General features: G+C 62.6%; 57 protein-coding genes and 1 pseudogene (1 of these 58 only partly in view). 34 read left to right on the plus strand and 24 right to left on the minus strand.

The window, feature by feature from the left end:
* Positions 1–277: 277 nt before the first annotated feature.
* Positions 278–895, minus strand: coding sequence for a c-type cytochrome (locus ACT5M9_RS10920; protein WP_457982695.1), 618 nt, complete (start codon positions 893–895; stop codon positions 278–280).
* A 142-nt stretch (positions 896–1,037) separates the two neighbouring features.
* Between ACT5M9_RS10920 and yihA the strand changes: the two genes are divergently transcribed.
* Entirely contained in the window at positions 1,038–1,694 is a 657-nt protein-coding gene (gene yihA, locus ACT5M9_RS10925) for a ribosome biogenesis GTP-binding protein YihA/YsxC (RefSeq protein ID WP_457982696.1), read from the plus strand.
* A 497-nt stretch (positions 1,695–2,191) separates the two neighbouring features.
* On the opposite strand, the gene spfP is transcribed toward yihA, so the two are convergent.
* The 9 genes from spfP to ACT5M9_RS10970 form a co-directional block, all read right to left on the minus strand.
* Positions 2,192–2,317 (minus strand): small protein SpfP, encoded by a 126-nt coding sequence (gene spfP, locus ACT5M9_RS10930; protein WP_520395669.1) that lies wholly within the window; start codon positions 2,315–2,317, stop codon positions 2,192–2,194.
* Between the two features lie 165 nt (positions 2,318–2,482).
* Entirely contained in the window at positions 2,483–2,743 is a 261-nt protein-coding gene (locus tag ACT5M9_RS10935) for a DUF1488 family protein (protein WP_457982697.1), read from the minus strand.
* On the minus strand, positions 2,740–3,561 hold the full coding sequence (gene aroE, locus ACT5M9_RS10940) for a shikimate dehydrogenase (protein ID WP_457982699.1): 822 nt from the start codon (positions 3,559–3,561) through the stop codon (positions 2,740–2,742). Before aroE ends, ACT5M9_RS10935 begins: the two co-directional genes overlap by 4 nt.
* Before the next feature lie 99 nt (positions 3,562–3,660).
* On the minus strand, positions 3,661–4,569 hold the full coding sequence (hemF, locus tag ACT5M9_RS10945) for an oxygen-dependent coproporphyrinogen oxidase (RefSeq protein WP_457982700.1): 909 nt from the start codon (positions 4,567–4,569) through the stop codon (positions 3,661–3,663).
* A gap of 79 nt (positions 4,570–4,648) precedes the next feature.
* Positions 4,649–5,209 (minus strand): L-threonylcarbamoyladenylate synthase type 1 TsaC, encoded by a 561-nt coding sequence (gene tsaC, locus ACT5M9_RS10950; protein WP_457982702.1) that lies wholly within the window; start codon positions 5,207–5,209, stop codon positions 4,649–4,651.
* A 156-nt stretch (positions 5,210–5,365) separates the two neighbouring features.
* Positions 5,366–5,923 carry a DNA topoisomerase family protein gene (locus tag ACT5M9_RS10955; protein WP_457982703.1) on the minus strand — a complete coding sequence of 186 codons (558 nt, stop codon included), beginning with the start codon at positions 5,921–5,923 and terminating at the stop codon, positions 5,366–5,368.
* Between the two features lie 55 nt (positions 5,924–5,978).
* Entirely contained in the window at positions 5,979–6,452 is a 474-nt protein-coding gene (locus ACT5M9_RS10960) for a DUF494 family protein (protein WP_457982705.1), read from the minus strand.
* Positions 6,445–7,560: a DNA-processing protein DprA gene (dprA, locus tag ACT5M9_RS10965; RefSeq protein ID WP_457982707.1), complete on the minus strand. Its 1,116-nt coding sequence runs from the start codon at positions 7,558–7,560 to the stop codon at positions 6,445–6,447. The genes ACT5M9_RS10960 and dprA overlap by 8 nt, the downstream gene beginning before the upstream one ends.
* 1 nt (position 7,561) lies before the next feature.
* Entirely contained in the window at positions 7,562–8,650 is a 1,089-nt protein-coding gene (locus ACT5M9_RS10970; protein ID WP_457982709.1) for a LysM peptidoglycan-binding domain-containing protein, read from the minus strand.
* A 108-nt stretch (positions 8,651–8,758) separates the two neighbouring features.
* Between ACT5M9_RS10970 and def the strand changes: the two genes are divergently transcribed.
* From def to ACT5M9_RS10995, 5 genes are all read left to right on the plus strand, one after another.
* Complete coding sequence (gene def, locus ACT5M9_RS10975) at positions 8,759–9,271, plus strand: peptide deformylase (RefSeq protein ID WP_349920608.1); 513 nt, start codon at positions 8,759–8,761, stop codon at positions 9,269–9,271.
* Positions 9,272–9,283: 12 nt separating this feature from the next.
* Positions 9,284–10,228, plus strand: coding sequence for a methionyl-tRNA formyltransferase (gene fmt / locus ACT5M9_RS10980; RefSeq protein ID WP_457982710.1), 945 nt, complete (start codon positions 9,284–9,286; stop codon positions 10,226–10,228).
* A gap of 45 nt (positions 10,229–10,273) precedes the next feature.
* Complete coding sequence (gene rsmB / locus ACT5M9_RS10985; protein ID WP_457982711.1) at positions 10,274–11,566, plus strand: 16S rRNA (cytosine(967)-C(5))-methyltransferase RsmB; 1,293 nt, start codon at positions 10,274–10,276, stop codon at positions 11,564–11,566.
* Between the two features lie 69 nt (positions 11,567–11,635).
* Positions 11,636–13,012 carry a Trk system potassium transporter TrkA gene (gene trkA / locus ACT5M9_RS10990; RefSeq protein WP_438550549.1) on the plus strand — a complete coding sequence of 459 codons (1,377 nt, stop codon included), beginning with the start codon at positions 11,636–11,638 and terminating at the stop codon, positions 13,010–13,012.
* A 92-nt stretch (positions 13,013–13,104) separates the two neighbouring features.
* A complete protein-coding gene (locus ACT5M9_RS10995) occupies positions 13,105–14,547 on the plus strand; it encodes a TrkH family potassium uptake protein (RefSeq protein WP_457982713.1) in 1,443 nt (480 codons plus the stop codon).
* Positions 14,548–14,631: 84 nt separating this feature from the next.
* On the opposite strand, the gene ACT5M9_RS11000 is transcribed toward ACT5M9_RS10995, so the two are convergent.
* A complete protein-coding gene (locus ACT5M9_RS11000; protein WP_457982715.1) occupies positions 14,632–15,963 on the minus strand; it encodes a DNA recombination protein RmuC in 1,332 nt (443 codons plus the stop codon).
* Positions 15,960–16,175 (minus strand): hypothetical protein, encoded by a 216-nt coding sequence (locus tag ACT5M9_RS11005; protein ID WP_167388953.1) that lies wholly within the window; start codon positions 16,173–16,175, stop codon positions 15,960–15,962. Before ACT5M9_RS11005 ends, ACT5M9_RS11000 begins: the two co-directional genes overlap by 4 nt.
* Positions 16,176–16,313: 138 nt before the next feature.
* Here ACT5M9_RS11005 and ACT5M9_RS11010 point away from each other — a divergent pair, with 138 nt between their 5' ends.
* On the plus strand, positions 16,314–16,826 hold the full coding sequence (locus tag ACT5M9_RS11010) for a ferredoxin-type protein NapF (protein WP_438550552.1): 513 nt from the start codon (positions 16,314–16,316) through the stop codon (positions 16,824–16,826).
* Positions 16,827–16,934: 108 nt separating this feature from the next.
* Here the strand turns inward: ACT5M9_RS11010 and ACT5M9_RS11015 are convergent, their stop codons facing one another.
* The 6 genes from ACT5M9_RS11015 to aptA all read right to left on the minus strand — a co-directional run bounded on the left by ACT5M9_RS11015 (position 16,935) and on the right by aptA (position 23,449).
* The gene (locus tag ACT5M9_RS11015) at positions 16,935–17,387 is read right to left on the minus strand and encodes an Rrf2 family transcriptional regulator (RefSeq protein ID WP_438550553.1); all 453 of its coding nucleotides are present in this window, start codon (positions 17,385–17,387) and stop codon (positions 16,935–16,937) included.
* Positions 17,388–17,676: 289 nt separating this feature from the next.
* On the minus strand, positions 17,677–18,516 hold the full coding sequence (locus ACT5M9_RS11020) for a PfkB family carbohydrate kinase (RefSeq protein ID WP_457982717.1): 840 nt from the start codon (positions 18,514–18,516) through the stop codon (positions 17,677–17,679).
* A gap of 74 nt (positions 18,517–18,590) precedes the next feature.
* Positions 18,591–19,562: a LysR substrate-binding domain-containing protein gene (locus ACT5M9_RS11025; RefSeq protein ID WP_438550555.1), complete on the minus strand. Its 972-nt coding sequence runs from the start codon at positions 19,560–19,562 to the stop codon at positions 18,591–18,593.
* A gap of 162 nt (positions 19,563–19,724) precedes the next feature.
* Positions 19,725–20,447: a glutamine amidotransferase-related protein gene (locus ACT5M9_RS11030; protein ID WP_438550556.1), complete on the minus strand. Its 723-nt coding sequence runs from the start codon at positions 20,445–20,447 to the stop codon at positions 19,725–19,727.
* An 83-nt stretch (positions 20,448–20,530) separates the two neighbouring features.
* On the minus strand, positions 20,531–22,027 hold the full coding sequence (locus ACT5M9_RS11035; RefSeq protein WP_457982719.1) for a CoA-acylating methylmalonate-semialdehyde dehydrogenase: 1,497 nt from the start codon (positions 22,025–22,027) through the stop codon (positions 20,531–20,533).
* 93 nt (positions 22,028–22,120) lie between these two features.
* On the minus strand, positions 22,121–23,449 hold the full coding sequence (gene aptA / locus ACT5M9_RS11040) for an omega-aminotransferase AptA (RefSeq protein WP_457982721.1): 1,329 nt from the start codon (positions 23,447–23,449) through the stop codon (positions 22,121–22,123).
* Between the two features lie 172 nt (positions 23,450–23,621).
* On the opposite strand from aptA, the gene relB reads away from it, so the two are divergent.
* The 6 genes from relB to ACT5M9_RS11070 all read left to right on the plus strand — a co-directional run bounded on the left by relB (position 23,622) and on the right by ACT5M9_RS11070 (position 28,847).
* Positions 23,622–24,164 (plus strand): type II toxin-antitoxin system RelB family anti-toxin, encoded by a 543-nt coding sequence (gene relB / locus ACT5M9_RS11045; protein WP_457982723.1) that lies wholly within the window; start codon positions 23,622–23,624, stop codon positions 24,162–24,164.
* Between the two features lie 248 nt (positions 24,165–24,412).
* Positions 24,413–25,909, plus strand: coding sequence for an aldehyde dehydrogenase (locus ACT5M9_RS11050; protein WP_457982724.1), 1,497 nt, complete (start codon positions 24,413–24,415; stop codon positions 25,907–25,909).
* Positions 25,910–26,033: 124 nt separating this feature from the next.
* Positions 26,034–26,207, plus strand: a complete 174-nt coding sequence (locus ACT5M9_RS11055; protein ID WP_349920594.1) for a hypothetical protein — start codon at positions 26,034–26,036, stop codon at positions 26,205–26,207.
* Between the two features lie 123 nt (positions 26,208–26,330).
* The gene (gene rarD, locus ACT5M9_RS11060; protein WP_457982725.1) at positions 26,331–27,227 is read left to right on the plus strand and encodes an EamA family transporter RarD; all 897 of its coding nucleotides are present in this window, start codon (positions 26,331–26,333) and stop codon (positions 27,225–27,227) included.
* Positions 27,228–27,281: 54 nt separating this feature from the next.
* On the plus strand, positions 27,282–28,082 hold the full coding sequence (locus ACT5M9_RS11065; protein WP_457982726.1) for a helix-turn-helix domain-containing protein: 801 nt from the start codon (positions 27,282–27,284) through the stop codon (positions 28,080–28,082).
* A 123-nt stretch (positions 28,083–28,205) separates the two neighbouring features.
* Positions 28,206–28,847 (plus strand): LysE family translocator, encoded by a 642-nt coding sequence (locus ACT5M9_RS11070; RefSeq protein WP_457982727.1) that lies wholly within the window; start codon positions 28,206–28,208, stop codon positions 28,845–28,847.
* 1 nt (position 28,848) lies between these two features.
* Here ACT5M9_RS11070 and ACT5M9_RS11075 read toward each other — a convergent pair whose 3' ends face one another.
* Positions 28,849–30,267 carry an aminotransferase-like domain-containing protein gene (locus ACT5M9_RS11075; protein WP_457982729.1) on the minus strand — a complete coding sequence of 473 codons (1,419 nt, stop codon included), beginning with the start codon at positions 30,265–30,267 and terminating at the stop codon, positions 28,849–28,851.
* A 158-nt stretch (positions 30,268–30,425) separates the two neighbouring features.
* Here ACT5M9_RS11075 and ACT5M9_RS11080 point away from each other — a divergent pair, with 158 nt between their 5' ends.
* The 9 genes from ACT5M9_RS11080 (at position 30,426) to ACT5M9_RS11120 (ending at position 38,451) form a co-directional block, all read left to right on the plus strand.
* Entirely contained in the window at positions 30,426–30,689 is a 264-nt protein-coding gene (locus tag ACT5M9_RS11080) for a 2Fe-2S iron-sulfur cluster-binding protein (RefSeq protein WP_457982730.1), read from the plus strand.
* 20 nt (positions 30,690–30,709) lie between these two features.
* Positions 30,710–31,465 (plus strand): iron-containing redox enzyme family protein, encoded by a 756-nt coding sequence (locus tag ACT5M9_RS11085; protein WP_438550565.1) that lies wholly within the window; start codon positions 30,710–30,712, stop codon positions 31,463–31,465.
* A gap of 45 nt (positions 31,466–31,510) precedes the next feature.
* A complete protein-coding gene (locus tag ACT5M9_RS11090) occupies positions 31,511–32,767 on the plus strand; it encodes an ATP-grasp domain-containing protein (RefSeq protein WP_457982731.1) in 1,257 nt (418 codons plus the stop codon).
* A complete protein-coding gene (locus tag ACT5M9_RS11095; protein WP_457982733.1) occupies positions 32,764–33,954 on the plus strand; it encodes an ATP-grasp domain-containing protein in 1,191 nt (396 codons plus the stop codon). The genes ACT5M9_RS11090 and ACT5M9_RS11095 overlap by 4 nt, the downstream gene beginning before the upstream one ends.
* Positions 33,951–35,204: an ATP-grasp domain-containing protein gene (locus tag ACT5M9_RS11100; protein WP_457982734.1), complete on the plus strand. Its 1,254-nt coding sequence runs from the start codon at positions 33,951–33,953 to the stop codon at positions 35,202–35,204. Before ACT5M9_RS11095 ends, ACT5M9_RS11100 begins: the two co-directional genes overlap by 4 nt.
* A gap of 11 nt (positions 35,205–35,215) precedes the next feature.
* Positions 35,216–36,454, plus strand: coding sequence for an MFS transporter (locus ACT5M9_RS11105; RefSeq protein ID WP_457982736.1), 1,239 nt, complete (start codon positions 35,216–35,218; stop codon positions 36,452–36,454).
* Positions 36,455–36,585: 131 nt separating this feature from the next.
* A complete protein-coding gene (locus ACT5M9_RS11110; protein WP_457982738.1) occupies positions 36,586–37,701 on the plus strand; it encodes a YeeE/YedE family protein in 1,116 nt (371 codons plus the stop codon).
* A 157-nt stretch (positions 37,702–37,858) separates the two neighbouring features.
* Positions 37,859–38,275, plus strand: a complete 417-nt coding sequence (locus ACT5M9_RS11115) for a hypothetical protein (protein ID WP_457982739.1) — start codon at positions 37,859–37,861, stop codon at positions 38,273–38,275.
* 17 nt (positions 38,276–38,292) lie between these two features.
* Positions 38,293–38,451: a hypothetical protein gene (locus ACT5M9_RS11120; protein ID WP_457982740.1), complete on the plus strand. Its 159-nt coding sequence runs from the start codon at positions 38,293–38,295 to the stop codon at positions 38,449–38,451.
* A gap of 59 nt (positions 38,452–38,510) precedes the next feature.
* On the opposite strand, the gene ACT5M9_RS11125 is transcribed toward ACT5M9_RS11120, so the two are convergent.
* Positions 38,511–39,230 carry a chromophore lyase CpcT/CpeT gene (locus ACT5M9_RS11125; RefSeq protein WP_457982742.1) on the minus strand — a complete coding sequence of 240 codons (720 nt, stop codon included), beginning with the start codon at positions 39,228–39,230 and terminating at the stop codon, positions 38,511–38,513.
* Between the two features lie 198 nt (positions 39,231–39,428).
* Between ACT5M9_RS11125 and ACT5M9_RS11130 the strand changes: the two genes are divergently transcribed.
* The gene (locus ACT5M9_RS11130; RefSeq protein WP_457982743.1) at positions 39,429–39,878 is read left to right on the plus strand and encodes an SRPBCC family protein; all 450 of its coding nucleotides are present in this window, start codon (positions 39,429–39,431) and stop codon (positions 39,876–39,878) included.
* A gap of 247 nt (positions 39,879–40,125) precedes the next feature.
* Here the strand turns inward: ACT5M9_RS11130 and ACT5M9_RS11135 are convergent, their stop codons facing one another.
* Positions 40,126–40,626 (minus strand): DUF1993 domain-containing protein, encoded by a 501-nt coding sequence (locus ACT5M9_RS11135; RefSeq protein WP_457982744.1) that lies wholly within the window; start codon positions 40,624–40,626, stop codon positions 40,126–40,128.
* A gap of 272 nt (positions 40,627–40,898) precedes the next feature.
* Here ACT5M9_RS11135 and ydfZ point away from each other — a divergent pair, with 272 nt between their 5' ends.
* A complete protein-coding gene (gene ydfZ / locus ACT5M9_RS11140; protein ID WP_457982745.1) occupies positions 40,899–41,096 on the plus strand; it encodes a putative selenium delivery protein YdfZ in 198 nt (65 codons plus the stop codon).
* Positions 41,097–41,277: 181 nt separating this feature from the next.
* Here the strand turns inward: ydfZ and ACT5M9_RS11145 are convergent, their stop codons facing one another.
* Positions 41,278–41,790, minus strand: a complete 513-nt coding sequence (locus tag ACT5M9_RS11145; RefSeq protein WP_457982746.1) for a hypothetical protein — start codon at positions 41,788–41,790, stop codon at positions 41,278–41,280.
* Between the two features lie 173 nt (positions 41,791–41,963).
* Between ACT5M9_RS11145 and ACT5M9_RS11150 the strand changes: the two are divergent.
* From ACT5M9_RS11150 to ACT5M9_RS11160, 3 genes and pseudogenes are all read left to right on the plus strand, one after another.
* Positions 41,964–42,163 (plus strand): annotated as a pseudogene (locus tag ACT5M9_RS11150) (DUF2846 domain-containing protein); the annotation flags it as partial.
* Between the two features lie 94 nt (positions 42,164–42,257).
* Positions 42,258–43,112: a ParA family protein gene (locus ACT5M9_RS11155; RefSeq protein WP_457982747.1), complete on the plus strand. Its 855-nt coding sequence runs from the start codon at positions 42,258–42,260 to the stop codon at positions 43,110–43,112.
* Positions 43,102–43,596, plus strand: a complete 495-nt coding sequence (locus ACT5M9_RS11160; protein WP_457982749.1) for a hypothetical protein — start codon at positions 43,102–43,104, stop codon at positions 43,594–43,596. The genes ACT5M9_RS11155 and ACT5M9_RS11160 overlap by 11 nt, the downstream gene beginning before the upstream one ends.
* Before the next feature lie 90 nt (positions 43,597–43,686).
* Here the strand turns inward: ACT5M9_RS11160 and uvrD are convergent, their stop codons facing one another.
* The gene (gene uvrD / locus ACT5M9_RS11165; RefSeq protein ID WP_457982750.1) at positions 43,687–45,858 is read right to left on the minus strand and encodes a DNA helicase II; all 2,172 of its coding nucleotides are present in this window, start codon (positions 45,856–45,858) and stop codon (positions 43,687–43,689) included.
* Between the two features lie 421 nt (positions 45,859–46,279).
* On the opposite strand from uvrD, the gene ACT5M9_RS11170 reads away from it, so the two are divergent.
* The 4 genes from ACT5M9_RS11170 to ACT5M9_RS11185 all read left to right on the plus strand — a co-directional run bounded on the left by ACT5M9_RS11170 (position 46,280) and on the right by ACT5M9_RS11185 (position 51,223).
* The gene (locus tag ACT5M9_RS11170) at positions 46,280–47,278 is read left to right on the plus strand and encodes a BMP family lipoprotein (RefSeq protein WP_349920579.1); all 999 of its coding nucleotides are present in this window, start codon (positions 46,280–46,282) and stop codon (positions 47,276–47,278) included.
* 86 nt (positions 47,279–47,364) lie between these two features.
* Positions 47,365–48,945 carry an ABC transporter ATP-binding protein gene (locus tag ACT5M9_RS11175; protein ID WP_457982752.1) on the plus strand — a complete coding sequence of 527 codons (1,581 nt, stop codon included), beginning with the start codon at positions 47,365–47,367 and terminating at the stop codon, positions 48,943–48,945.
* A gap of 79 nt (positions 48,946–49,024) precedes the next feature.
* Positions 49,025–50,143, plus strand: a complete 1,119-nt coding sequence (locus tag ACT5M9_RS11180) for an ABC transporter permease (RefSeq protein WP_438550583.1) — start codon at positions 49,025–49,027, stop codon at positions 50,141–50,143.
* 114 nt (positions 50,144–50,257) lie between these two features.
* Positions 50,258–51,223: an ABC transporter permease gene (locus tag ACT5M9_RS11185; RefSeq protein ID WP_438550584.1), complete on the plus strand. Its 966-nt coding sequence runs from the start codon at positions 50,258–50,260 to the stop codon at positions 51,221–51,223.
* 77 nt (positions 51,224–51,300) lie between these two features.
* On the opposite strand, the gene ACT5M9_RS11190 is transcribed toward ACT5M9_RS11185, so the two are convergent.
* Positions 51,301–52,206: a LysR substrate-binding domain-containing protein gene (locus tag ACT5M9_RS11190; RefSeq protein ID WP_457982753.1), complete on the minus strand. Its 906-nt coding sequence runs from the start codon at positions 52,204–52,206 to the stop codon at positions 51,301–51,303.
* A 117-nt stretch (positions 52,207–52,323) separates the two neighbouring features.
* Here ACT5M9_RS11190 and ACT5M9_RS11195 point away from each other — a divergent pair, with 117 nt between their 5' ends.
* The 3 genes from ACT5M9_RS11195 to ACT5M9_RS11205 form a co-directional block, all read left to right on the plus strand.
* Complete coding sequence (locus tag ACT5M9_RS11195) at positions 52,324–53,451, plus strand: S-(hydroxymethyl)glutathione dehydrogenase/class III alcohol dehydrogenase (RefSeq protein ID WP_457982754.1); 1,128 nt, start codon at positions 52,324–52,326, stop codon at positions 53,449–53,451.
* Positions 53,452–53,493: 42 nt separating this feature from the next.
* The gene (gene fghA / locus ACT5M9_RS11200) at positions 53,494–54,336 is read left to right on the plus strand and encodes an S-formylglutathione hydrolase (protein WP_457982756.1); all 843 of its coding nucleotides are present in this window, start codon (positions 53,494–53,496) and stop codon (positions 54,334–54,336) included.
* 94 nt (positions 54,337–54,430) lie between these two features.
* A protein-coding gene (locus tag ACT5M9_RS11205; RefSeq protein WP_457982757.1) for a DinB family protein crosses the window boundary here: on the plus strand, positions 54,431–54,758 show its 5' portion. Its footprint extends 179 nt past the window's final position; 328 of the gene's 507 nt are visible here — the first part of the coding sequence; the start codon lies at positions 54,431–54,433; its stop codon lies off the right edge, out of view.

Raw genomic sequence — 54,758 nt, forward strand, 5'->3', positions numbered from 1 at the left:
GTCACTCCATGGGCTCACTGTAACAAGTTGGCAGAATGGCTCAATCCACTCAGAATGTTTTCAAACGAAGATAAAACTACCTGCTCATACCTAACATATTGAAAATTATGGTTTCGAGAATGAAGACTGATGTCTGTTTCAGCCCGGGCCGAACCAGAAAATGGGAGATCTCTTACAACAACCCAGGCCATTTATGGCCAATGGGGCTAAAGGTGAAAAAGAAACGGGGAACTATTGAGTTCCCCGTGCTTTTCAACAAGATAGGTTACAGCTGTTATCAGTGCAGACCGGCCACGTATTTGGACAGTGACTCTATGTCTTCATCCGTCAGCTTCCTGGCCACATCCCGCATCATGCCGTTGGGGTCATTTTCCCGGGCAGCACTGCGGAAGGCGATGAGCTGCGCCTTGATATAGGCAGGATGCTGCCCGGACAGGCTGGGATACTTGGCCTGCTCGACACCCGAGCCCCGCGGCCCGTGGCAGGCGGTGCAAGCCGCCAGACCCCGACTCATGTCGCCACCCATGTAGAGCGCCTTGCCGGCGGCCACGACTTCATCTGGCACGGCCAGCGGCGTGACCTTCTGGGTGGAGAAGTAGGCGGCCAGGTCATCCATGTCCTGTTCGGACAGGGGCAAGGCCATGGGTCCCATGATGGGTGCCACCCGGCCAGTTTGGCCTGAAGCGGCAGCCTTCAGTTCAACTAATTGTTTTTTGATATATGATGCGTGCTGACCAGCAATCTTGGGATACATGTCGACTGGGCTGTTGCCGTCCGGTCCATGGCAAGCTGCACAGATGGCCGCCTTGGTTTGTCCCGCAGCAACATCGCCCTTGGCTTGTGCCATCCCAGTTACGCCAACCATCAGAGCAAGAGTAATGACTAGGTTCTTCATGGCGTTCCAACTTTCTCGTTATTAGGCTTCCAGATCCCATGCCGCCGAAGGCATGTTAAAATAAACGCGTATAAGCGACGCTATTTTACACGATTTTACAATAAAGTAACTGATAACCCTCTCTCTCTATAGGGAATTTACGTTGGATACACAAACTCTGAATTTCAATAAGGTGCATTTTGTGACCAGCGCACCCGATATCCGCCACCTGCCGAATGATGGGGGTGTCGAGATTGCGTTTGCCGGTCGCTCCAACGCCGGCAAGTCCTCTGCATTGAATACCCTGACCAAGCACAAGAACCTGGCGCGTACCAGCAAGACCCCTGGCCGTACCCAGCTGATCAACCTGTTCGAGCTGGAACCGGGCAAGCGCCTGGTGGATCTGCCGGGCTATGGTTATGCCCAGGTCCCGCTGGAAATGAAGCTGAAGTGGCAAAAGTCGCTGGCTGAATACCTGCAGCGCCGTGAGTCCTTGAAAGGGCTGGTGATCCTGATGGACATCCGCCACCCGCTCAAGGAGACCGACATGAACATGCTGGAGTGGAGCGCCCACCGCGAGCTGCCGGTCATGCTGCTGCTGACCAAGGCGGACAAGCTGAGCCCGGGCCCCCGCAACAATCAGGTCATCAAGGTGCGTCAGGCCGTGGCGGAACTGGGTCCGCAGATCCAGGTGGAAGCCTTCTCTTCCCTCACCAACATAGGTGTCGAGAAGCTGGCCCAGACCCTGACGGGCTGGTATCTGTCCGGTGCCGACATAGCGCCGGTAGACGGTGACGAAGAAGATCAGGTCGGGGAGTAAACACTCCTCGCCTCCCTGCAATGAGCGGAGTTGGTTCTCCGCTGATTGAAAGACTTTCAGTTTCCCTCTTCTCTTTCCCCCTCCCCCCGAAGCCTCGCGGTTCCCCGTCGCTCAGGAAGTTGATTCCTTAATAATCAATGTGATAAACACTTAGAATGTAGCAATAATTAACTTATTGCCGCATTGACAGCGTTTTCATGATTTTCCGGATATGGGGCTTTATCGGGACAAGATAAACACCAAACTGAAAGTTTATTACGGGATAAAGGCGGTAGGCATGAACAAAGGACAAAAATGAGGCCAGTGCTGCGATCCGCAAGACTGGCCCTAAGCAATCAATTCAAAAAATTGGGAAAAAGCTCATTCTCGAGAACAAAGACGATTGGTTTTCCTCAAGAAAGGCCCCCATTCTAACAAAAAATTGGATGAACTAAAGCATTTACTCTAAATGGATCGCATAAAAAAACGCCCCGACGATGACTCATCGGGGCTGCTATTCAGCCACATTCAATTACGTGAAATAAAAGGTCTGAAAGATAGAACATCTTACCTCTGTACCCTACGCAGAGAACTGTACAGCAAAGCAGCAAAAAGTGAAAGTAATTTATGTAATTTAGTTTCATGAAAAATGAATGACATAAATTTCTTTATTTTTCATGCAGATAAAAAAATCCCCAGTACGAAGACCGGGGAGTTATAAAGGTGACTAGCTAGCACTTCCTCAACTATCTAGTTAGTCAGCAGTTTTTCACTCAAGTTCCGCTGTATCAGAAAAAAACTTGAAGAATCTACAAGTAGATGGCGCCGTCCTCACCAAACGATTGTTCTTCAATGAGTTTTTCTGCCAACTCCTCGATATCAAAGCGCAGGGCTTCGAAGGCCTTGAGGATTTCCTCCTCCCTCGCGAGGCTCAAGCCAGCCAGCTTTTCCAGTCGCCGCCGGCTGATGTAGCAGTCGATCCTAGCTCCCTGCCACTGGGCCGGGAAATGCACTCGCTGCGCCTGTTCTTCCCAGCTCATCAGGTCGGGAAATAGTATGCCTTGGTTCACAGGATCCCCAGATTGCGTTTCAGCTCTCTCAATACCTGTTTAGTACCGGGACGAAGACCGCGCCACACGGTGAAGGCTTCGGCGGCCTGTTCCACCAGCATGCCCAGGCCATCCATGGTCAGCCGAGCCCCGTGGGACTTGGCCCAGGCGATGAAGGGGGTATCTGTGGCGCCGTACATCATGTCGTAGATGGCGATGTCGCCGTGGATCAACGCCGGGGAGAGGGGGGGCAAGTCCCCCTGCAGGCTGGCGGAGGTGGAGTTGATGATGAGATCGAACGACCCCTGCAACGCCTCATACGCCACGGCCTGAATAGCTCCCAGATCCTGGAACTCTTCGGCCAGCCGGGCCGCCTTGATCTGGGTGCGATTGGCGATCACCAGCTCGTGCGGCGACTCGGCCAACAGGGGGGCCAGGCTCCCTCTCGCTGCCCCACCGGCACCGAGCAGCAGGATGCGGCTCCCTGCCAGCACCACCCCATGAGCCTTGAGATCCGCAACAAGGCCAGCGCCATCCGTGTTGTCCCCCAGCAGCACGCCGTCATCGGTCAGCTTGATGGTGTTGACGGCTCCCGCCCGCCTGGCCCGTGGGCTCAGCCTGTCGACCAGGGAGAATGCCTGCTCCTTGAAGGGGACGGTCACGTTGCAGCCCTTGCCCCCCTCGGCGAAGAAGGCGCGCAGGCTTATCTCAAACTCGTCCGGGTTGGGCTCGGCCAGGCCATACTCCAGCGCCTGCTGGGTCTGCCTGGCAAACAGGGTATGAATGAAGGGGGACTTGCTGTGGCGCACCGGGTGGCCAAAAACCAGATAACGATCCATCGGGGAGTTCCATCAGAGGGTCATGTCCCGATTTAACGGGTTTTCCTGTCCGGGAACAAGCCAAAAATCGGCAACAAAAAGGGCCATGGGCCCCTTTTGTCACAACCATTCCCTTGGCGTGAGGTAGTCACGGTAGAGCGCCGCCTCTGGGCTCCCCGGCTCGGGTTGCCAGTCATACTCCCAACGGGCCAACGGGGGCATGGACATCAGGATGGACTCGGTACGGCCGCCGGTCTGCAGGCCGAACAGGGTGCCCCTGTCGTAGACCAGGTTGAACTCCACATAGCGACCGCGGCGATAGAGCTGGAACTCCCGCTCACGCTCGCCGAAGGGCACTGCCTTGCGGCGCTCTATGATGGGCAGATAGGCCGCGAGGTAGCCCTCACCCACGGCCCGCATAAAGGCGAAGCACTCCTCAAACGGCCAGCGGTTCAGATCGTCGAAGAAGAGGCCGCCGACCCCGCGGGTCTCCCCCCTGTGCTTGAGGAAGAAGTAGCGATCGCACCAGCCCTTGAACTCGGGGTAGACGCCTTCGCCGAAGGGCTGGCACAGATCGTGAGAGACCCGATGCCAGTGCCGCACATCCTCGTCGAAGGGATAGAAAGGCGTCAGATCGAAGCCGCCCCCGAACCACCAGATGGGCGCTTCCCCCTCCTTCTCGGCGATGAAGAAGCGGACGTTGGCATGGCTGGTCGGCACATAGGGGTTGTGGGGGTGGATCACCAGGGAGACACCCATGGCCTCGAAGCGACGGCCCGCCAGCTCGGGGCGGTGAGCTGTCGCCGAGGCAGGCATGGCATCCCCATGGACGTGGGAGAAGTTGACCCCCCCCTGCTCGATCACGGCGCCATGGCGCAGCACCCGGGTGCGGCCACCGCCGCCCCCCTCGCGGGTCCAGGCATCCTCCACGAAGCGCCCAGTCCCATCGGCCTGCTCGAGGCCACGACAGATCTGATCCTGCAACTGCAGCAGGAAGGCCTTGATCCCGGCCACGTCCGGTTTGCTCATCTCGTCTCCAGTCAGGCAGGATCTCGTCCCGCCCGTTTTATTATGGGGTCATGCCCGGGCCAACCCGGCGTACTGCCCCTCAGGAGGGGCGGATGACGGCGCCGGTTCTGGCGTCCTTGATCTCGGACGGGTTGGCTTGCCCGCCGACGTTCCCCGGCAATATATAAGCCAGCATGTCCGCCAGCGGAGCGCCGATCTCGGCGGTGCTGCGGGCGGGTTCTTCACCGGTCAGGTTCGCACTGGTGGAGACCAGCGGCTTGCCATAGACGCGGCACAGGGCCTGCACCTGAGGATGGCCACTCACCCGCACCGCCAGGGTATCGAAACGACCGGTCAGCCAGGCCGGGGTGCTGGGGCGGGCCGGCATGATCCAGGTGAAGGGGCCGGGCCAGCTGGCCTCCACTCTCTTAAGCTGCTCGGCACTGAGCTGGCTCAGGTCGATGTAATCCTGCAACTGCGCCAGATCGGCGGCGATCAGGATCAAGCCCTTCTCCACCGGCCGCTGCTTGATGGTCAGCAGGCGCTGTACCGCCAGCTCGGAGTCGGGATCACAACCCAGACCGAACACGGCCTCGGTCGCATAGGCGATCACCCCATCCGCACGAAGGGCGGCGACGGCTTGTTCAAATTCGTTTTGCATAGGAAATGGGCAGGCTGGCTGCCACCTCGTCACTGGTTCGGGTTGAGCTGCATCGGGGAGAGGGGTAAGCGGTCAAAATGGGCTCGGCCCTGCGTGCGCCCGTGCAAGCCGGGATCCGGCTCCCCGAGATGTTTCAATTTGGTTACGGCGGCGGGATTATACCCGCTCGCTCTGATGGCCGCATTTCTTTTGCGGGCAGACCCAGCTCAGCGTTCCTCTCACCTTCTTCTCCACCATGATGCCCCAGCCGCACTGGGGGCAGGACATGGGGATCGGCTTGTCGTTCACCACGTATTTGCAGTGGGGGTAACCGTCGCAGGAGTAGAACTGCTTGCCGTAGCGGGAGGTGCGGCTCACCAGATGACCCTTGCCGCACTCCGGGCAGAGGATCTGGGTGTCGTCGCGTTCCTGCAGGGATTCGATGTGTTGGCAGGCCGGAAACTGGGTACAGCCGACGAAGAGGCCGTAGCGCCCCTTCTTGATGGCCAGCGGCTGGCCGCAATCCGGACAGGCCGACCCTTCCAGCACCTTCTCGATGTCTCGGCCGGAGGGGGTGAGGGAACGAATATGGTCGCAGGCGGGGTAGGCGGAGCAGCCCAGGAAGGGGCCATGCTTGCCCTGGCGGATCACCAGCTCGGCGCCACACTGCGGGCAGGGCTCTCGCTCGAACGCAGGCTCGTGGGCTGAAAACAGGTGGTGATCGATCTTTGACATGGGCCGCGCCTCGGAATCCAGATGGCCTGAATTCTACCAGCGCGGCGCCGGACTGTCAGTGGATGACGCCGTCTGACTCATCAAACACCAGCTCTTCCATCTGCTGGTAGGCGTTTTCACTGCCTGGCACGTTGAAAAGAACCATCATGACGACCCACTTGAGATCATCCAGCTCGATATCCGGTTTATCCAGCTCGAGCAGGCGTTCGATGCAGATCTCGCGGGTCTCGGCGTTCAGCACCTGAGCCTGTTCCAGGAACAGCAGGAAACCACGGCACTCTGTGCTGAAGCGGGCCAGCTCTTGCGGAGCATAGATCCGCATCGAGCCTTGTGCGCTGGCGCTGACATACACCTCCCGCTCGCTGTCGTGCAGATTGGCCAGCCGTTCCAGCCAGTTGAGCGCCTTCTCGATCTCGTCCGGGTTGAAACCGGCCCGGCTCAGTTCGTCGGTGAGTTCATCTTGCTCGACCATCACATCTGCATCGCTGTGGATGTAGGTCTCGAAAAGGTACATCAATACATCAAACATGATTCGCCCTCCTCGTTCTGACGTATCCACCGGCTACCGCCATCACTGCACCGGCCAGCTCCAGCTCTACCAACCTGCCGAGAACCAGCTCGACAGGAAGCCGGGACCGCTCGGCAACGGTATCCACGCTCGTGGCTTCATAATCTACGTTATCCAACAAATCGGCATAAGGCAATTCGCTATTATGCGAAGGCTCAGGGGAATGCCCGGCGGGTCTCATCGTGGCCGCTAGCGTCGGCAACTCCTCCAGGATGTCGGCCACCGTCAGCACCAGCTTGGCCCCCTGCTGGATCAGCCGGTTGCAGCCCGCCGCCTGGGGATTCTGCGGGGCACCGGGCACGGCAAACACCTCCCGCCCCTGCTCCAGAGCGTAGCGGGCCGTGATGAGAGAGCCGCTCTGCTCGGCCGCCTCCACCACCAGGGTGCCAAGCGATAAGCCGCTGATGATGCGATTGCGGCGCGGGAAATGTTCGGCCAGGGGCCCTTGGTCCGGGGCCAGCTCCGAGATGAGCAAGCCCCCCTGTGCCAGGATCTGCTCCGCCAGGTCCTGATGGCGCTTGGGATAGAGGCAATCGAGCCCGGAACCCAGCACAGCCAGGGTCGTCCCCCCTGTCGCCAGCGCCTGCTGATGGCAGACACCGTCGATACCTAGGGCCAGTCCTGAGGTGATGGCAAGCCCGCGTTCGACTAATTCAGCACACAGGCGAGCGGCATTGTCTTTGCCCGCATGAGTGGGGTGACGGGTGCCCACCATGGCCAGTTGCGGCAATGCCAGGGCGGCCGGATCCCCACGGCAATAGAGCAGCAGGGGCGCCGCCGGGATCTCTTGCAACAGGGAGGGATATTGGGGGGAATCCAGACAGATCAGATGATGGTCGGGCTGGCTGGCCCAGCGCAGCCCCTGTTCCACCTCGTGACCCGGCCACCTGAGCTGCCGAAGCTGCTGCTCGTTGAGCCCCATGGCGCGCAGTTGACCGTCATCGCGCTCAAACAGGGCCTCAATGTCGCCCTGGCAGTGACTCAGCAGGCGGGAGGCGGTCACCGGCCCAATGCCGCTCACCGCATTCAGGGTCAACCACAGGGCGAGGCGATCGGGAGGCGGTCGCACGTCAGAAGTTGCTGACCTGATAACCCGAGCTCACCAGCTCCCGGCTCTGCAGGATCAGGCCATAGCTCAGCTTGTCATACACCTTGAACAGCATGACCCTAGCCACGGATTCCGACGGCAGGGAAGACTTGCCGGCAGAGTAAAACGCCTTGTCGTAGACGGAGGCATATTCGCGGTAAGAGACCTTGCCATTCTTGTCCACCATCTCGGCCCCCGGGCGCTGGATATCCAGCACATCGCCGGGGGAGACGCTGTCTCTGAGCCCCTTGTTGATGAGCACCACGTCAAACTTGCCACCTCCCCTGGCCTTGCTCGGCAGCTCGATCACATAGCCGGGGCTGATGACGGGGGCCGCCTTGGGCATGAAGACGGCGGTGAGAGTCTCCTGGGGTGGCAATGGCATCACCTTGTCCCCCTGATAAACTTCCCGCCGACTCTGGGCCAGGGTCACCCTGGCGGTGTTGTTGGGCAACTGTTCCTCGGCCCGCACCACACCGACGAAGACCGCCTCCTGGCCGAGTTGCTCCCCGGTCAGCTTGTCCTTGTAGATGGTCCCGGGATGATAGACACCGTAGTCCTGGCCAGGGATTAGCGTGCCCTGCACGTAGAGGACGTCCCCCTCCAGCATGCCGACATGCTTCTCGTTGTTGCCGAGCACATAGGGCATCTCTTTGGCCTGCTGGCTGTTGGCCAGGATGTGATCCGTCTGCAGGAAGGGACCTATCTCGCTGAGCGGCAGGGTCGGCACCGGGTTCGCCTTGTTCTCGTAGCGATTCTTGGGGGAGAGGTGGATGACCTGCTTGCCCCCCTGGCTGGCCTTGCCGAGGCGAGGCTCCCCATTGACCCAGCTCAGTTGCAGCACATCCCCCGGGTAGATCCAGTGGGGATTGGCAATCTGGGGATTGATGTTCCAGAGACGTGGCCAGAGCCAGGGCTCCGCCAGAAAATGGCCCGAGATGTCCCAGAGGGTGTCGCCCTTTTGCACCACATAGTTGTCGGGATGACCGGCTTTCAAAGCCAGTGGCGCCGCCAGGACGCCGCTCGTCAGGGCCGCCGTCAGGCAGGCGAGGATGGTTTGCTTCAGATACATAACACTCCCTGTTATTTCTGCTCGCAAAGTGTTGCTGTTTTTTGTCGGCGTAAATGACTAGAATTACGTCAATATTGACTGCATTTATACGAAACTAAAGAAAAAACTATGGCCATTCTAGATGTATTGCGTTTCCCCGATGAGCGCCTGCGAACCATCGCAGCCCCTGTCGAGACCATTACACCCGAGTTACAACAGATTGTAGATGATATGTTCGAAACCATGTACGCGGAGGAAGGCATCGGCCTGGCCGCGACTCAGGTGGACATTCATCAGCGCATCATAGTGATCGACGTCTCCGAAGACCGCGAGGATCAGCTGGTGCTGATCAACCCCGAGATCCTGGAACAGTCCGGCAGCACAGGTATCGAAGAGGGTTGCCTCTCCGTTCCCGGCAGTCGCGCCCTGGTGCCGCGGGCCGAATGGGTCAAGGTGCGTGCGCTGGATCGCAACGGCCAGCCGTTCGAGCTGGAAGCGGACGATCTGCTCGCCATCTGCATTCAGCATGAGATGGATCATCTGGTCGGCAAGCTGTTTGTGGATTATCTGTCCCCGCTCAAGCGCCAGCGCATCCGTCAGAAGCTGGAAAAGATGGCCCGTGAAGATCGCAAAGTCCTCTAAGGATCTGCCCCATTGAATAAACTGAAACTGATTTTTGCCGGTACCCCCGACTTCGCCGCCCGTCATCTGGCGGCGTTGTTGTCTTCCGACCACGAGGTCGTCGCCGTCTACACTCAGCCCGACAAGCCCGCCGGCCGCGGCCAGAAGCTCACCGCCAGCCCGGTCAAGGAGCTGGCCCTCGCCCACGATCTGCCGGTCTATCAGCCCGCCTCATTGCGCAATGAAGAGGCCCAGGCCGAGTTGGCAGCCCTGGGTGCCGATCTCATGGTGGTGGTGGCCTATGGCCTGATCCTGCCGAAAGTCGTGCTCGACACCCCGCGCCTCGGCTGCATCAACGTACACGGCTCCCTGCTGCCGCGCTGGCGCGGCGCCGCCCCCATCCAGCGTTCCATCTGGGCTGGCGATGCCGAGACCGGCGTCACCATCATGCAGATGGACGTGGGGCTGGATACCGGCGCCATGATCCGCAAGGTTACTTGCCCCATCGCCGCCGATGAGACCTCCACCAGTCTTTATGACAAGCTGGCCGAGCTGGGTCCCCAGGCGCTGGTCGATACCCTGAACGCCATGGCCGCCGGCGAAGCCCAGGCCGAGCAGCAGGACGACGCCCTGGCCAACTACGCCCAGAAGCTCTCCAAAGAAGAGGCCCGCATCGACTGGTCCATGGAGGCCATCGCCATCGAGCGCTGCATCCGCGCCTTCAACCCCTGGCCCATCAGCTGGTTCGAGGTGGCCGAGCAGACCATCAAGGTGTGGCAGGCCGAGGTTATCGACCAGGATCACGGTCAGGCGGCCGGCACCCTGCTCAAGGCCGACAAGCAGGGGATCGACATCGCCACCGGCAAGGGCGTGCTGCGCCTGCTGGCCCTGCAACCCCCCGGCAAGAAGGCCATGTCGGCCGCGGATCTGCTCAACTCCCGCCGCGACTGGTTTGCCCCCGGCACGCAATTGAATTGAAACAAGCGGGGCCCGGGCCCCGACTTGCGCATTTAAGGTAACGCTATGAAAACACGTGCACAGGCCGCTCTCGTTATTCAACAGGTGCTGGATCAGGGTCAGTCCCTCTCCGCCGTTCTGCCTGCTGCCCAGGAGAAGGTGGCCCCTCGCGATCGCGCCCTCCTGCAAGAACTCTGCTACGGCACCCTGCGCTGGCTGCCCCGCCTCGACGCGGCGGTGGGCGAGATGATGGACAAGCCGCTCAAGAACAAGAGCCGCATCTTCCACTACCTGATCCTGGTGGGCCTCTATCAGCTCATCTATACCCGCATTCCGGCCCACGCCGCGGTGGCAGAGACGGTCAACGCCGTCAAGCTGCTCAAGGGCAGCTCCTTGCGCGGCCTCATCAACGGCGTGTTGCGCAACTTCCAGCGCAGCGCCGAGGTCATTTTGCTGCGCATCGACCGCGTCCCCAGCGTGCGCCTCGGCCACCCGGAATGGCTCACCAAGCGCCTGCGCCAGGCCTATCCCGATGACTGGGAGTTCATCATGGAGGCCAACAACCAGCGCCCTCCCATGTGGATCCGCAACAACGGCCAGCGCCAGAGCCGCGAGCAGATGCTGGCACGCATGGCGGAGGCCGGCATCAACGCGGCGGCCGGTGAAGAGGGCGAGGATTGCATCCTGCTGGAGCGCCCCTGCGACGTGACCAAGCTGCCCGGCTTCGAGCAGGGTGACTGCTCGGTTCAGGATGGCGCCGCCCAGCAGGCCGCCCACCTGCTCGACCCTCAACCGGGCGAGTGGGTGCTGGATGCCTGCGCCGCCCCCGGCGGCAAGACGGCCCACCTGCTGGAGCGCCAGCCCAAACTGGCCGGCGTGGTCGCCGTCGACGCCGACGAGAACCGCCTCAAGCGGGTGCAGGAGAATCTAGATCGCATCGGCCTGAGCGCCCGGGTGATCCACGGTGACGCCAGCACCCCGGATCAGTGGTGGCCGGAGGGCCAGTTCGATCGCATCCTGCTGGACGCCCCCTGTTCCGCCACCGGCGTCATCCGCCGCCACCCGGACATCAAGTGGCTGCGCCGGGATCAGGACATCCGCGAACTCGCCGAGTTGCAGCGCCGAATTCTGGGCGCCCTCTGGGCAAAGCTGAAGAGTGGTGGCACCCTGCTCTACGCCACCTGCTCCGTGCTGCCGGAGGAGAACCGGGATCAGATCCGCGCCTTCCTGGCTGCCACCCCGGATGCCCGCCTAGTGCCCCTGCACGAGCAGGACAACCCAGACCATCCGGGCCGTCAGTTCCTGCCGGGGGAAGCCGAGATGGATGGCTTCTACTACGCCAAGCTGATCAAGCAGTAAGCTGCAGATGAAGGGTTGGGGCGCCTGCGGGCGCCCTCGTTTCGAAGCAACCTTGAGCAAGATTTCTCTATGAAAATCATCATTCTTGGCGCAGGCCAGGTCGGTGGCACCCTGGCGGAGAACCTCGCCGGCGAGAACAACGACATCACCATAGTCGACACCGACAGCGATCGGCTGAGGGAGCTGCAGGACAAGTTCGATCTGCGGGTGGTAAACGGCCACGGCGCCCACCCCAGGGTGCTGCGCGAAGCCGGTGCCCAGGATGCGGACATGCTGGTCGCGGTCACCAACAGCGACGAGACCAACATGGTCGCCTGCCAGGTGGCCTACTCCCTGTTCAACACCCCGAACAAGGTGGCGCGGATCCGCTCCCCGGCCTACCTGGTGGAACGGGATCGCCTGTTCCTGCCGGAATCCGTGCCGGTGGATCACCTGATCGCCCCCGAGCAGCTGGTGACCGACTATGTCCGTCGCCTCATCGAGTATCCTGGGGCTCTGCAGGTGGTGGACTTCGCCGGCGGCAAGGTGGGTCTGGTGGCGGTCAAGGCCTACTACGGCGGCCCCCTGGTGGGCAATGCCCTCTCCACCCTGCGGGATCACATGCCGAACATCGAGACCCGGGTCGCCGCCATCTTCCGCCAGGGGCGCTCCATCCGCCCCCAAGGCACCACCATCATAGAGGCGGATGACGAGGTGTTCTTCGTCGCGGCGGCCGGCCACATCCGCGCCGTGATGTCGGAGCTGCAGCGCCTCGAGAGCCCCTATCGCCGCATCATGATCGTCGGCGGCGGCAACATAGGGGCCGGCCTCGCCCGTCAGCTGGAGAAGCGCTACAGCGTCAAGCTGATCGAGCGCAACCAGAAGCGGGCGGAGCAGCTCTCCGAGGTGCTGGAGAACACCATAGTCTTCTGCGGCGACGCGGCGGATCAGGAGCTGCTGGCGGAGGAACACATCGATCAGATCGACGTCTTCATCGCGGTGACCAACGAAGACGAGGCCAACATCATGTCGGCCCTGCTCGCCAAGAAGATGGGTGCCAAGAAGACGATGGTATTGATCCAGCGCGGCGCCTACGTGGATCTGGTGCAGGGCGGCTCCATCGACATCGCCATCTCGCCCCAGCAGGCTACCATTTCGGCCCTGCTGACCCATGTGCGCCGGGCCGACATCGCCAACGTCTACAGCCTGCGCCGCGGCGCGGCCGAAGCCATCGAAGCCATCGCCCACGGGGACGAGAACACCTCCAAGGTGGTCGGCAAGACGGTGGGCGAGCTCAAGCTGCCGCCGGGCACCACGATCGGCGCCGTAGTCCGGGGGGATGAGGTGCTGATCGCCCACGATCGCACCCAGATCCAGCAGGATGACCACGTGGTCATGTTCCTGGTGGACAAGAAGTACATCCCGGAAGTGGAGCGTCTGTTCCAGCCAAGCCCCTTCTTCCTCTGATCTGCCATGCGACAGGCAACAACAACCAGACCCGGACCTTTCTACAGAGAATCGTCCGGGTCTTTTGTTAATCAACGACCAGGTTATCCTGCATGATCAAGCTGCGTCCCATCGTCTTCACCCTCGGCCTGGTGCTCTCCAAGCTGGCTCTCTTCATGTGGCTACCCACCCTGCTGGCCCTGCTGACCGGCTCTGAGGGTTTCGTCGAGTTCCTGAAATCCGTGCTCATCACCCACGGCGCCGCCCTGCTCTGCCTGCACTACGGCCGCAAGGCGGTGTTCCACCTCGGGGTACGGGAGATGTTCCTGCTCACCACCTCGGTCTGGGTGGTGGCTTGCATCTTCGGCGCCCTGCCCTTCGTCTTCATCACCCACATCAACTTCGCCGACGCCTACTTCGAGACCATGTCCGGGGTCACCACCACGGGCTCCACCGTGCTCTCCGGCCTCGATGGCATGGCCCACAGCATACTGCTGTGGCGCTCCATCCTGCAGTGGCTCGGCGGGGTCGGCTTTATCGTGATGGCGGTGGCCGTGCTGCCCTACCTCAACGTCGGCGGCATGAAGCTGTTCCAGACCGAGAGCTCGGATTGGTCCGACAAGAGCGCGCCCCGCGCCAAGACGGTGGCCAACAACATAGTGCTGGTCTATCTGGTGCTCTCCATGCTCTGCTTCCTCGCCTACTGGGTGAGCGGCATGACGCTGTTCGAGGCGGTCAACCACGCCATGACCACGCTCAGCACGGGGGGCTACTCCACCTCGGATCAATCCATGTCCCACTTCTCCCACGAGGCACACTGGATAGGCACCCTCTTCATGTTCCTCGGCGGCCTGCCCTTCCTGCTCTATGTGCAGGCCCTCGCCCGCCGCGACAACAGCCTGTTCAAGGACGCCCAGGTGCAGGGCTTCTTCTGGCTGGTGGTCTGGGTGACGGTCGTGGTCACCTTCTATCTGTGGGTCAGAGATATTTACGGCTTTATGGATGCCCTGCGCATCAGCAGCTTCAACATCGTCTCCGTGCTCACCACCACGGGCTTCGGCCTCGGGGACTTCGGTGCCTGGGGGCCGCTCACCAGCATCCTCTTCATCATCTTGCTGGCCCTCGGCGCCTGCTCCGGCTCCACCGCAGGCGGCCTCAAGATCTTCCGAGTGCAGGTGGCCTTCGCCCTGTTCAAGAAGCAGATGCGTCAGCTGATGCACCCCTCCGCCGTCTTCCCGCAGAAGTACAACGGCCGGCCCGTCAATGACGCCATCATCCGCTCCCTGATCTCCTTCGTGCTGGCCTACTTCGCCATCATACTGCTGATCGCCGCCCTGCTCGCCGCCATCGGGCTGGATCCCCTGACGTCCATCTCGGGCTCCATCACCGCCGTGGCCAACGTGGGCCCAGGCATGGGCCCCGTCATCGGCCCCAGCACCAACTTCGCCAGCCTGCCGGACTCGGCCAAGTGGATACTGTCGTTCGGCATGCTGCTGGGGCGCCTTGAGATCCTGACGGTGGCCGTGCTCTTCTTCCCCTCCTTCTGGAAGCAATAAGGCGCGGAACCCCTGCGCCGGACAAAAAACGAGAAGGGCAGCCACGGGCTGCCCTTCTTCATGGAGTGAACGGATCACTGGACGCTAGTCGGCTTGGTCTTCCCGCTCCAGCGCCCGGTCGATCAGGGATTCCGGCAGGGGCTTGGTCACCTCTACCCCCAGCTCGCGAAAACGCTCCGCCTGGGCGATCAGGTTGCCGCGACCGTTCACCAGCCGCCCCATGGCCTTGTCGTAGCTCTCTTGCGCCTTGTGCAGGCTGCCCCCCATCTGCTGCATCTCCTCCACGAACAGCCGCAGCTTCTCGTAGAGGCGCCCGGCCCGTTCCGCTATCTGGCGCGAGTTCTGGTTCTGCCGCTCGTAGCGCCACAGGTTCTCTATGGTGCGCAGGGCCACCATCAGGTTGGTGGGGCTCACCAGCAGTATGTTGTGATCCAATCCGTAGCGCACCAGAGAGGGATCCGCCTCCACCGCGGTGAGGAAGGCGGGCTCCACCGCCACGAACATCAGCACGTAGTCCAGAGTACGCACCCCGGGCAACTGCTGGTAATCCTTTCGACCCAGCTCGCGGATGTGGTTGCGCACCGAGGCGACGTGCTCCTTGAGCGCCACCGCCTTCTCCAGCTCGCCATCGCTGTTGTACCAGCGCTCGTAGGCGGTCAGGGACACCTTGGCGTCTATGATGATGTCCTTCTCCTGGGGCAGGTGGACGATCACATCGGGCTGGTAGCGCTTGTTCTTCTCCACCTCGATATTGACCTGGGTGTGGTACTCGTGGCCCTCCCGCAGGCCGCACTCGGAGAGGATCCGGGCCAGCACCACCTCCCCCCAGTTGCCCTGCAGCTTGCTATCCCCCTTGAGGGCGCGGGTCAGGGCCGCGGCTTCTTCGGTCATGCGGGCATTGAGCTCGGCGAGGCGCTCCAGCTCGAACTTGAGGCTGTGGCGCTGGGCCGTCTCCTGGGCGTGGGTCTCCCCCACCTGGCGCCGGAAGCCCTCCAGCTGCTCTTTCAGCGGCGTCAGCAGCAGATCCAGGCTGTTCTGGTTCAGTTCTCGGAAGTTACCGGAGTTTTGCTCGAAGATGCGGTTGGCGAGATTCTCGAACTGCTGGCTGAGGCGAGCCTCCGCCTGCTGCTGCAGTTGCAGCTTCTCGGCGCTGGCGAGGCGTTCGCTGCGCAGGGTCGCCTCGGCATCCTTGAGGCGGGCGGTGAGCTTGAGCAACAGGGTCTGCTGCTGTTCCAGCTTCTGCTGGCCCAGCATCTTCTCGTCCTGCAACTCGTCGAACCTGTCCTGCAACACCTGATAGCGCTCCTCCAGCAGCAGACTCTGCTCGCGGGCGCCGCGACGCCCCACCAGCCAGCCGAGCCCGAGGGCCAGCAGCCCCGCCAGCAGGGCAGGCAACCAGAACGCCGAGGGGATCACCGGCGCCCCCGCTGGCGCAGGAAGAGTTCGAGGTAGCGGTTAAGCAGCAGCCAGAGCAGCACATAGATGAGGTAGGCGGCCAGCACCACCCACTTGTGGCTGTTGACCCCGGTATCGAGCTCGGCGAACTCGATCTCCTTGATGTGGCAATAGGCCCACATCAGCAGCGGGAAGACATAGAGCAGGGAGGCACGCCAGAGAAATAACCACATGTGTATGTTCAACCACGTAAAAAGACTCGCCTAGCTTACACAAGGGCAACCCGGCTTGCGATCCTGGGGCGCGCTATTCTCTGGCTTGTCGGCGGAGAACTGGCTAAAATTAACCCCTATTGGGTAGTTGGGGTAGGCATGACGCATTTTTTCTGTCGCTGGTTGAGGCAAGCACTGGGGGACACAGCCAAACCGGCCGTGGCCTGCCAGGAGGCGCGCCCGCCCTGGGCCATCGAGGAGTCGCAGTTTATCTCCCTCTGCAGCCGCTGCGGCGACTGCTTCGAGGCCTGCCCAAACGCCCTGCTCAAGCCCGCCGATCGCCCGGAGTATGACGGCAGCCCCATCGCCGGCACCCCTGTGCTGGACCTCGCCTGCGGCCAGTGCAGCTACTGCGGCAGCTGTGCCAGGGCCTGCCCCACGGGGGCGCTGGACCTGCGCCTCGGCCGCCAGGTGCAGACCCGGGTGCGGATAGAGGCGAGCTGCCAGGCCCGCCAGGGCTTCTACTGCCTGCTGTGCGAGGATGCCTGCCCCCAGCAGGCGATCAAGGCCAGCAGTGACGGCATCAGCGTCAACATGGCGGCCTGCGACGGCTGCGGCGCCTGCGGCCTCGCTTGCCTGCACGGGGCCATCACCCTGATCCCCCAGCCCTGACGGCGCCGGCTGCGCACCACGAGCCTCTGCATCCCGACGCACTCGGCCCCCGACATAGATCCCAGACAGTAAAAAGGGCCCCGAGGGGCCCTTTCGCCATCATGACCCTCAGGCCATGGTCAGAATATTCTCCTGCTCGATGCCGAGCAGGTGGCACAGACGGGTGGGATCGCGCACCGCATCCGCCAGAGTGTACTCCCCCAGCACCTCCAGGAAGGCATTCATGGCGCGGCGCAAGATGCCCTGGATGCGGCAGCCACCGGAGAGGCGGCAGTTCTCGCGCTTGCAGTCCACCGGGCAGAGCACGTGCTCCATGTCCATCACCACGTCCCGCAGGTTGATGGAGACGGCGGCGCGGCCGAGGCGGATGCCCCCATGCTTGCCACGTACCGTCTCTATGTATCCCTTGATGCCGAGCTGGTGCACTATCTTGACCACGTGGTTGCGGGAGATGGCGAAGGTGTCGGCCACCTCGGTGATGGTCGACAGGCGATCACTCGGCTGGATCGCCAGAAACGTCAGGGTACGCAGGGCGTAGTCGGTAAATCGTGTCAGTTGCATGGTCGCACTTGCCTCTTACTACAAGCCAGAAATCAGGACGACAACCGGGGGCCAAGAGAGGGAGATGACAGGGGCGCCTGCCCGGGGTCCGCGTCGTTGGCCGAGTCGTGGAATGACAAGGTTAAGAGCAGGCCGGACGGGTGTCGACGAAGATGTACATAAATCGACACTTTCTTTGATTGATCGCAAACTTGCAGGCTGAAGCCGGGGTTTCGGCCCTTTCTGGTGGCGAAGTCCCGCCATCCGGCCAGGCTGGGCGCCCTCATGAAAGCGCCTCCCACGCGCCCCGTCAGTGGGGCTGCTTCAACCAGTTTTTCAGGGCCTGGGAGGGAATGGAGCTCTCGGAGGCGACCGCGAAGGCCCCCCAGTCCACCGCGCACTGCAGGGCATCCTTGATAGCCATGCCCCGGGCCAGACCGTGAATGAGGCCGCCAGCGAAGGCATCCCCCGCCCCCGTGGTATCCACCACCGAGACAGGCCGCGCCGCCACCCGGATCTGCTCCTCGCCATGGATCGCCACGGCCCCCGCCTTGCCCTCGGTCAGCACCAGCCATTCGAGCTGATCACCGGCGAGCTGGCGGGCGTGTTGCCAGGGGTCGCTCACCTCGGCGAGATCCGAGCGGGAGGCCACCAGCACGTGACAGGGACGGCGAGCCTGCCCCCCCTTGGGATACTGGGCCACCACGAAGCTCTTGCCGAGCATCTGGCGCATGTAGCCGATGATGGCGGTGCCGGGGTAGTTCACGTAGAGGCAATCCACCCCCTCGCTCGGCAAGTCCCCCGGCAGATCCGGCCGGCGGGGGCGCCTGAGTATGGTGCGCTCGCCGGTGGAGTCCACCAGGATCAGCAGCTCCCCGGTCTCGCCACCGAAACGCTCCACATGGCTGCAATCCAGGCCGTATGAGGTAGCCTGTTCCAGCAGCCAGTCGCCGGTCTCGTCCAGCCCGACCCGGGAGGCGATGCGCACCTCGTGCCCCGCCCACACCAGGCCGATGCCGGTGTTGGCGGCGCCGCCGCCGAGCCTGCGCCCCTGATCCACATACTGCAGCCGTGCCCCCGCCACCAGGGGTTCGACCAGGGAGAGCACGTGATCACAGTTGAGATTGGCGAGCAGCAGGATGCGGGACATGGGAACCTCGAAGGCAGGGCCTGGGGCCCGCGATGGCGGCATCCTCAACCCGGGGTTGAGGATGCGGGACGAAATCAATAGACGGGCAGTTCCACCCCGGCCAGCAGCTCATCGATGCGCGCCTGGGTCGGCTGCTGCATGACGTTCTGGATCACCTCCTTGGTGAGGTGGGGAGAGAAGGAGCTGATGAAGTCGTACATGTAGTTCTGCAGCAAGATGCTCTTGCTGAAGCAGAGCTGGGCCGGACAGGGGGCGAACAGGTGCTCCAGATTGATGGCCACCAGACCCGGGGCATCGTGGTCGTTCGCCACCAGGGAGGCGATGATGCCGATGCCAAAGCCCAGCTCCACATAACGCTTGATGACGCCGGCATCCATCACCGTCATGTAGTAGTTGGGGGTGAGTCCCGCCGCCTGGAATACCGCATCCTGCGCCTGACGCCCGGTGGCGCCACTCTCGTAGCTGAGGATGGGGTACTGGCAGAGCTGCTCCAGGGTCGGCTTCTTCACCTTGGCCAAGGGGTGATCCAGAGGCACCACCAGGGAGAGGGTCCAGAGGTAGGCGGGCAGCGCGATCAGCTCCTTGTCGAAGCCTATCTCGTGGGCCACGATGGAGAAATCCGAGTAACCCTTGCTGATCTGATCCTTGGTGGCCGACATCACGGGGTGCAGGTGGAACGAGATCTTGGGGTACTTCTTGGTGAAATAGGTGACGCTCTTGGGCAGCAGATGCCGCGCTATGGTGTGGGTGGTATGGATGTTGAGGGTCCCCACGGTCGGATCCAGGTACTCCCGGGAGATGGCCTTGATCTTGCTCTCGATGTTGAGCATGGCCTCGGCGCACTTGATGATCTCCTCCCCCACCGGGGTGATGCGGTGCAGGTGCTTGCCGCGGCGCTCGAAGATGCGCACCCCCAGCTCGCTCTCCAGCAGGCCGATCTGCTTGCTCACCCCGGGCTGGCTGGTATAGAGCGCATCGGAAGCGACGGAGACGTTGAGGTTGTGGTCCCGCACCGCGATCAGATACTTCAACTGCTGTAGTTTCAAGGTTGCACCCTCACAGGCTGGCGCGGCTGCCAACATCAGAAAACAAGGCCGCCACAAATGGCGGCCAGTGTATCATCCGAACTTGGCATATCGCCGCTTGATCCTTCATTTTGCTACAAAATCTAGCATCAGCGGGGGGGATATGACAAACCAGCGACGGCGTTAGACAGACTCGACCGGCAAGATGCCGAGAAACTGCAGCAGCCACTGCATCATGGTGGCCGAATCCACCTCCCCCTCCAGGGAGGAGAGGCTGCGCTGGTAATGGGCATCCGGCAGCCTGTCCCGGCGCCGCTCGATCAGCGCCCGGTTGTACTCCACCGAAAACTCGGGGTGGCCCTGAATGGCCACTATGTTGTCCCCCTGCAGGAACATGAAGTTAGGGCAGAAATCGTTGCCCGCCAGCCGGGTCGCCCCGGGCGGCAGCTGCTCCACCTGATCCTGATGGCTGGCGAGGATCCGGATGGTCTCGAGCCCCGGCTGCATCCAGGGTTCCGACTCCAGCATGGGGTGGACGGAGACGCCGAGCCCCCAGCCCTTGGTGGACTTCATCACCTCGCCCCCCAGGGCCTGGGCGATCACCTGATGGCCGAAGCAGACCCCGGCCAGCTTGACGTTGGCGTCGTGGGCCTGGCGGATCCACTCCCGCAGCGCCAGGATCCAGGGCAGATCGCTGTAGGCATCGTGGCGGGATCCCGTGATGAGCCAGGCATCGCACTCGGTCAAGTCTCCGGGCAGTTCGCCGTCGAGGGCCGACCAGACCCTGTACTCTAGCGCCGGGGCCAGCGCCCGGAATCCCTTGATAAACATCTCGGAGTAAACGGGGCCAAAGTCCCCCACCAGATCGGGGTCAAGCCGGTCACAATCGAGAATTCCCAGTCTCATCAGTCACTCCTTCACAGGGATAGCGGGACAAGCCGGCGGATCCCTTCCGCCGGGCCATGCCAGGGCTAGCTGCTGCATGGTTGTCATTTCATGGTCGGCATGGAGAACTCGGCACCGGCGCGCAGGCTCTGGGGCCAGCGGGCGGTCACCGTCTTCATCCGGGTGTAGAAACGCACCCCATCCGGCCCGTGCATGTTGAGCGGCCCGAAGATGGACCGCTTCCAGCCACCGAAGCTGTGAAATGCCATGGGCACGGGGATGGGTACGTTCACCCCTACCATACCGACCTGCACCCGCGTGGTGAAGTCCCTTGCGGTGTCGCCATCGCAGGTAAAGATGGCGGTACCGTTGCCGTACTCGTGCTCATTGATGAGCCGCAGGGCCGTCTCGTAGTCCGGCGCCCGCACGATGACGAGCACGGGGCCGAAGATCTCCTCCCGGTAGATGCGCATCTCGTGGCCCACCCTGTCGAACAGGCTGCCGCCGATAAAGTAGCCCTCCTCGTGGCTCAGGCCGCGGCCATCGACCACCAGCTCGGCGCCCTCGGCCACCCCCTGATCCACGTAACCGCGTACCTTGGCCAGGTGCTCCCGGCTGATGAGGGGCCCCATCTCGTTCTCCGGGCTCTGACCCAGACCCGGGCCGACCCGCAGCGCCGCCACCAGGGGCGAGAGTCTGGCCACTAGGGCATCGGCGGTCTCGTCGCCCACCACCAGGGCCACCGAGATGGCCATGCAGCGCTCGCCGGCGGCGCCATAGGCCGCCCCCATCAGGGCGGCGACCGCCTGATCGAGATCCGCGTCCGGCATCACCAGCATGTGGTTCTTGGCGCCGCCAAGGGCCTGCACCCGCTTGCCGTGGGCCGAGGCGGTGGCATAGATGTACTGGGCGATGGGGGTGGATCCGACGAAGGAGACCGCGGCCACCCGCGGGTCGGTCAGCAGCACGTCCACCACCTCCTTGTCACCGTTGACCACGTTCAGCACCCCGTCCGGCAGGCCCGCCTGCTTGAGCAGCTCGGCCATGCGCAGGGAGAGCGACGGATCCTTCTCGGAGGGCTTGAGGATGAAGCTGTTGCCACAGGCCAGCGCCACCGGGAACATCCAGAGCGGCACCATGGCCGGGAAGTTGAACGGCGTGATGCCGGCGCAGACCCCCACCGGCTGCATCATGGAGTGGCTGTCCACCCCACGGCCCACGTTGAGGGAGTGCTCCCCCTTGAGCAGATGGGGAATGCCGCAGGCGAACTCCACCACTTCCAAGCCACGGGTCAGCTCACCCTGGGCGTCAGAGAACACCTTGCCGTGCTCGCGGCTGATGAGCCGGGCCAGCTCGTCCCTGTGCTGCTCCATCAGCTCCTTGAAGCGAAACATCACCCGGGCCCGTACCAGGGGCGGGGTCTGGGACCAGTCGGCGAAGGCGCGCTCGGCGCTGGCGATGGCCTCCTGGCACTCGGCGGCGGTGCTCAGCACCACCTGGCCCTGCTGCTGGCCGGTGGCCGGGTTGAAGATGGCGCCGAAGCGCTCGCTGCGGCTCTCCGTGGTCTCGCCGCCGATGAAGTTGTTGATCCTGTAGGTCATAAATCCTCCGTGAAATTGGGGTTCCTGCGCGGCCATGAGCGTCAGGCGCAAGGAGGGGGCTCCCAAGCGGGCGCCCCGCAAATGAGGGGGTGATCAGGTCTGGGCTTGCAGGGCGTCCTGCAGCAGGGTGAAGAGATCGTCGATCTCGCTGCGCTCTATGATGAGGGGCGGCGACAGGGCGATGATGTCGCCGGTGACCCGGATCAGGGCCCCCTTCTCGAAGCAGCGCACGAACACCTCGTAGGCACGCTTGCCCGGCGCGTCCGGCATGGATTCCAGCTCTATGCCCGCCACCAGGCCGTAGTTGCGCACGTCTTTGACATGCTTGCAGCCCTTCAACGAATGGGCCGCCTCCTCCCAGTAACCCGCCAGATCGGCGGCGCGGCTCAGTAGATTCTCGTTGCGATATATCTCCAGGGTCGCCAGACCCGCGGCGGCGGCCACCGGATGGCCGGAGTAGGTGTAGCCGTGGAACAACTCGATGGCCCCCTTGCCCGCGGCCATCATGTCGTCATAGATGCCGTCGCTCACCAGCACGGCCCCCATGGGGATGGCACCGTTGGTGAGGCCCTTGGCACAGGTGATCATGTCGGGGATGACGTCGAACTCCTGGGCGGCGAAGGGAGAGCCGAGGCGACCGAAGCCGGTGATCACCTCATCGAAGATGAGCAGGATGCCGTGTTTGGTGCAGATCTCCCTCAGCCGCTTGAGGTAGCCCTGAGGGGGCACTATGACCCCGGTGCTGCCGGCGATGGGTTCGACGATGACGGCGGCGATATTGCTGGCGTCGTGCAGGAAGACGATCTTCTCCAGTTCATCGGCCAGGGTGAGGTCTTCCGCCGGCAGCCCCCTGGTGAACGCATTTTTCCCTATGTTGAGGGTGTGGGGCAGATGATCCACCCCGCCGAGCAGGGAGCCGAACCACTTGCGGTTGCCGGGGATGCCCCCCACCGAGATGCCGCCGAAGCCCACCCCGTGGTAGCCTCGCTCGCGGCCAATCAGCCGGGTGCGGGTACCCTGGCCGCGCGCCCGCTGCCAGGCCAGGGCGATTTTTAGCGCCGTATCGACGGACTCCGAGCCGGAGTTGGTATAGAAGACGTGGCCCAGCCCCTTGGGGGCGATTTCCACCAGCCGGTTCGCCAACTCGAACGGCAGGGGATGGCCCATCTGGAATGTGGGGGCGAAGTCGAGGTGGGAGATCTGCTGGGAGACCGCCTCGGCTATCTCCCGCCGACCATGACCCGCGTTGCAACACCAGAGGCCGGCGGTGCCATCCAGTATCTTGCGGCCATCCTCTGAGTGATAATACATCCCCTGCGCCGACTTCAGGATGCGCGGGGCCGCCTTGAACTGCTGGTTGGCGGTGAAGGGCATCCAGAAGGCGGACATGTCGGGGGTATTGATGTCGCTGACAGGTTTCATGGTCACCTCATCCTTAAGGCGTTTAGTAACGCTTGGCCATTGCCTATTAAATTAAACACCTAAATCCATAAAAAAGGGCTCTGTGTCGCCCTGCTTGGTGTCACCCGCCATGGGTGGTATAAGATATTTAACACAATTTTAATAATAGTAAACAGTCAAGGAGTGTCTATCGATGGATATCGGTCACCGCCTCAAGGCGGTTCGCACCAAGGCGGCTCTCTCCCAGCGCGAGCTGGCCAAGCGCTCCGGTGTGACCAACGGCTTTATCTCCCAGATCGAGAAAAATCAGGTGAGCCCGTCCGTGGCCTCACTGCGCAAGGTGCTGGAGGGCATTCCCATGTCCCTGGCCAGCTTCTTCACCGATGAGACGGAGATGGATTCCGAGGTGATCTTCCGCGCGGACGACATGCCGGATCTCGGCACTCACCCCATCAGCTACAGGTTGGTGGGTCACAGCCGCGCGAACCGCGCCATCGGCATGATGCAGGAGATCCTCCCCCCGGGCGCCGATACCGGCGACGACATGCTGAGCCACGAGGGCGAGGAGTGCGGCATCGTCATCCAGGGTCAGGTGGAGGTCACGGTCGGCGAACAGGTCTATCTGCTGGCGCCGGGGGATGGATACTACTTCGACAGCCGCACCCCCCACCGTTTCCGCAACGTGGATGAGCAGGAGTGCGTGCTGATCTCCGCCAACACCCCGGCCAGCTTCTGACCGCCCGCCACGGCGGTCAGCCCCGCACAAACCGGGCAGATTCCGGCTCATCCCCCATCTGCTCCTGACCGTCGGCAACGGCGGTCAGACCCACGCAGACCGGGCCGATCCGGGCCAGCGCCCTCGTCAGTGCTCCACCGCTGGCGAGGGCGAATGTTTAATAAAATGTTACAGGATGGATTTACAAGCGGCGGCATGTTTAGCATATTGATACGCAGAGACCTTATCTGTCGGTTCAAGGAGTGAACATGAGTGACCTGACCCTGGCCCAGTGGCAACACAAGGCCTCCCACCTGACCCTGCCCTCCCAAGCCTTCATCGACGGCAGCTACCGGGACGCCGTGAACGGCGCCACCTTCGATTGCATCAACCCGGCCAACGGCCAGCTGCTGACCAAGGTCGCGTCCTGCGACGCCGCCGACGCCGAGCTGGCGGTGCAGGCCGCCCGCGCCGCCTTCGACGACAAGCGCTGGAGCGGGCTGGCCCCCAAGCAGCGCAAGCAGATCATGCAGCGCTTCGCCGAGCTGATGCGCCTGAACAAGGTGGAGCTGGCGCTGCTGGAGTCGCTGGACATGGGCAAGCCCATCGGCGACGCCATGGGGTATGATGCCCCCGCCGCCGCCAACTGCATCGCCTGGAACGCCGAGGCCATCGACAAGATCTACGATCAGGTCGCCCCGGTGGAGGAATCCGCCCTGGCGCTGGTGACCCGGGAGGCACTCGGTGTCGTGGCCGCCATCGTCCCCTGGAACTTCCCCCTGGTAATGGCCTGCTGGAAGCTGGGCCCGGCGCTCGCCACCGGCAACTCGGTGATCCTTAAACCCTCCGAGAAATCCCCCCTCACCGCCCTGCGTATCGCGGGTATCGCCAAGGAAGCCGGCATCCCGGACGGCGTGTTCAACGTGCTGCCGGGCTTCGGCCACACGGTCGGCGAGGCGCTGGCCATGCACATGGACGTGGATTGCATCACCTTCACCGGCTCCACCCGCATCGGCAAGCATCTGGTGCAGTGCTCCGGAAAATCCAACCTCAAGCGCGCCTTTATGGAGTGTGGCGGCAAGAGCCCCAACATAGTGCTGGCGGACGCGCCGGATCTCGACGCCGCCGCCAGGAGTGCGGCGGGCGCCATCTTCTACAACCAGGGGGAGGTGTGCACCGCGGCCTCCCGCCTGCTGGTGCAAAACAGCATCAAGCCGCAGTTCATGGAGCGCCTGCTGGCCCACGCCCGCGAGTGGATCTCATCCAACCCGCTGGATCCCGCCACCCGCATCGGTGCCATGGTGGACGGCATCCAGATGGATCAGGTGCTGAACTACATCGAGATCGGCAAGCAGGAGGGGGCCAAGCTGCTGCTCGGCGGCCAGCGTACCCATGCCGAGAGCGGTGGCTACTACATAGAGCCCACCATCTTTGACGAGGTGACACCCCAGATGCGCATCTTCCGGGAGGAGATCTTCGGCCCCGTGCTGGCGGTGACCGGCTTCGACACCCTGGAAGAGGCCATCGCGCTCGGCAACGACACCGACTACGGCCTGGCCGCCGCCATCTGGACCGCGGATCTCAACAAGGCGGTCAAGGGCTCCCGTGCCCTGCGTGCCGGCACCGTCTTCGTCAACAACTGGGACGGCGGCGACATGACGATGCCGTTTGGCGGCTTCAAGCAGTCAGGCAACGGCCGCGACAAGTCGCTGCACGCCCTGGAGAAATACACCGAGCTGAAAAGCACCTGGATCCAGCTCGATTAACGTCGAATATGACGAGATCAGGCAATAAAGGGGGAGAAATCCCCCTTTTTCATTTTTATCCTTTCATCACGGACCTCAATCGATATAATCATCAAATAGCAAGCCGTTAAATTTAAAGATAAAAATGCTGTTCTTCCTGGGAAGTGTCCTGTTTCTGGTAGTGGGATTGCCGCTGTTGTTCTTCGTGATGGGTCAGGGTGAAGCCTATGTGACCTGGGGACCCTGGATCTCCGCCATCGTGCTCATGCTGTGGCTGCTGCGGGATGTGGAGAAGATCCGCCGCGGGGGCCGGCGCTGACCCCGGGTCATGCTGTAAAAATCGCCTCCGACCAATTTATTCACTTCTTTCCCCCCAAAAGGATGGCTACACTGCACTTTTGCGATGTTGTCCAACATCCGCCCTCCAGTGAAGGTTATCCGCATGCAGCAACACAGCCAGCGCCAGGGCGTCATCTATGCCCTGTGCGCCTATACCCTTTGGGGCCTGGCCCCCATCTACTTCAAGACCATAGCCGCCGTGCCGGCCGCCGAGATCCTGACCCACCGCATGATCTGGTCCTGCGCCCTGCTGATGGTGCTGACCCTGCTCGCCCGCCAGTGGCACAAGGTGCAGGCGGTCTTGCGCCAGCCCAGGGTGCTGCTCACCCTGGCCTTCACCTCGGTCACCGTCGGCGGCAACTGGCTGCTGTTCATCTGGGCCATCAACAACGGCCACATGCTGGATGCCAGTCTCGGCTACTACATCAACCCCCTGTTCAACGTGCTGCTCGGCATGCTGTTCCTGAGCGAGAAGCTGCGCCGCCTGCAGTGGTGGGCCGTGGGACTCGCCGTCATCGGGGTCGCCATCCAGCTCATCGCGTTCGGCTCCCTGCCCTGGATAGCCCTGGTGCTGGCCTCGAGCTTCGCCGTCTATGGCCTCATCCGTAAAAAACTGGCGCTGGATGCCCTGACCGGCCTGCTGATCGAGACCCTTATCATGCTGCCGCCGGCGGCCATCTATCTCTGGGGATTCGCCGACAGCCCCACCAGCCACCTGACCCAGAACGACTGGCACCTGAACCTGCTGCTGATCGCCGCCGGCGCCGTCACCACGGCCCCATTGCTCTGCTTCACCGCCGCCGCTACCCGGCTCAAGCTCTCCACCCTGGGCTTCTTCCAGTACATAGGGCCCAGCCTGATGTTCATCCTGGCGGTCACCCTGTACGGGGAGGCCCTGGCGCTGGACAAGATGATCACCTTCGCCTGCATCTGGAGCGCTCTGGTGCTGTTCACCTTGGATGGCCTGCGCAACGGCAGGCAGAAGCCCGCGGCCTCCTGATGGGGTCACAATAATCTACAAGCCAGGAGGCGGGTTTTGGGGTATCAATAACCCATGAACGCACCCCAATCCCGCATCCACTACTGGCAATCCCGGCTGCTGCCGGGGGTCGAGCTCTCCCACTCCCACCACAGGGAGTTCAGCTACGGCCGCCACGTGCACCTGGACTATCACATAGGTCTGGTGCAGCGGGGTGGCCAGAAGTTCATCCACAAGGGCAGCAGCCACAACCTGGTGCGCGGCGAGCTATCCACCGTCAACCCGGACGAGATGCACGACGGCCTGAGCCTGCTGCCGGAGGGGTATGAGGTGCGGGTGTTCGCCATCGCCCCCGAACAGCTGGCGCGCTGGCTGCCAGACAGCCCTGAGCCCTTCTTCGACAAGGGCTTGCAGAGCCGACCCGACCTCTATCAAGGCTTCGCCCGCTTGCACATGTATCTGGACAATCCCGAGCCGGACGGCCTGCTGGCGGAGAGCGAGCTGCTCGGCCTGCTCGGCGAACTGCTGCACCTATCCCCCGAGCGCCACGCCCTGGCGGATCCTCAACTGCGGTACCTGCGGGACTATCTGCTCGGCCGGCTGGACGGGCACCACAGCCTGGAGGATCTCGCCGCCCAGTTCGGGCTGGATCGCTTCGCCTTCCTGCGCCAGTTCAAGAAAAAGACCGGTATGACTCCCTACGCCTGGCTCAAGCGGCTGCGCCTCGAGCAGGGCAAGCGCCTGCTCGGCAGCGGCCTGCCGGTGAGCGAGGTGGCGCTGGCGGTCGGCTTCTTCGATCAGAGCCACTTCCACCACGGTTTTCGCCAGGCCTTCGGGCTCACTCCGGCGGATTATCGCCAGCAGATGCGATTCTAGAGCCGTCAGCCCGGCGATGAGGCCCCCTAACTCCCGGGCCCCTCACCGCCGTGCAATCTTTTACAAGCCAGCCACCCCGACCATGCCCCATGCTGTGCCCTCGTCTTGTCGTTGAGGTATCCCATGTTCACCAGCCTGTTTCTGACCATAGGGGTCATCCATCTCGTCGCCCTGGCGAGCCCGGGCCCGGATTTCGCGCTGATCCTGCGCACCAGTCTGCATCGCCCCACCGCCCTCGGGGCGGCGCTCGGCATAGCGCTCGCCATCCTGCTGCACGCCACCCTGAGCCTCACCGGCATCAGCCTGCTGATCGCGAGCCATCCCTGGCTGTTTCTGGGAGTGAAGATAGTGGGCGCCCTCTATCTCGGCTGGCTAGGTTGGGGTGCGCTCAAGGGCGCCTGGCAGGGGGCGGCCGGGCAGGCCTTCAGGGCGGGGGGGGATCGCCAGGGCTGGCGCAAGGGCGTCAAGAGCGGGCTGGCCACCAACCTGCTCAACCCCAAGGCGCTCTTGTTCTTCATGGGGTTGCTGGCGGCCATGGTGACACCCCAGGTGGATGGCCTGACCCGGGGTCTGCTGATCCTGGAGCTGTTCCTGCTGTCATTGGCCTGGTTCGGCCTGCTGGCCTGGAGCCTCTCCACCCCGCGCGCCCAGGGGCTGCTCGGCCGGGTCCAGCGACCACTCAACCTGGTGACCGGCCTGCTGTTTTGCGCCGTCAGCCTCTCCATCCTGGCCGAGCTGGCCGTCGAGGCGAGCGCTTATCTCTGACTCAGGCGCTGGCCTGCTCCCGGCAGGTTGCAATCAGCCGGCCCAGTCGGGCCATCAGTTCGGGGTGATCCGTGTGGGCCAGGTTGAGCCGCATATAGTGACGCCCCTGCTGGCCCCGGGTGAACAGTGACCCCGGGGCCAGCGCAATGCCATCCGCCAGGGCGGCCTGGGTCAGCGCCTCGCCATCGACACCATCGGGCAGCCTCACCCAGCGAAACAAGCCGCCCCGGCCGTTGAATTCCAGCCGGCATCCCAGCCCCAGCAGCCAGCCATCGACCCGCTCCCCGGCGTCGTACAGGCGCTGCCGGATGCGACGCACCTGCCTGTCATAGTCGCCATCGCGCAGCAGACTGGTCAGCACCCGCTCCCCGATCTCGGCGGTGACCCCGCCACACACCTGCTTCAACCCGGCCAGGCTCGCCGCCAGGGCCGGGCTCGCCACCACGAAGCCTATCCGCAGGTTGGCGCTGAGCAGCTTGGAGAAACCGGAGACATAGGTCACCCGCTCAGAGCCCCCCAGGCTCGCCAGACGGGGCATGCCCTCCCCCAGCAGATCCCCGTAGAGATCGTCCTCGATGAGGTGGCAATTCCAGCGCGACAGCAGTTGCAGCAGGGTGAAGGCCTGGGCGGCGGAGAGGGACTGGCTGGTCGGGTTGTGCAGCAGGCCCGAGGTCAGGTAGAGCCTGGGTTGCTCCTCCTTCAGCCAGCGCTCCAGCAGCGCCATGTCGGGCCCGTTGGGGCCGCGGGGCAGGGAGAAGACCCGGGCGCCGTGCAGGCCGAGGATGCCGTGAAAGTTGAAGTAGCAGGGATCGTCCACCAGCACCGCATCCCCGGACCGCACCAGCAGCCGGAGCAGCAGATCCAGGGCCTGCATGGTATTGGCCGTGGTCACTATCTGGCTGGTGCCGAGGGACATGCCGAGGCCGGCCAGGCGGGCCCTCAGGGTCTCGCGCAGGGGGCGATAGCCGGCGGCATCCCCGTATTCCGCCAGCCTGAGATGGGGCTGACGGCTCACCTGACGCAGGGCCTGGCGCAGGCTGTCATCGTCGAGCCAGTCGGCGGGCAGGAAGCCACAGCCCGGCCTGCTCGCGACCTGTTCGCCGATCAGGGCGCGGCGGGAGACGCTCAGAAAGTCCTGGGGCAGCAGCTGCCCCAGGCAGTCGCTATCCGGCTGCGGGCTGTGGCGCGACACGAAGTAGCCGCGTCCCTGGCTGGCCTGCACCAGCTGCTGGCCCTTCAACCTGTCCAGGGCGTCCACCACGGTGAACTTGCTCACTCCGAACTGCCGCATCAGGGCGTGGATGGAGGGCAGGCGCGCGCCGGCCGGCAAGGCCCCCTCCTTAATCAGCTGACCGAGATGGTCCGTGATCTGTACTACCTTGGGTTCCCTCGGCTTGAATGCCAGGTCGGGGATCATCATGACTGCGAGACTCCTTCCTCACTTTACCGGCCACTCTACCGGCAAAGTAATGCCAAATGAATACCCCCTTTCCCTGCCCTACTGTCCATCCGCTCATTAGAGTTGGCTTCAGTGCGGGTGGCCTCTGGTGGCCTCCCTTCATTCGTTGGGATTCAAGCATGCCAAGCATCACCTTTCTGGGAACCGGCATCGTCATCGACTCACCCGAGCCAATCCGGCTGCTCGATATGGACGATCACATCACTTTCGCCTGCCGCGCAGGCAATTGCGGTACCTGCACCATCAATGTGGTCGAGGGGTTGCAACATCTCTCGGCCCTGACCCCCAGAGAGGAACGTCTGTTCGCACTCAAGGGGCAAACCGATGCCAACCTGCGCCTGGCCTGCCAATGCCGGGTGCTGGGGGATGTCACTCTTCGTTAAGCCAACTCAAGGGAAATCAAATGGAATTGAAAAACCGCATCACGGATCAGGCCATCGCACGCCGCAAGCCTCTGCTCTCTCTTCAGGAGAGCGCCCAGGTGAAACGGGAGCTGGATGCGTTTCTGGACACCAAGATAGACGAGTGGAACCGCACCGTTCCCTTCGCCCGTCATCTGGAGGGCAGCGAGATCAACCTGGCTTACTATCGCCAGACCCTCATCGAGCACGCCTGGCGCATCCGCCTGATGCGCAGCGCCCAGTGCAACAACCTGCACAAGATAAGCCGCATCAACGCCGAGGCCGCCCAGCTGTACGCCGCCTATCAGGACGAGGAGATGCTGCACGACACCCTCTTCATCCAGGATGCGGCCCGCATCGGGGTCAGCCAGGAGGAGATCTACCGCACCGAGCCCAGCTTCTATACCCGGCTGCTGGCAGGCTACCTCTATTTCGTGGCCGAGCACGAGAAGCCCATCGGCGTGGTCTGCTACAGCTATCTGGTCGAATACACCACCCAGAAGATCACCCCCAAGCAGATCGCGGCCATGGCCGACTCCCTCGGCCAGGAGAAGATTGCGGGGCAGGCGGCCCATCTGAATACGGATCTGGTGGAAGACCATACCCAGGAGATGTGGGACATCCTGCACCTGCTCATCGAACAGGAGCAGGACATCGTCGACATCAAGCGCTACTTCAGCGAGATCCAGGAGCTGCTCAAGCTGTTCTTCGTCGAGCTGTACCAGACCCACGCCAACGCCACAGAGCAAGCGGCATAGCAAGCCGGTGGGGCCTGCCTTGGCAGGCCCCCAAGGAGTCATCCCATGAATTCACGCCCGGGCATCCTCATTCTGTCCCATCAACAGCTCTCCATGGTCACGCCCCTGCAGCAACTGCTCGCCGCCAGGGGCCTCGACAGCCATGTGCTCTCTTCCCAGCCGGTGCGCGAGCTGAATCCCCCCTGGGTCAATCAGGTGACCCGGCTCGAGGTGACCCAGGACCACGCCTTGACCATGCAGGACATCACGCACTTCCTGGCCCGGCTCCCGGCCGACGTCAAACTGATCGCCTGCATCAGTGTCTGGGACGCCTATCGCGAACTGATGGCGGCGACCAACGCACTGCTTGGTGCGACGGATCTCGACGTCAACGGCGTGGCCCGGCTGCGGGACAAGCTGACCATGCGCCAATGGCTGCACCGCCACGGGCTTTCACGCATAGAGGCGCATCCCCTCACCGAGTCTCGCTGGCAGCAGATCACCGACCGTGACGCCTTCTTCATCAAGCCGAGAACAGGGCTCGCCTCCTTCGGGGCATTTCGAGCCAGTCAACTCGACCAACTTTCGCAGCTGACACGGCTCTGGCAGCAAGCCTGCGCAGACAAGGCCTATGCCGGCGTCTTTCAGGGTGAGCCCGAGTTCATCATCGAAGATCTGATCGCCGGCTCCGAGTTCTGCTTCGAGGTGATTGTGGAGCAGGGTCAGGCCAAGATCCTGGCCGTGCATGAGAAGATCGAGGTGTGCCAGCAGGGGTTCACCGTGCTGGAAAACGCCTGCGTGTGCCCCCCCGTCTCCCTGCAGGAAGCCCAACTGGCCGCGGGCAAGGCCTTTGTCGCGCGCTGCCTCGCCTGTCTGGAGATAGGGACTGGCCTGTTTCATATCGAGGCCAAGTTCTCGGCCCCGTCTGGCTGGGAGATCGTGGAGATCAACCCACGGGTGGGCGGCGCCTACATACTGGAGAGCACCCGGCACCACGCCGGCGTCGACCTGCTTTCCCGCTGGCTGGACAGCCTGCTCGCCCAGCCCGCCGCCCCTTCTTCTCCGACCAACCGACGCAGCTTCTTCCGGGTTTTCTTCGGCCAGGGCGGGCAGACGGTCGCCCGGATCCAGCCTCAACCCACCGACCAGGCTCCCCTGCTGGATCAGCGGCTGTTCGTCCAGCATGGGGATCGCCTGCCCGACACCGAGCGGGAGATCTTCATCGGCCAGGCCCTGTGGGACATCTCGGATCTGCCCGAGCACAAGTTCCCAGACTTCGCGGCCAGTACGGCCCATCACTTCCAGGTGGAGTATCGAGCATGAACATCGTCATCTTGCACCGGCTGCCCTATGCCAAGATCCGCTACGACCTGGTGATCGATCATGCAGAGCACAGGGTCGACTACCTCTGCCTGCCCGGTGGGCAGGGGGATCTTCCCCCCGGCAGCCACTATCAGGAGGTCAGCCACTTCGAGACCCAGACCCTGGGCCAGCAGTGCGCCGCCCTGCTCGCCAGGGCGGACAGGCTGATCGCCCGCTCCGAGTACGAGCTGCTGGTCGCCGCCGAGCTGCGCGAGCAGTTCGCCATCCCGGGGGATCCCCCGGCCGCCATACTGCCCCTGCGCGACAAGTGGGCCATGCGTACCCAGTGCCGTGCCGCCGGCATTCCCCAGCCCGACTTCTGGTCATTGGGCGACTTCGTGCGCCAGCCGGACGGCCCCGGCCTCTTCGTGCTCAAGCCCCGGCTGGAGGCGTCCAGCACGGGCATAGTGGCGGGAGACAGACGGACAGTGCTCGAGGCCATCCAGCGCCTGGACACCCCGGAGACCTACTTCGTCGAGGCCTTCGTCCCGGGGGAGATCTATCATCTGGACGGCTTCCTGCGCGATGGCGTCGTCATCCAGTCGATCGCCAGCCGCTACGTCGGCAACTGCCTGGACTACGCCGGGGGCGCCCCCCTTGGCTCGGTGCAGGTACCCGGTGACGAGCCGATGGCCCGGCTGCTGCGCCGCACCCTGGCGGCCCTCGGCCAGCGCCAGGGCTGCTTCCACTTCGAGCTGATCAAGGATGAGCGCGGTCACCCCTGTTTCCTCGAGACGGCCTGCCGGGTCGGCGGGGCCGGCGTGGCGGAGACCTTCGCGCTGCGCACCGGGATCAACCTCTATCACATCGACCTGCAATACCAGTTACACGGGGTCATCGCTCAGCAGGCGAAGCCACCCTGCGACACCCACTACGGCTGGTTCGTCTATCCGGCCCACCACACCGCGGGGGCCCAGCACATCCGCTTCGAGCCCCTGCGCTGGGGGGAGCTGCTCCATAGCTGGCATCAGGCCACCCCCAGGACGGCGCGTCTCGGCAACATCAGCTATGCCACCGGTGCCACCCCCCTCTCCGGCATAGTGCAGGGACGTGGGGAGCGCCTGCCGCTGGCCCTCGCCGAGCTGCTGGCACAGACCCCTGTCGAGACGATTATCCCTTCCCCCTCGTTGATGGAGGCATCCGCATGACCCCCTGTTTCGTGATCGTCGGTTACAACAATGTGCGCATCTATGATGTCGCCAAGCTGCGCCAGCTGGCCCATCGCGGCTTCGGCTGCAAGCTGGTGCTGGTCGTGGAGCGCATCGGGCCTCAGGATGCGCAGGCCGCCGACCTGGTGATCGAGGCCGAACTCGGCCAATCCCCCAGCCTGCCCCCTGTCAGCCAGGCGCTCACCGAGGCGGCGTTGACTCCGGTGGGCATACTCCCCTTCTCCGATCGGGGGGTGCCTCTCGGCGCTGAACTGGCCCGGCACTACCGATTGCCGGGCGGCCAACCCCAGGCGGCGCTGGCGGGTCTGGACAAGCGGCGCTTCCGGCTCATGGAGGCCGAGGCGGCCGCTCCGGCCCACTACCTGCCGCTGACGGCCCAGCCCATCGACAGCCTGGCGTCGCTGATCGCCACCCGTCAGGCCCTCGGGGGCAGAGGCTTCATCAAACCGGTGGCGGAGGGCAACAGCCGCGGCTGCATCGCCGTCCTCGAGCACAGCGACTGCGCCGCCATCTGGGAAGAGCTGACCCCCTATAGAGCTGCCGGTCTCATCATGGAGCCCCTCATCGAGGCGGCACAGGAGTACAGCTGGGACTATGTCGCCGGCTGCCGCTGGCTGACCGAGAAGCACACCACCACGGGGGCATACCGGGCCGAATACCAGCAGATAGTGCCGGCCCCCCTCCCGCCGGAGCAGGGAGACTGGCTGTTGCAGGCCGGGGAGTTCATGCGTCAGTTGCTGGCCGAGGACTGGGGGGCCTATCACAACGAGCTCTTCCTGCGAGCAGACGGAGCCAGCGCCGTCGAGAGCAACATGAGGCCGGCCGGCATGCACATCTGGGATCTCGCAGCCCTGAGCTTCGACGGGTTCGATCCCTGGCAGGCCTGGCTGCACTGGGCCATGACGGGCCAGAACCAGCCAGCCCAGCCGACCCTGCGCGGTTACAGCGGGATCCGCATGCTGCGCCCCCGTCAGGCGGGGGTGCTGCACCAGCTGCCGGACATGGCCGAGCTGGCCAGGGAGCTCGGGATCACGCTGCATCAGGGCAGCTACAGCAGGAGCAGGGGGGACAGGGTCAGCAGCCGGGTGACCGACAATGCCGGCTTCATGGGGCACATAGTGCTGCACCATGCGGACTATCACACCCTGCGCACTCGGCTCGACGCGCTGGCCGAGGCCATCGAGGCCGCTACCGTCATCACCTGCGACGCCCCCGTCGCCAGTTACTGAGGAGCATCACCATGCAGGGAATGCGTTTCTCCGTCTTTCTGGGCTCTCGCCTGCTGTCCGGGCTCGGCGATCAGATCCTCCAGTTTGCCGTGCCCCTGCTGGTCTATCGCAGCACCGGCAGCGTCGCCCTGTCCGGGCTGGCCTTCTTCATCGAATGGCTGCCCCGCCTCGTCTCCCTGCCCCTGGCCGGCGTGTTCGCCGACCGGGTCGGGGGCCGGCGCGTCTACATACTGGCGGACGGTCTGAGAGCGGCGGCCTGCGTGGTCACGGCCCTTATCATGACCCTCTGGCCCGGCAGCGGTCTGGCCCCCATACTGCTGATGATGGCGCTCTGCGCCTTCTGCTACGCCCAGGCCTTCATCGCCCTCGAGACCACATTGCCCCAGCTGGTGCCTCAGTCCGAGATGGCCAAAGCCCAGAGCTGGTTGCAGCTCACCAACAACGGGGCCAGTGTGCTCGGTCCCGCCCTGGCGGCGGCCCTGCTCATCTGGATGCCGGCGACCCAGCTGCTGTGGGGGTGCGCCCTGGGGTTCGCCCTGAGCGCCACCGGCGTGCTGGGGCTGACCCGGGGAGCCTCCCTGGTGCCGGCGACGGCGCGGCGCGCCCTGCTGCCCGAGCTGAGGGAGGGGCTGGGTGCCCTGCTGTCCCAGCCCACCCTGCTGCGCCTGGTCGGGCTCGCCATGCTGGTCAACCTGATCGTCGGCCTGGCCCTCGCCACCGCCGCCCCCATGACCCTGGGGCTGTTTGGTCAGAGCGATCAGACCCTGGCCAGCGTCCAGCTCACCATGGGGATCATCTCCATCGCCGCCTTCCTGCTGATGCCCTGGCTGCTGCGCCGCTTCAGCGTCTACTGGATAGGGCAGCTCGCCTTCCTGCTGATCCTGGCGGGGGGCCTCATCATGGCCAGGGCCCCCAGCTTCGGCTGGTATCTGCTGGGCTGCGGCCTCAGCTACGGCCTGTGCGGCCTGTTCAACGTCTTCATCCGCACCGAACGACTGCACTGGATAGCCGAGCAGCAGCGGGGCCGGGTGATCAGCCTGATGGTGCTGCTCAATCAGCTCAGCCTGCCCCTGGCCGGCCTCATCGTGGCGCTGTTCGGCAGCTGGGTACCTGTGCAGGAGATATTCCTGGTGGCGAGTCTGGTGAGCGCCCTGGGTTATCTGCTGCTCTATCGTGCCCTGGCCGGTGCGGCCCGGACCCGGACGCCCCCGCAGCCCGCCCCCTCGGCGGTGGAGGCGGGCAACAAATAAGCCGCCCGGCGCAGCCCGCCGACGGCGCCCCGGCACTCACTCGGGTGCCCGGGCCCGATCGGGCTGGCGTTGGACTCATTGCGGGATTAGGATGCACGCCTTTATCACAACAATGTGAAGGATGTATCGGCATGACTCGACAATGGTCGCTCCCCATCGTGGCTCTCGCGGGGGGAGCGCTCTTCTATCTGGGCCAACACTTCGGCATGAAGTGGGCCCTGATGGCCCTCATCGGTTTCGGCTTCGGCTTCACCCTCTCCTTCAGCCGCTTCGGCATCGTCTTCGGCTGGCGCGAGATGCTGACCCGGCGCAACAGCTACTATGTGCGCATTCACCTGCTGACCATCGCCATCGAGATCCTGCTGTTTACCAGCTTCCTCTCCTTCAGCCACGCCCTGTTCGGGGATGCCATGGTGGGCAACGTCATGGCCATCGGCGTGCCCTTCATCGTCGGCGCCTTCCTGTTCGGCATCGGCATGCAGCTGGCCGGGGTCTGCGCCACCGGCACCCTCTATTGCTGCGGCGAGGGGCAGCCCCGCTTCTGGCTGGTGCTGATCTGCTACGGCATAGGCACCCTCATCAGCAGCCAGTTCCGCCCGGCCCTGGATGCCACCTTCAGCAACCAGACGGTGCTGTTCAAGGATCTGACCGGCAACCACTGGAGCGGTATGGTGCTGAACCTGGCGCTGGTCGGCGCCCTGTTCTGGCTGTTTCGCAAGAGCGAGCGGCAACGTACCGGCGAGGTGCAGCCCCTGCTCGGTAGCGGCAACCCCTTCTGGCGGGATGGTCGCTTCACCGTGCTGACCGGCGGCATCCTCATCGCCCTGCTCAACTCCGCCGTGGTCGCCCTGCACGGCTCGGCCTGGACCATCACGGGAGCCGTGCACGAGATGGCCCTGCGCGGCGCCTCCCTGTTCGGCCTCTATCAGGAGAATCCCAAGCTGGCCCAGCCCTTCTTCCAGAACCCCATGGTGGGCATGTTCTGGCTCGGGATCCTGGGGGCGGCCCTGGCCCGCTGCCTGAGCGGCGGCGCCAGCTTCGCGCCCGCGCGCCTCGGCAACAGCCTGGCGGCCGTACTGGGGGGCTTATTGATGGGGATGGGGGCCATGTACAGTGCCTGCAACCTCGGCGGTTACTTCGACGGCACGGCCTCCGGCAGCCTGCACGGCTGGGTCTGGATGTTGATGGCGCTCGGCGGCAGCCTGATCGGCATCCGCCTGCGGCCGCTGTTCGGGCTGGCACGCTGATCCTCTGGATGCCCCGGGCCGGGGCGTCCATTCCCGCCCTGCCTCCCGTCGCCGTGTCGGGAGGCAAGGCTGCCGGCAGGAGCCCATACTAGAGGGGCGTCTGGCGGCGCCTCTGCAGGCTTGCCACCGAACGCTTCCCCCATTCAAGAGGGCTCCCATGAAGCGTCTTCACTCCCTGGCGGCATCGATCGCCATCCTGCTCACCCTCGCCTCCCCCCTTGCCGCACAGGAGAAGGTGACACCGCCATCCCCCGCCACTGCGGTCACTGCCCAGCACTTCGCCAATGGCAACGACTGGCTGCGGGCCACGCCCCAGATGCGGCACGCCTTCCTGTTCGGGGTGGCCAACCTGCTCTCTGTGGCCGTCGACTGGGACGAACGCCATGTGCCCGCCGGACAGCAGACCTTCTCACGTCGGGCCAAGATCGGGCTCGCCGATATATCCCTCGGGGAGGTGTCAGATCGCATCGATCGCTGGTACGGCGCGAACCCGGGCAAGCTCGATACCCCAGTCATCGTCGTGATGTGGAACGAAGTGGCCAGACCCAGGCTGCAGAACCAGCAGGGCCGCTGAGCCCATTGGAGGAAGAGATGAAACTGACCCTCACCGCCCTGCTATTCGCCCTCTGGCTCTTGGCGGGCTGCTCGACCGTCGCCGGCGGCATGGTCGGTGCAGGTGTCGGCAGCCTCAGCGGCAATACCACCTCGGGCATGCTCATCGGTGCCGGCATTGGCACCCTGATCGACTAGACGCAGCGCCCTCCCCTGAGCTCGGGTCAGACGGATCAAAAAGGGGCCAAATCGGCCCCTCACTCCCCCCGCTGCTTCACCCGCCGCAGATAGACATAACCCTCCCCCGGACTGCCCCAGCGCTGGTGCGCCTCGTTGTCATAGGCCCTGTCCAGCAGCCTGATGCTGTTGGGGCCGATCCAGAGGTATTGCACCAGGGTGCTGGCCCCGCCGAAGTCGGTGGCGCAGCTGCCTACCTTGCTGTGCCCCCTGTACTCCCCCGTGAGTTGACGACTCAGCCAGATCTCGCAGCCCTGGCGCAGGGAGAGTTGTTGCGGGGTCAGGGTATCGAGCAGCTCGGGCCTGCGCCAGGCACCGGCGAAGTCGGTTGCCCTCGGCATGGTGAACTCCGCCATCAGGATGCGGCCATCCGGCACCGGCGAGAAGCGGTAGATGCGCTGGCGAAACGGCCGCACCGCCCGCTCGGTGAGGAACTGTTCGGCATAGACCCAGCGAAAGCCCCGGTAGTCGGGCCAGATCTCCACCAGTCGCAGCTCGGCGCTGGTGAAACGCTTGTCATAACCGGCCTGCTCCCGGCTGGAGAACTCGCCGGAGAACCAGGAGAGCAGGGGCTCCATGGAGAGATCCGCGCCGACCGGTTGAGCCCCCTGTCCATGAACTTGTTGCCGGGCCCCGGCGCTGACCGCCTGCTCGGCAGGGGTCGTCACGAAGGGAGTGGGCGCCGCCCCGCCGAGACTGGCGTAGCAGAGACCGAGCAGGGCCACCATCAGCTTTATCATCGAATCCTTCCGAGTCGCTTGCATGGCGGCGATTATATGAGCGAACGGCGGCAATAACCTCTATCTTGATCAACTCCTCGAAGATCCGATGAAAAATCACTGTGTTAGCGAACGACTGCGACGCAGCGTCCCCCTCTTGCCACCCTCTCCGGCATGGGCGTCTATCCTTGCTCGGACACCACAGAGAAGGAACCCAAGATGAGCACAGGAACAGTGACGCTGCATCGCGTCCTCAAGGCCCCGCCCCTGCGGGTCTATCGCGCCTTTATCGAAGGGGAGGCGCTCGCCAAGTGGCTGCCGCCCCACGGTTTCACCTGCAAGGTGGAACACCTGGACGCCCGCGTCGGCGGCCACTTTCGCATGGCGTTCACCAATTTCGGCACCGGCCATAGCCACGCCTTTGGCGGAGAATATCAGGAGCTGGAGCCGGGCAAGCGCATCCGCTACACCGACAGGTTCGATGATCCCAACCTGCTGGGGGAGATGCGGGTGACCGTCACCCTGACCCAGGTACTGTGCGGCACCGAGCTCGCCATCGAACAGGCGGGGATCCCGGCACTCATTCCGGTGGAGATGTGTTACCTCGGCTGGCAGGAGTCCCTGAGCCAGCTCGCCGCCCTGGTGGAGCCGGAGCTCCCGAGCGAATAACGGCCCTGCGTCAGGGGCCCAGCACAGACCAGAACCCGGCGCCCAAAAAAACAGAGAGCCTGCCGAACTGGCAGGCTCTCTTCATTTCGACAGACCGCGACTGACAACCTGTCCCAATAGGCGTCATTGCCTGAGGCAGTTTGGACACAGCCAGCGCGCAGAAACCGGAGCGTACTGGAGTACGTGAGGATGTCGAGCACTGCCTGGGTTCAACATGGCGAGTTAACTAGCCTGATGGGATGGGTTCTTATTGCAGGTTCAGGCCACCCAGATAATCCCCCTTGCCGAGGTTCACCCCAGCCTGACGCAGCAGGGCATAGGCCATGGTCAGGTGGAAGTAGAAGTTCGGGATGCCGTACTCGTGGACGCAGGTATGGCCATCCATCCCCTTGCCACCGGCCCAGTAGGGATAGTAGTGACCGCTCGCATACTGGCTGAAATCGGCCTCCAGCTTGCTCTGCAGATAGGCGATGGTCTTGGCGATATGGGCGCGCAGATCCGCCATGGTCTTGGGATCGTCCCCCAGCACAGGCGGCTCGCTCAGGCTGGCGGTGGCGATCACGGCGCGGGCGCTGTCGCAGCAGATCAGCACCTGCTTGGAGAAGGGCAGCATGTCGACGATAAGACGCTCGCCCACAAAGTTGTCCACGTTGAACTTCTTCCCGTCGGCGTGGGCCTCGGCCTTGGCCAGGCAGTGGTCGAGGTTGGTCAGCATCTTGATAAACTGGGCGGCGATATCACGATTCATAATGCACTCTCGGTTGGTTGAAGGCAGTGAAACAAGCGGCATCACTATAGCGCATCCCCTCCCCGGTTCGAGCCCTGGCTGGCAAAAAGCACAGGGGGAAATTGTACGAGGCGACAAGGGATGACAAGCCCGGTGAGCCCATGTTGCCGATGCCCCGGAGCCCAACCCCACAATGAGTCCCTCTTCGCCTCTTTTTTGATCTGTGACATGCATCACCCTTTTTCAGGAGCGTAGTCTGAAGCGGTTTCCTGGACACAGATAAGGAGGATGTCATGAAGATCTATGACCGGAACAGAAACGCACTGCACCTGGGTCAGCGCGTGATGATCGCCGCCACCGGCGCCGTCGATACCCTGAAGGAGGCCCACACCGACAATATGACCCCTTACCAGGCGGAGCACGAGAAGTGCGTGCTGCTGGCCAACACCCGAGAGCGTTACGCGCCCATCGAGTTGATTAGACTAGGCTGATACCGGCGTTAGCTGTCACCCTACTCTTTACAATTCACCCGGCCGCCGCGCCCCGTCTAACGGCCGGGTTTCTGATCCTCCCTCCCCGCTTTCTCCCGGTTTATGCCCATAGCCCTTTGGATTGGCATCTCATAAATCCGGGCGGATCAGGTTCTGCCCGCACCTTGTTTCCCCACTCTGGCTATGGCTTGCCTGAAACTATGACCGCCTCCGACTGGCTTTCTGGCACGGGCGCCAGCAGCCGACTGCCGAGATGGCGGATCAGCAGCAGAGGGGGCAGCAAGGTAAGAAGCAGCCAGTGGGTGTGGGGCAGGATAAAGGTCCAGATGATCTCGTGGGGCAGCCAGGTCGAGGCGGTCGCCGTCATAAAGGCGATATCATAGGTCTGCCACAACCAGAGCCCGACAAAGAGCGCTGGTAGCAGTGAACGCGGTGTCAGCAAAAACAGCGGCCAGAAGAAAGCTCCCAACAAGGCACCAAACTCCAGCATGGGCAGGGCTAGTTCGGTAAAGGTGCGCCCTGAAGAGAAACCGTTCCATTCGAGAAAGGAATCGACCTCCAGCGCTGGCCACCAGGATACGTATTGAAACAGGGTGAACGAGAGCAGAAACAGCAGGCTGGTCAGCAGCGCCAGCGCTGTTTTTCGTAAAAACCACCGCCCTATCCGGCGCAGTGTCGGTATCCACTTAGACATCAATGACTCCCATCTGGTGACGGGGCAGTATGCCGCGGTTTGCTGCACCGTCAAAGTGGTACGCCATGCCAATTAATTGTTGAAATATTGAATCCCGTCACATCTGAGGTGACCTGAATAGTTGCTCGACGATGCAGCCCCATGCGAACCTTTATTTGCCTTTCTTCCAACCAAAACAGAGGGCGCCGGGCAGCCACACCATCACTCCAAGTCGGAGAACGATGCCACCCTGACCCTCAGCACCGAGGCGGGTAAAAACTACTACGTCTGGCAGGAGGTCAAGATGGGCCTGTTGATGGCCCGCTCCAAGCTGAGTCAGGTCAGTGAAGAGGAGGGCAAGCAAGGGGTGATGGAAAGCAAGCTGGTTAAGTGACCGGAGATAGTCTAGTAACCATGCCTTTTGGAATGCGATTTCATAGAATTCATTAATGAAGAAAGATAAAAACAACACTCTTTAGGAGAATTCAATGGCTGCAGTAGTTTCAATGATTAATATGAAAGGTGGTGTTGGGAAAACCACTTTAACATTTAACTTGGCATGGTATTGCGCATGGCGGAGGAACATGAAAGTACTCGCTGTAGATTTGGATCCACAATCAAATTTGAGTCAGTACTTTATGGGGGCTGAAAAGTATTTGAAATATTTAAGCAATGATAATAAAACAGTGGTTGATATATTTGAGCAATTCTCATCGCCTACTCGTCTTAGTAGTACATCTTCAGAGTTAAAGCCTGGTGATGTTATTCACCGCTTAAAAGCGTGGTCAGATGGAAGTTTGATTGATCTACTCCCTTCAAGACTAGAATTGGCATGGACATTGAAAAACCCAACAGATAAATCTCATTTACTTCCTATTTTCCTTGATAAAGTGGCATCAGATTATGACTTAATTATAATTGATTGTGCACCGACAGAGTCCATACTTACTACTGCCGCATATAAATCTAGTAAATACGTTTTTGTTCCTGTAAGACCTGAGTTTTTAGCAACAATCGGCCTACCTCTACTAGCTCGCTCTATAGAAGAGTTCAAGCTAATGCATCATGGCCAAGATTTGGAAATGGGAGGTGTTATTTTTAATGGACTTAAAAGAACCGCGACACCACCTGAGCAGACAAAATCAATGAGAAGTGTAAGTAGTTTATCGAAAAAAAATGGGTGGGCCGTTTTTGATAACCCAGCACATCATTCAGACTCATATCCCACTGGATCTCGAGATGGAAGCCCTATATTCTTAACAAACTATGCACGAGACTATGTGAAGTCAGAGTTTTCTGATGTAGCCGAAGAGTTTTTGGAGGCCATTGGGTATGAATGCTAGAGAACGTCAAGCTCTCCTAAAAATTCTTCTTATAAAAGAAGAATTGAATGCACACGAATTTAATAATGTACTAGACTTCATAAAAAATGAGATAGTCAATTCCAGTGACTGGAGCGATAAAATAAAAAAAACATACCCCCAGCAAAAAAGAAATAGAAGCTCGTTATTAGAGTTGATAAATCAACTTAAAAAAGACGAACCTGAGAAATATGAAATTCTTCATAATTTGTATAAAGCACATAGAAACGGTTTGATATTTCAAGGTGTTGCAGATGTCCGCTCTTTTGCAGAACGTTCAAAGTTATTTGATGTTGATGGTAAAAACAAGAGCGAGATAACATACAAATTATTCGAAAAGCTCTCTAGTTTACGCTATGAACAGCTTGAAAACGCCACGTTAAATGTCGCAAAAATATCAAGTAAGGATGATGACGAATATAAAAACCTATCGAACTTCATAATGTCACCAGATAAAGAAAAATAAGTTACATTTTTATTAGTTGTTAATAAAATTCTTTGGCAGTAAAAACCAACCCAGCCTAAGCCGGGTTGGTTGCATCAAGAGCGGGAAAAATCACAGCGCTTCCAATCTGGCATACGCCGTCACCAGCCACTTGGCGCCGACGTCATCGAACTGTATCTGCACCCGGCTCTGCTGGCCGACCCCTTCGAAGTTGAGCACTATGCCTTCCCCGAATTTCGGATGGAGCACTCGCTGGCCGAGCTTGATGCCGCTGGCGTCGAAGCTCTGCTGCACCTCGTTCTGGCTGAAACGGCCGTACTGGGTCGGGCGGCTCACCTGGGTGCGCAGCCGGATCTCTTCCAGGCACTCGGCGGGCATCTCGCGGATGAAGCGGCTCGGCTTGTGGAACATCTCGCGGCCGTAGATGCGACGGCTCTCCGCATAACAGATGTAGAGCTTCTCCATGGCGCGGGTCATGCCGACGTAACAGAGGCGGCGCTCCTCCTCCAGCCGGCCCGACTCCTCGGTGGATTGCTGACTCGGGAACATGCCCTCCTCCAGCCCCACCAGCAGCACCAGGGGGAACTCCAGGCCCTTGGCGCTGTGAAGGGTCATCAGCTGCACCGCATCGGCGTATTCGTCCGCCTGACCCTCCCCCGCCTCCAGCGCCGCGTGGGCGAGGAAGGCGGAGAGATCGCTCATGTCTTCCAGCTCGTCCGGGCGCTGGTACTGGCGGCAGGCGGTAACCAGCTCATCCAGGTTCTCCACCCGGGCCTGGGACTTCTCGCCTTTTTCTGCCAGATACATAGCCTTGAGGCCGGAATTCTGGATGGCGATGTCCGCCTGCTGATGCAGGGGCAGCAGGGAGACCTGCTCCTCCAGGGCGTCTATCAGCTCGACGAAGCCGCGCACCGCGTTACCGGCCCGGCCGGTCAGCACCTTGTCATTGAGCAAGGTTTTGGCGGACTGCCACAGGTTCTGGCCCTGATCGCGGGCGTTGTTGCGCAGGATCTCCAGGGTGCGATCGCCGATGCCGCGGGTCGGGGTGTTAACGACCCGCTCGAAGCTGGCGTCGTCGCCGCGGTTGTTGATGAGGCGCAGGTAGGCCATGGCATCCTTGATTTCCTGGCGCTCGAAGAAGCGCAGGCCGCCGTAGATGCGGTACGGCATGGCGTCCTGCATCAGCGCCTCTTCCAGCACCCGCGACTGGGCGTTGGAGCGATAGAGGATGGCGCAGTCGGTGAGCAGGCCCCCCTTCTCCTTCCAGTCTTTCAGGCGACCGACCACGAAGCGGGCCTCGTCCACCTCGTTGAAGGCGGCGTACAGGGAAATCGGCTCGCCCTCGGCCCCCTCGGTCCACAGCTCCTTGCCGAGGCGCTCCGCGTTATTGGCGATGACGCTGTTGGCCGCTTTCAGGATATTGGCGGTGGAGCGGTAGTTCTGCTCGAGGCGGATGGTCTCGGCGCCCTGATAGTCGGTCAGGAAGCGCTGGATGTTCTCTATCTTGGCGCCGCGCCAGCCGTAGATGGACTGATCATCGTCACCGACGATCATCACCCGGCCTGTGTCGCCGGCCAGCATACGCAGCCAGGCGTACTGGATGCCGTTCGTGTCCTGGAACTCGTCCACCAATATGTTCTGGAAGCGATCCCGATAGTGCTCAAGGATGTGGGGTTTGTTCAGCCACAGCTCGTGGGCGCGCAGCAGCAGCTCGGCGAAGTCCACCAGCCCTGAGCGATCGCAGGTCTCCTGATAGGTCTTGTAGATCTGCTGATAGGTGCGGGTGACGGGGTCGCCGTAGAGATCGATGTCGCCGGGGCGCAGGCCTTCGTCCTTCTTGCCGTTGATGTAGCCCATCACGGCGCGGGGCGCCCAGTGCTTCTCGTCCAGGTTCAGCGCCTTGAGCACCCGGCGGATGAGACGGTACTGATCGTCGGAGTCGAGGATCTGGAAGTCCTGGGGCAGGCCCGCATCCAGATGATGGGCCCGCAGCAGGCGGTGGGCGATGCCGTGGAAGGTGCCTATCCACATGCCGCGCACGCCATCACCGATCACCTTCTCGACCCGGCCGCGCATCTCGGCGGCGGCCTTGTTGGTGAAGGTCACCGCGATGATGGAGAAGGGTGAACAACGCTCCACCTGCATCAGCCAGGCGATGCGGTGCACCAGTACCCGGGTCTTGCCCGAACCGGCGCCCGCCAGCACCAGCAGGTTGCAACGGGGGGCCGCCACCGCGTCTCTTTGCTTGTCGTTGAGCCCGTCGAGCAAGGTTGAAACGTCCATCACCACTCCTGTTTATTTATACAGGCGGCGATTATACGGCCTGAGCGGCCAGAGACCAAATCCGCGTGACATAGGGCCGTGGCCGTTCGCAGCAGGAGAAGATGCTGTTTCCATGCCACAAAATAGCGTCAATGGAAGCCGCCTTTTTCATCAAGCAACGAAAACGCTTGCGCATAACTCGATGAATACAAACAAAAATGTCATTTGAACCCTATTAATCGCAGCATTTAGTTCTGAAAACAAGGTTAAAAACAAACACTTATAAAGCAATTTGCTTATATTTCAAACCGTTAACGCAAACGTTTTTCCTTTATGATCTCCTTGACCCACAAGTTGGCTCACTTACAGTTAGCCAGCGTGCTTTATAGCCTGCTGCTACGGCGGGTTGTGGACCCTCAACATAACAATCAAGGATACGATCGTGACTAAAGTGCTCAAGCTGGCCACCGTGGCCGCCCTCACCCTCGCTGCCCTGTCTGCCCAGGCGGCCTCCGAGCCCGCCGTCATCTATGACACCGCCGGCAAATTCGACAAGTCCTTCAACGAAGCCGTGTTCCGCAACGGCGTCGAAGTCTACAACAAGGACAAAGGCGTCAAGGTCAAAGAGTTCGAACCCCAGAACGAAGCCCAGCGTGAGCAGGGCCTGCGTCGTCTGGCCAGCCGTGGCAACGGTCCCATCGTCGCCGTCGGCTTCAACATGGGCTCAGCGGTAGAGAAGGTCGCCACCGAGTTCCCGAAAACCCAGTTCACCATCATCGACATGGTGGTCGACAAGCCGAACGTACAGTCCCTCATCTTCAAGGAGCATGAAGGTTCCTTCCTGGTGGGCGCCCTGGCGGCCATCGCCTCCAAGACCGGCAAGGTCGGCTTCGTGGGCGGCATGGACATCCCGCTGATCCGCAAATTCCAGTGTGGCTACGAGCAGGGCGCCAAGTACATCAATCCGAAGATCGACGTCTACCAGAACATGACCGGCTCCACCCCGGCGGCCTTTGCTGACCCGGCCAAGGGTGCAGAGCTGGCCAAGTCCCAGTTCGCCAAGGGCGCCGACGTGGTCTATGCCGCCGCCGGCGGTACCGGCATCGGTGTCTATCAGGCCGCCAAGGACGAAGGCAAGCTGGCCATCGGCGTGGATTCCAACCAGAACCACCTGCAGCCGGGCACCATGCTGACCTCCATGGTCAAGTCCGTCGGCCTGGCCGCTTACAAGAGCTGGGATGACGCCGCCAAGGGCGAGTGGAAGCCTGGCATCCAGTCCCTGGGTCTGGCGGAAGGCGGTGTGGATTGGGCACTGGACGAGAACAATGCCAAGCTGATCACACCGGAGATGAAGGCCAAGGTCGACGCCATCAAGGCCGACATCATCGCCGGCAAGATCAAGGTGCACGACTACATGAGCGACAACTCCTGTAAGTACTGAGTCTCTGCTACGACTCTCAACCTATGATGACCGGCCCGCACGGGCCGGTTTTTAGTCTCTACTTCATGACCCGCAAGGACTGCATCATGGACCAGACAGATCGCTATGCCATCGAATTAAGAGGTATCGATAAGCGCTTTGGCGAAGTTTACGCCAACAAGCAGATCGACCTTCAGGTTCGTAAAGGCAGCATTCACGGCATCGTCGGCGAAAATGGCGCTGGCAAGTCGACCCTGATGAGCATCATCTACGGTTTCTACCACGCCGATAAGGGCGAGATGCTGATCGACGGCAAACCCTTCAAACCCCATGGCTCACAAGACGCGATCACCGCGGGCGTGGGCATGGTGCACCAGCATTTCATGCTGGTTAACAATTTCACAGTGTTAGAAAACGTCATCCTCGGCGCGGAAAACGGCTGGCATCTGGGCAAGAGCCTGGCGGCGGCCGAGAAACTGCTCGGCGAGCTGGCCCGGGACTATGGCCTCGAGGTGCCGCTGCACGAGAAGGTCGAGGATCTGCCGGTTGGCCTGCAACAGCGGGTCGAGATCCTCAAAGCGCTCTATCGCGGCGCCCGCATCCTGATCCTGGACGAGCCGACCGGGGTGCTGACCCCGCAAGAGGCGGATCACCTGTTCGAGGTGCTGAAAAAGCTGCGGGATCAGGGGGCGACCATCATCCTCATCACCCACAAGCTGCGGGAGATCCTGGCCATCACGGATCAGGTCTCCATCATGCGCCGGGGGGAGATGGTGGCCCACGTCGCCACCAAGGATACCGACAAGGAGCAGCTGGCCGAGCTGATGGTGGGCCGCAAGGTGCGCCTCAAGGTCGACAAGGGCGCCGCCCAGCCGGGCGAGGCCAAGCTCAAGGTCGAGGGGCTCAGCTACTTCGATGACGCCAAGGTGGAGCGGGTCAAATCCGTCAGCTTCGAGGTACGCGCCGGGGAAGTGGTCGGCATCGCCGGCGTCTCCGGCAACGGCCAGTCCGAGCTGCTCAGCCTGCTCGGCGGCATCCTCAAGCCGAGCAAAGGCAGCTTCACCATCAAGGGCAGCAGCGCCGTGCATCAGGTGAACCACGAGCAGCCCGCCAACCCCGAGATGGTGCGCAACTTCGGTCTCGGCCACATCCCGGAAGACAGGCACAAGATGGGTCTCATCAATCGCTTCGAGGCGAAAGAGGCCTTCATCCTCGGCTATCACAGGCGCGGCCAGTACAACAAGGGGATGCTGCAGGACAAGGCGGCCATCCGCCAGGACTGCCAGGAGAAGATGGACAAGTGGGACGTGCGCCCGCCCCATCCCGAGCACAAGACGGCGAACTTCTCCGGTGGCAACCAGCAGAAGCTGGTGATCGCCCGGGAAGTGGAGCAGGACCCGGATGTGCTGCTGGTCGGCCAGCCGACCCGTGGGGTCGACATCGGCGCCATCGAGTACATCCACCAGCAGATCATCGCCATGCGCGACAAGGGCAAGGCCGTGTTGCTGGTGTCGGTGGAACTGGACGAGATCATGAGTCTGTCCGACCGCATCCTGGTCATCGCCGATGGTCGCATCGTCGGTGAACTGGACGGCGCCAAGGCGGATGAACGCACAATCGGTCTGATGATGGCCAACATAGTTCCTGACGAAGTGGCGGCAAGCCAATCACAAGGAGCCACATCATGAAGGTCACAACCACTTGTAACGGATTCGGCCTGATGATGGTCAACATAGTCCCCGACGAGATTGCCAAGGAGGCTCGCCCATGAGCCAAGCACGTATCCCTGCCTGGATCTCCGTGGGCGTGCTGCCCGCGATCAACATCCTGCTGGCCTTCCTGGTGTCGGCCATCCTGTTCTATTACCTCGACATCAACCCGATCGATGCCGCCGAGATCATGTGGTATGGCGCCTTCGGCACCGGCGAGGGCATAGGCTTCACCCTCTACTACGCCACCGGTTTCATCTTTACCGGTCTGGCGGTGGCGGTGGCCTTCCACGCCGGCCTGTTCAACATCGGCGGTGAGGGGCAGGCCTATATCGGCGGCCTCGGCGTCGGCCTGGTCTGTCTGCTGCTCGGCGATGTGCTGCCGTTCGCCCTGCTGCTGCCGCTCGCCATCATAGCCGGCGGTCTGTTCGGTGCGGCCTGGGCCTTCATCCCGGCCTGGCTGCAAGCCAAGCGTGGCAGCCACATCGTCATCACCACCATCATGTTCAACTTCATCGCCGCCTCCCTGATGGCCTACCTGCTGGTCGATGTCTTCAAGCCGCCAGGATCCATGGCCACCGAGAGCAAGGTGTTCGCCATGGCGAGCTGGCTGCCGAAGATGAGCGAGCTGGCGGCCGGTTTCGGCGTGGAGATGCCGAACAGCCCGCTGAACATCAGCTTCTTCTGGGCGCTGATCTGCGCGCTGCTGGTGTGGGTCTTCATCTGGCATACCCGCTGGGGTTACGAGATCCGCTCGGTGGGCGCCAGCCAGAGCGCCTCCGCCTACGCGGGCATCTCCTATCCCAAGGTGGTGATCCTGGCCATGGTGATCTCCGGCATGCTGGCGGGCTTCTTCGCCCTCAACGTGCTGCAGGGCGAGCTGCACCAGATCAAGCTGAACTTCGTGGAGGGCTTCGGCTTCACCGGCATCGCCGTGGCCCTGATGGGACGCAACCATCCGGTCGGCGTCATCATCGCCAGCCTGCTGTTCGGCTTCCTCTATCAGGGGGGCGCCGAGCTCAGCTTCGAGTTCGGGGTGGACCGCAACATAGTCGTGGTGCTGCAGGGTCTGGTGATCCTGTTCTGCGGTGCGCTGGAGCACATGCTGCGCCCGCGCATCGAGCAGTGCTACCTGGCCTTTGCCAACCGTTCAGCCGCGCAAGTCAAAGGAGCCTGACCATGTTCGAAACGTTGATCTTGATGCTGGATGCGACCATACGTACCGCACCACCGCTCATCCTGGCGGCCATGAATGACAGGAATGTTCTGCGCGTAGAAGGGAGTCCAAGCCATGTTTGAAACCCTGATCTTGATGCTGGATGCCACTATTCGTACCGCACCACCGCTCATCCTGGCGGCCATGGCCGGCATGTTTTGTGAGCGCTCCGGGGTAGTCAACATCGCCCTGGAAGGCAAGCTGCTGGCGTCTGCCTTCGCCAGTGCGGCGGCGGCAGCCGTCACCGGTTCCGCCTGGATTGGGCTGGGTGCCGGAGTGGGTATCGCCGTCCTGTTCGCCCTGCTGCACGGCTTCGCCACCATCACCCACCGGGGTGATCAAGTGGTGAGCGGCATGGCCATCAACATACTGGCGGCCGGCCTGACCGTCACCCTGGGCCGTTACTGGTTCGATCAGGGTGGCCAGACCCCGGCGCTGTCCGGTGCGGCCCGCTTCGCCCCCATCGATCTGCCCTACGCCAAGGAGCTGTACGACGTCCCCGTCATCGGCCAGCTCTACAGCGAGCTGTTGAGCGGTCACTCCCTGCTGGAGTACGTGGCCTTCGCCGCCGTGCCCCTGGCCTGGTGGGTGCTGTTCCGTACCCGCTTCGGCCTGCGTCTGCGCGCCGTGGGCGAGGCCCCGGCCGCGGTCGATACCGCCGGTATCTCGGTGGTGCGCATGCGCTACACGGCCCTCATCATCGGCGGCCTGCTGGCCGGCATAGGTGGCACCTACCTGGCCGTGGCCCAGACCGCCCAGTTCATCCCGAACATGAGTGCGGGCAAGGGCTTCATGGCGCTGGCAGCCCTGGTGTTCGGCAAGTGGAAACCCTGGAGCGCCATGGCGGCCTGCCTGCTGTTCGGCTTCCTCGACGCGGTCGCCATCCGGTTGCAGGGGGTCAGCATCGGCGACTTCCCGATCCCGGTACAGGCCATCGAGGCGCTGCCCTACATACTGACGGTGTTCCTGCTGGCCGGCTTCATCGGCAAGGCGGTGGCACCCAAGGCCCTCGGCACCCCCTACGTCAAGGAACGGGAATAGCGGCCCTCCGTGCAAACGATGCAAAAAGGCCCACGACAGTGGGCCTTTTTTATGGGCGCATGGCGGTGTGGAAACCTTCAGCCGATGGGCCGCACCAGAGCCGGCTGGCTGGGGTCGCTCAACCGTTCGGCGAGATAGTCCACCAGCAGTCGCACCTTGGGGGAGAGGTGGCGGTTGTGGGGATAGAGGGCCCAGATCCCCTCCTCCGGCGCCCTCAGCTCCGGCAACAGCTCGATGAGATCCCCCCGGGCCAGATGGTCGCTCACGTAGTAGTCCGGCAGTTGTATGATGCCGATGCCCTTCAGCGCCGCATCCAGCAGGGCGTGGCCGCTGTTGCACTGCAAGATGCCACGCACCCGCACGCTGTGGGGACGACCGGCCAGGGTGAAGTGCCACTCGTCCCCATTGCCCACCAGACAGGTGTGGCGGGAGAGCTCGGAGAGGCTGTTGGGCATGCCGTGGCGTGCGGTGTAGGCCGGTGAGGCGCACACATAGGGCACTCTGGTGGCCAGCCTGCGGGCCACCAGGGTCGAATCCTTCAGATGGCCGAGGCGGATGGCGAGATCGAACCCCTCGTGCACCAGATCCAGCAGCTGATTGGTGAGGTTGAGGGTCACCTCCAGCTGGGGGAAGCGCACCATGAAGTCGTTCACCAGGGGGGCGATGCGGCTCTCGCCGTAGGAGACGGGGGCCGTGATGCGCAGCAGCCCCTGGGGTTCGGCCTGATGCTGGCCGAGGGCCAGCTCCGCCTCGTAGAGGTTGTCCAGCAGCTGGCGGCAGTGGCGATAATAGATCTCCCCGAGCTCGGTGAGCCGCACCTGGCGGGTGGTGCGCAGCAGCAGCTTGGCCTGCAGCCTGTCTTCCAGCTGCGCCACCTGGCGGCTGACCTGGGCCACCGACACCCCCAGCTTGCGCGCCGCCGGGGTGAAGCCCCCCTGCTCCGCCACGCTGACAAACTCGCAGATCCCTTCCCAGCCGAACATTATTACCTATCTGTAAAAGTGATTTGATATTTCGCCTTATTATCACCAAATCGGCGGGAAACTACACTGGTTGTCCGAACCCATTTCGTTCAACTCTCCACCATAAGGACATCATCCATGGCACAGGTTCAAAGCATCAAGTGTAAGGCCGCCATCGCCTGGGGCCCGGGTCAGCCCCTCTCCATCGAAGAGGTGGAAGTCATGCCACCCCAGGCCGGCGAGGTGCGGGTCCGTATCGTCGCCACCGGCGTCTGCCACACCGATGCCTTCACCCTGTCCGGTGAAGATCCGGAAGGGGTCTTCCCCTGCATCCTGGGCCACGAGGGGGGCGGCATCGTCGAGTCCATCGGCGAAGGGGTCACCAGCGTCAAGGTCGGCGATCACGTGATCCCCCTCTACACCCCGGAGTGCCGCGAGTGCAAGTTCTGCAAGTCCGGCAAGACCAACCTGTGCCAGAAGATCCGCGCCACCCAGGGCAAGGGGCTGATGCCGGACGGCACCACCCGCTTCTCCAAGGACGGTCAGCCCATCTATCACTACATGGGCACCTCCACCTTCAGCGAATACACGGTGCTGCCGGAGATCTCCATCGCCAAGGTGGACCCTGCCGCCCCGCTGGAGGAGGTCTGCCTGCTGGGCTGCGGCGTCACCACAGGCATAGGCGCCGTGATGAACACCGCCAAGGTCAAAGAGGGTGAGAGCGTCGCCATCTTCGGGCTGGGTGGCATAGGCCTCTCCGCCATCATAGGCGCGCGTCTGGCCAAGGCCGGCCGCATCATCGCCATCGACATCAACGAGAGCAAGTTCGCACTGGCCCGCAAGCTCGGCGCCACCGACTGCATCAACCCGAACGACTTCGACAAGCCCATCCAAGAGGTGATCGTCGAGATGACCGACGGCGGCGTCGACTTCTCCTTCGAGTGCATCGGCAACGTCAAGGTGATGCGCGCCGCGCTGGAGTGCTGCCACAAGGGCTGGGGCGAGTCGGTCATCATCGGGGTAGCCGGCGCCGGCCAGGAGATCAGCACCCGTCCGTTCCAGCTGGTCACCGGCCGGGTCTGGCGCGGCAGCGCCTTCGGCGGAGTGCGCGGTCGCAGCGAGCTGCCGAGCTATGTGCAGCGCTACATGCAGGGTGAGTTCCGTCTCGACGACTTCATCACCCACACCATGGCCCTCGAGCAGATCAACGAGGCGTTCGAGCTGATGCACGAAGGCAAGAGCATCCGCAGCGTCATCCATTACTGATACCATGAGGGCCCCGCCCGTGCGGGGCCCGGGAGTTCGTCGATGAATCTGGACATCATCAGCAGCAACAAGAGCTTCGGCGGCTGGCACAAGCAGTATCGCCACCCCTCCAGCGTGCTCGGGTGCGAGATGCGCTTCGCCATCTACCTGCCCCCCCAGGCCCTCACCGGCCAGAAGGTGCCCGTGCTCTACTGGCTCTCCGGCCTCACCTGCACCGATGAAAACTTCATGCAAAAGGCCGGTGCCCAGCGCATCGCCGCCGAGCTCGGCATCGCCCTGGTGGCGCCGGACACCAGCCCCCGCGGGGAAGGGGTAGCGGACGACCCTGGCTACGATCTCGGCATGGGGGCGGGTTTCTACGTCAACGCCACCCAGAATCCCTGGCGGGATCACTACCAGATGTATGACTACGTCACCCGGGAGCTGCCCGATCTCATCGAGACCCACTTCCCGGTCTCGACCCGGCGCGCCATCAGCGGCCACTCCATGGGAGGCCACGGGGCCCTGATCGCAGCCCTGCGCGAACCCGGGCGCTACCAGTCCGTCTCCGCCTTCAGCCCCATCAGCCACCCGAGCCGCTGCCCCTGGGGCCAGAAAGCGCTCGGTGCCTACCTCGGCAACAACCCCTTGTTGTGGCAGGAGTGGGATGCCTGCCAGCTGCTGCGTCACCACGACGGCCAATCGCTGCCGACCCTGGTAGACGTGGGGCTGGACGACCCTTTCCTCAGCGAACAGCTCGGCATCGATACCCTGGCCGAGGTCGCCGGCACCAAGGACTGGCCCCTGACACTCAACCGCCACCCCGGTTACGATCACAGCTACTACTTCGTGGCGAGCTTCATCGAGGCGCACCTGCGCTTCCACGCCGGGTATCTCGGCGGCTAGCCAACCACCTCCCCTGATCCTCGGCGGTCAGGGGCGACCCGGGGCGCCACCTGCAAATGGCGGCCCGCATCATTCGAGGATAAGGGAGACAAGGATGCATCTCTTCACCAGCCTGCAGGCCATGCCGGATCAGTTCGAACAGCTGCTGGCCCAGGTACCCGCCGAATACCTGAACTGGGAGCCCGCCAACTGGGACGGCATTCCCTCCGAGCGCTTCAGCGCCCAGGGCCACCTCTGCCACCTGCTGGATATCGAGGTACTGGGTTATCGGGTCCGCTTTCAGCGCACCCTGGAGGAGGATCTGCCCGAGCTCGCCTCCCTCGATGGCTACCAGCTGGCGCTGGACAACGACTATCGCCGCCAGGATCCCGCCACTCAGCTGGCCCGCTTTCGCACCGCCCGTGCCGAGACTCTAGCCTGGC

It is taken from the genome of Aeromonas sp. AE23HZ002T15, from assembly GCF_054165525.2.

Bases quoted from the DNA above. Each gene is read 5' to 3' on its own strand.
- ACT5M9_RS10920 (WP_457982695.1), bottom strand. From the start codon at position 895: ATGAAGAACCTAGTCATTACTCTTGCTCTGATGGTTGGCGTAACTGGG.
- spfP (WP_520395669.1), bottom strand. From the start codon at position 2,317: ATGAAACTAAATTACATAAATTACTTTCACTTTTTGCTGCTTTGCTGT.
- aroE (WP_457982699.1), bottom strand. From the start codon at position 3,561: ATGGATCGTTATCTGGTTTTTGGCCACCCGGTGCGCCACAGCAAGTCC.
- hemF (WP_457982700.1), bottom strand. From the start codon at position 4,569: ATGAGCAAACCGGACGTGGCCGGGATCAAGGCCTTCCTGCTGCAGTTG.
- tsaC (WP_457982702.1), bottom strand. From the start codon at position 5,209: ATGCAAAACGAATTTGAACAAGCCGTCGCCGCCCTTCGTGCGGATGGG.
- ACT5M9_RS10955 (WP_457982703.1), bottom strand. From the start codon at position 5,923: ATGTCAAAGATCGATCACCACCTGTTTTCAGCCCACGAGCCTGCGTTC.
- ACT5M9_RS10960 (WP_457982705.1), bottom strand. From the start codon at position 6,452: ATGTTTGATGTATTGATGTACCTTTTCGAGACCTACATCCACAGCGAT.
- ACT5M9_RS10970 (WP_457982709.1), bottom strand. From the start codon at position 8,650: ATGTATCTGAAGCAAACCATCCTCGCCTGCCTGACGGCGGCCCTGACG.
- def (WP_349920608.1), top strand. From the start codon at position 8,759: ATGGCCATTCTAGATGTATTGCGTTTCCCCGATGAGCGCCTGCGAACC.
- rsmB (WP_457982711.1), top strand. From the start codon at position 10,274: ATGAAAACACGTGCACAGGCCGCTCTCGTTATTCAACAGGTGCTGGAT.
- trkA (WP_438550549.1), top strand. From the start codon at position 11,636: ATGAAAATCATCATTCTTGGCGCAGGCCAGGTCGGTGGCACCCTGGCG.
- ACT5M9_RS10995 (WP_457982713.1), top strand. From the start codon at position 13,105: ATGATCAAGCTGCGTCCCATCGTCTTCACCCTCGGCCTGGTGCTCTCC.
- ACT5M9_RS11005 (WP_167388953.1), bottom strand. From the start codon at position 16,175: ATGTGGTTATTTCTCTGGCGTGCCTCCCTGCTCTATGTCTTCCCGCTG.
- ACT5M9_RS11010 (WP_438550552.1), top strand. From the start codon at position 16,314: ATGACGCATTTTTTCTGTCGCTGGTTGAGGCAAGCACTGGGGGACACA.
- ACT5M9_RS11015 (WP_438550553.1), bottom strand. From the start codon at position 17,387: ATGCAACTGACACGATTTACCGACTACGCCCTGCGTACCCTGACGTTT.
- ACT5M9_RS11020 (WP_457982717.1), bottom strand. From the start codon at position 18,516: ATGTCCCGCATCCTGCTGCTCGCCAATCTCAACTGTGATCACGTGCTC.
- ACT5M9_RS11030 (WP_438550556.1), bottom strand. From the start codon at position 20,447: ATGAGACTGGGAATTCTCGATTGTGACCGGCTTGACCCCGATCTGGTG.
- ACT5M9_RS11035 (WP_457982719.1), bottom strand. From the start codon at position 22,027: ATGACCTACAGGATCAACAACTTCATCGGCGGCGAGACCACGGAGAGC.
- aptA (WP_457982721.1), bottom strand. From the start codon at position 23,449: ATGAAACCTGTCAGCGACATCAATACCCCCGACATGTCCGCCTTCTGG.
- relB (WP_457982723.1), top strand. From the start codon at position 23,622: ATGGATATCGGTCACCGCCTCAAGGCGGTTCGCACCAAGGCGGCTCTC.
- ACT5M9_RS11050 (WP_457982724.1), top strand. From the start codon at position 24,413: ATGAGTGACCTGACCCTGGCCCAGTGGCAACACAAGGCCTCCCACCTG.
- ACT5M9_RS11055 (WP_349920594.1), top strand. From the start codon at position 26,034: ATGCTGTTCTTCCTGGGAAGTGTCCTGTTTCTGGTAGTGGGATTGCCG.
- rarD (WP_457982725.1), top strand. From the start codon at position 26,331: ATGCAGCAACACAGCCAGCGCCAGGGCGTCATCTATGCCCTGTGCGCC.
- ACT5M9_RS11065 (WP_457982726.1), top strand. From the start codon at position 27,282: ATGAACGCACCCCAATCCCGCATCCACTACTGGCAATCCCGGCTGCTG.
- ACT5M9_RS11070 (WP_457982727.1), top strand. From the start codon at position 28,206: ATGTTCACCAGCCTGTTTCTGACCATAGGGGTCATCCATCTCGTCGCC.
- ACT5M9_RS11075 (WP_457982729.1), bottom strand. From the start codon at position 30,267: ATGATGATCCCCGACCTGGCATTCAAGCCGAGGGAACCCAAGGTAGTA.
- ACT5M9_RS11080 (WP_457982730.1), top strand. From the start codon at position 30,426: ATGCCAAGCATCACCTTTCTGGGAACCGGCATCGTCATCGACTCACCC.
- ACT5M9_RS11085 (WP_438550565.1), top strand. From the start codon at position 30,710: ATGGAATTGAAAAACCGCATCACGGATCAGGCCATCGCACGCCGCAAG.
- ACT5M9_RS11090 (WP_457982731.1), top strand. From the start codon at position 31,511: ATGAATTCACGCCCGGGCATCCTCATTCTGTCCCATCAACAGCTCTCC.
- ACT5M9_RS11095 (WP_457982733.1), top strand. From the start codon at position 32,764: ATGAACATCGTCATCTTGCACCGGCTGCCCTATGCCAAGATCCGCTAC.
- ACT5M9_RS11100 (WP_457982734.1), top strand. From the start codon at position 33,951: ATGACCCCCTGTTTCGTGATCGTCGGTTACAACAATGTGCGCATCTAT.
- ACT5M9_RS11105 (WP_457982736.1), top strand. From the start codon at position 35,216: ATGCAGGGAATGCGTTTCTCCGTCTTTCTGGGCTCTCGCCTGCTGTCC.
- ACT5M9_RS11110 (WP_457982738.1), top strand. From the start codon at position 36,586: ATGACTCGACAATGGTCGCTCCCCATCGTGGCTCTCGCGGGGGGAGCG.
- ACT5M9_RS11115 (WP_457982739.1), top strand. From the start codon at position 37,859: ATGAAGCGTCTTCACTCCCTGGCGGCATCGATCGCCATCCTGCTCACC.
- ACT5M9_RS11120 (WP_457982740.1), top strand. From the start codon at position 38,293: ATGAAACTGACCCTCACCGCCCTGCTATTCGCCCTCTGGCTCTTGGCG.
- ACT5M9_RS11125 (WP_457982742.1), bottom strand. From the start codon at position 39,230: ATGATAAAGCTGATGGTGGCCCTGCTCGGTCTCTGCTACGCCAGTCTC.
- ACT5M9_RS11130 (WP_457982743.1), top strand. From the start codon at position 39,429: ATGAGCACAGGAACAGTGACGCTGCATCGCGTCCTCAAGGCCCCGCCC.
- ACT5M9_RS11135 (WP_457982744.1), bottom strand. From the start codon at position 40,626: ATGAATCGTGATATCGCCGCCCAGTTTATCAAGATGCTGACCAACCTC.
- ydfZ (WP_457982745.1), top strand. From the start codon at position 40,899: ATGAAGATCTATGACCGGAACAGAAACGCACTGCACCTGGGTCAGCGC.
- ACT5M9_RS11145 (WP_457982746.1), bottom strand. From the start codon at position 41,790: ATGTCTAAGTGGATACCGACACTGCGCCGGATAGGGCGGTGGTTTTTA.
- ACT5M9_RS11155 (WP_457982747.1), top strand. From the start codon at position 42,258: ATGGCTGCAGTAGTTTCAATGATTAATATGAAAGGTGGTGTTGGGAAA.
- ACT5M9_RS11160 (WP_457982749.1), top strand. From the start codon at position 43,102: ATGAATGCTAGAGAACGTCAAGCTCTCCTAAAAATTCTTCTTATAAAA.
- uvrD (WP_457982750.1), bottom strand. From the start codon at position 45,858: ATGGACGTTTCAACCTTGCTCGACGGGCTCAACGACAAGCAAAGAGAC.
- ACT5M9_RS11175 (WP_457982752.1), top strand. From the start codon at position 47,365: ATGGACCAGACAGATCGCTATGCCATCGAATTAAGAGGTATCGATAAG.
- ACT5M9_RS11180 (WP_438550583.1), top strand. From the start codon at position 49,025: ATGAGCCAAGCACGTATCCCTGCCTGGATCTCCGTGGGCGTGCTGCCC.
- ACT5M9_RS11185 (WP_438550584.1), top strand. From the start codon at position 50,258: ATGTTTGAAACCCTGATCTTGATGCTGGATGCCACTATTCGTACCGCA.
- ACT5M9_RS11190 (WP_457982753.1), bottom strand. From the start codon at position 52,206: ATGTTCGGCTGGGAAGGGATCTGCGAGTTTGTCAGCGTGGCGGAGCAG.
- ACT5M9_RS11195 (WP_457982754.1), top strand. From the start codon at position 52,324: ATGGCACAGGTTCAAAGCATCAAGTGTAAGGCCGCCATCGCCTGGGGC.
- fghA (WP_457982756.1), top strand. From the start codon at position 53,494: ATGAATCTGGACATCATCAGCAGCAACAAGAGCTTCGGCGGCTGGCAC.